Origin of the sequence: Pseudomonas sp. JAI111, assembly GCF_024809425.1 — a bacterium.
In the GTDB taxonomy this organism is placed as follows: domain Bacteria; phylum Pseudomonadota; class Gammaproteobacteria; order Pseudomonadales; family Pseudomonadaceae; genus Aquipseudomonas.
Genome location: NZ_JANUCB010000014.1, coordinates 1 through 56,701, shown reverse-complemented (window position 1 = coordinate 56,701; position 56,701 = coordinate 1). Strand labels below are relative to the sequence as shown.

Genomic DNA, 56,701 nt, shown 5'->3' with positions numbered 1-56,701 from the left:
ATGCACGCAATGAGAGTGGTCGTGGGGACGGCTGGCAATCGGTGTTTTAGGCATGAGCGGCGACGAGTTTTGTGAGAGACGTTATTATGTTACCCGTTCTCGCCTCTTCGAGTGGTCATCGTGTCCCGAATTTTTTCCTTCTTTGTCGCCTTTTCCGCCAGTTTCCTGTTGATCGGTTCGGCTCATGCTGACGTAAAAGTCCTGACCAGCATAAAGCCACTACAGCTGATTGCCGCTGCGGTGCAGGACGGCGTGGCGATTCCGGAAGTGCTGCTGCCACCGGGCGCTTCGCCGCATAACTACGCGCTGCGCCCTTCCGACGTACGGAAGGTGCAGTCGGTGGATCTGCTCTACTGGATCGGTCCGGACATGGAAGGTTTCCTGCCTCGGGTACTCAATGGCCGCTCGCTGCCAAGCGTCGCGGTGCAGGATCTGCCGGGGCTGAAATTGCGTCGCTTCGCCGAAGATAGCCACTCACATGCCGAAGAAGCCGACGAGCATGACCACGATCACCGCCCAGGCAGCCTGGACGCGCATTTGTGGCTGTCGCCGGTCAATGCCCGGGTCATCGCCGCGAAAATGGCGGCTGACTTGAGTGCCGCGGACCCGGCCAACGCAGCACGCTATCAAAGCAACCTCAAGGCATTCGATGAGCGTCTTGATGCGCTGGATATTCGCCTGAAGAAACGTCTGGCCGCTGTCGAAGGCAAACCCTACTTCGTGTTCCACGAAGCGTTCGACTACTTCGAAGACGCCTATGGCCTCAAGCACACCGGCGTGTTCAGCGTTGCCGCCGAAGTGCAGCCGGGAGCCCAACACGTCGCAGCGATGCGTGCGCGGTTACAGGAAGTCGGCAAGACCTGTGTATTCAGCGAGCCGCCATTGCGCCCACGCCTGGCGGAAACCCTGGTAGCCGGCCTGCCGGTGAAACTGGCGGAACTGGACGCGCTCGGCGGATACACCCCGGCGACCGCTCAGGGGTATGAGCAAGTGTTGGAGAAGTTGGGGAATGATTTGGCGGGGTGCCTGGAGTCGCTTTAAACCTATTCGGCTTCGCCTCAATCGCGGGCAAGCCCGCTCCCACAGGTTCGCGGTGATCCTTGTGGGAGCGGGCTTGCCCGCGATGCTTTTCAGAGGGCGAAGGGCAATGAAGTACTAACCTTCTGGCGCTGCGCCAAGCGCTGCTGAAATTCCATCGGATCGTGAATCAACACGTCCTGCCCGGCGAAAGATTCCGCGGCGATCAACCGTGACAACCAGAACCGCACACACGCCACGCGCAGCATGGTCGGCCACAGCTCAGCCTCGGCTGCCGTGAACGGTCGCAACGCAGCGTAAGCCCCGAGCAACGCCCGCGCTCGCGGTCCGTCGATCAGCCCGTCTTCATCCGAACACCAGTCATTCAATGCAATCGCAACGTCATACAGCATCGGGCCCGAACAGGCGTTGTAGAAGTCGATCAGGCCGGTCAGGTGCGTGCCTTCGAACATCGCGTTGTCGCGGAACAGGTCCGCGTGGATGTTCGCCCGTGGCAACGCGAGAATTTTCGTCTTCTGCTCGGTGATTTCATCCAGTGCACGTTGCAGCAGATCGCTTTGCTCGGCATTCAGGTGCGAGAGGAACTGCGTGCCCTCCTCCAGCATCCAGTCCAGGCCACGATCAGTCTTGCGCTTGATCATGTTGGCCTGGGTCGCCAAGTGCAGGTGGCCGAGCAACTCGCCAACTTGAGCGCAATGCTGCGCATTGGCTTCCTTGATGTGCTTGCCGGCCAGGCGTGGCTGCAACAACGCGGGTTTACCGGCCAGTTCGCGCAGGGCGACACCGTCGGTGGTTCGCAGTGCATACGGCACTGGCAGGTCAGCCTCGTGCAGCACGTCGAGCAGTTCGATGAAGAATGGCATCTCCTGAACCGGACCACGCTCAACCAGGGTCAGGACAAATTCGCCCTGCTCCAGGCTGATAAAGAAATTGGTGTTTTCGCTACCGGCGGCAATCCCCTGGAAATCAAGCAGGCGGCCGAGCCCGTATGGGGCGAGAAAGGTTTCCAGCTCGGGCCGAGCCAGCGGGGTAAACACAGACATGGTTAAAAACTGCTCAGTTCGGGCGCCGCGATTAAGCCGGCGCCGATTAAAGTTAGGAAACTACTTCCAGGTAAAAATTTCCCACGACGGAATCAACATATCCGGCTGGTCGGAACGTATGTAGTTCGCGTCTGAACCATCGGCGCGCACCAGGAAATAGGGTTTGCCCACCTTCGGTGTGACCTTGATCGCATACACGAATCCACTCCGGCTGTATTCCTGAATGACCTTGTCACCTTCCTTGTGCGTCTTGATGGTAACTTCCGGCTCCGAAGTCGGCGCGGTGCCCGCCGCCATGACGGCAAGCGGAACGGTTGCAAACAAGCCAGCCAGCAACAGGCGATTTAGTGTGCGCATGATAACCTTGTCCCTTTGTCGTCAACGGTCCCGCTATTCTAGCGCCGGACCCGCCGAAAAGGTTGATCCTGCTCATGAGCCAAGCCCCCCTCGTCCTGGTGGACGGTTCTTCTTACCTGTATCGCGCCTTTCATGCACTGCCGCCGCTGACCACGTCCAAAGGTTTGCCGACCGGTGCGGTCAAAGGCGTGTTGAACATGCTCAAGAGTCTGCGCAAGCAGTACCCGGACAGTCCGTTCGCTGTGGTCTTCGACGCCAAGGGCGGGACCTTCCGCGACGAAATGTTCGCCGAGTACAAGGCCAATCGTCCGAGCATGCCCGATGACATGCGCGTGCAAATCGAGCCACTGCACCAGAGCGTGATTGCCCTGGGCTTTCCATTGCTGTGCGTCGAAGGCGTCGAAGCCGATGACGTGATCGGAACCCTGGCCCGCAGCAGCGCGGCCGCCGACCGCCCAGTGGTCATCTCTACCGGCGACAAGGACATGGCCCAATTGGTCGACGGCCACATTACCTTGGTCAATACCATGACCGGTAGCGCGCTGGACGTGGAAGGCGTGAAGGAGAAATTCGGCGTCGCTCCCGAGCAGATCATCGATTATCTGGCATTGATGGGCGATTCTTCCGACAACATTCCCGGCGTTCCAGGCATCGGTCCAAAGACGGCGTCTGGCTTGTTGGTCGGCGTAAACGGCGGCCTGACCGAGCTATATGCGAATCTCGACATCGTTCCGACGCTGCCGATTCGCGGCGCCAAGACTCTGCCGGCCAAGCTGGAAGAGCACAAGGAGATGGCGTTCCTCTCCTATCAACTGGCGACCATCAAGATCGACGTACCGCTGGACATCGGTCTCGACGATCTGCAAATGGGCCAGCCGGATCACGACAAACTCGCCGAGCTCTACACCCTGCTGGAATTCAAAAGCTGGTTTGAAGAAAACCAGCGCGATGCCAAGCGTTCCGGTCAGGAAGTCTCTGTTCCGGTGGTTGAAGAAGCCGCTGTCGACACCGAGCTCAAGTACACAACGATCCTCACCCAATCCGATTTCGATCTGTGGCTGAAGAAACTCAACGACGCCAAGCTGATCGCCTTTGATACCGAAACCACCGGCATTGATGCGCAGCAGGCGCAATTGGTGGGCCTGTCTTTCGCTGTACAAGCCAACGAAGCGGCCTACATCCCGCTGACCCATTCCTACATGGGCGTGCCGGATCAGCTGGATCGCGACACCGTGCTGCGGGCGCTGAAACCGATTCTGGAAGACCCGAGCAAACTCAAGGTCGGCCAGCACGCCAAGTTCGACATGAATATCCTGGCCAACTGCGCCATCGGCGGCGACCAGAGCTGCGGCATCACCGTGCAAGGCATCGCTTTCGACACGATGCTCGAATCCTACGTGCTGGACTCCACGGCTACCCGCCATGACATGGACAGCCTGGCGCTCAAGTACCTGAATCACACCACCACCAGCTTCCAGGACATCGCAGGCAAAGGTGCCAAGCAGCTGACCTTCGACCAGATTTCCCTGGAACTGGCCGGGCCTTACGCCGCAGAAGACGCCGACGTGACGCTGCGCCTGCATCAGACCCTGCAGGAAAAGCTCAATGCCATTCCGAGCCTGAGTAAAGTCCTGAGCGAAATCGAAATGCCGCTGGTGCCGGTGCTGGCACGGATCGAACGCCAGGGCGCGCTGGTCGATGCCAACCTGCTGGGCATTCAGAGCGTTGAACTGGGCGACAAAATGGTCGCGCTGGAACGCGAGGCGTTTGCCATCGCCGGCGAGGAGTTCAACCTCGGCTCGCCCAAGCAACTGGGCGTGATCCTGTACGAAAAACTCGGCCTGCCGATCCTCAGCAAAACCGCCAAGGGCCAGGCATCCACCGCCGAAGCAGTGCTGGCTGAACTGGCCGAGCAGGATTACCCGCTGCCTAAAGTGCTGATGCAGTATCGCTCGATGAGCAAGCTGAAAAGCACGTACACCGATCGCCTGCCAGAGCAGATCAACCCGCGCACCGGGCGGATTCACACCTCGTACCACCAGGCTGTCGCGGCCACTGGCCGTTTGTCGTCCAGCGATCCGAACCTGCAGAACATCCCGATCCGCACCGCCGAAGGCCGTCGCATCCGTCAGGCATTCATTGCCCCCAAAGGCTACAAGCTGCTGGCAGCGGACTACTCGCAAATCGAACTGCGGATCATGGCTCACCTGGCCAAGGATGAAGGGTTGCTCCATGCGTTCCGCAATGACCTGGACGTGCACAAAGCCACGGCGGCCGAAGTTTTCGGTGTCGAATTGGCCGACGTCACCACCGATCAGCGTCGCAGCGCCAAGGCGATCAACTTCGGTTTGATCTACGGCATGAGCGCGTTTGGCCTCGCCAAGCAGATTGGCGTTGATCGCAAACAGTCACAGGCGTACATCGACCGCTATTTCACCCGCTACCCGGGTGTTCTGGAGTACATGGAACGCACCCGCGCCCAGGCAGCCGAGCAAGGTTTCGTTGAAACCATTTTCGGACGTCGTCTGTACTTGCCGGAAATCAACGCGAAAAACCCGGCCCTGCGCAAAGGCGCCGAGCGCACGGCAATCAACGCCCCGATGCAAGGCACCGCGGCGGACATCATCAAGAAAGCCATGGTGGCGGTGGATAACTGGCTGACGACCTCAGGCCTCGACGCCAAAGTCATCCTGCAAGTGCACGATGAACTGGTGCTTGAGGTGCGTGAGGATTTGGTCGACCAGGTTCGCGACGAAATTCGCGCGCACATGAGCGATGCCGCGAAACTCGATGTCCCGCTTCTGGTTGAAGTCGGCGTGGGTAACAACTGGGACGAGGCTCACTGAGCCGTCTAGATCGGGGTTTTCTGCTGCGGCACAGTGCCGCGGCAGAACAGCTGAGGGGGCTTATTTCGGAAAACGAGGGGACTTATTTCAAATGGTTTCTGAAGCGCCGGAACTAAACCTGTGAACTGCCACTCAGAGTTACTGAATGGCTGGTGAAGCCCTTCGATGCTCCTATGTTGTGTTAAGTGTTGGCAGATATCTGGACCCCGCCCTAGCGGTCCGGAACTTGAACCCCGGAACTTCCCCCTCCCCATAAGAAGTCCGGGGTTTTTTTTGCCCGCGATTTATTGCCCGGCAACCTCCGAGCCCTTGTCCGCGAGTTCCATCCAGCCTGCCAGTACAGTGTAGGCGTCTTCCAGGCCCATGCGTTTCGGCGCCGAAAACAATTGGATGCTGATCGCATCACCCCAGCCTTTGCGAATATCCGCCTGAACCTTGAGCAGGACGTTTTTCGCTGCGCCGTACGTCAACTTGTCGGCTTTGGTCAGCAAAATGTGCATCGGCATGCCACTGGCAACCGCCCAGTCGAGCATCAACAGGTCGAAGTCAGTCATTGGATGGCGGATGTCCATCATCAGGATCAGACCTTTCAAACTCTCGCGACCACCCAGATAAGCTTCCAGGTGACGCTGCCAGTGCAGCTTCAGCGGAATGGGTACTTTCGCGTAACCGTAGCCCGGCAGGTCGACCAGACGACGATCATCGTCTAGCTTGAAGAAGTTCAAGAGTTGCGTGCGACCCGGAGTTTTCGAGGTTCGCGCCAGGCTGGCATGCGTCAGGGTGTTCAACGCGCTGGATTTACCGGCATTGGAACGCCCGGCGAATGCCACTTCGAAGCCTTCGTCGTCAGGACATTGATCGACTTTGGCAGCGCTGAGCATGAAGGTGGACTGTTGGCACAGGCCGAGGATGGGGTTCTTGAGTTGCATGGGATTTCCGATGTGGGCGGCGCCGGGAATGGACGCGGCGAGCAGTGTCGTTTCCGTTTCAGTGACGCCAGTATATAATGCCGCAGATTTTGTGTGCGCTTTGTCCCAGCGTAGGATGAAGTTCACGAGAGCGAATGACCTTGATTGCGCATTAGAACGCAAAACGCTCTCAACCCTGAAAAGGTCGTTTTATGACGAAATGGCTGCTAGTTGCCGGTGTCTTGATGCCGCTTTACAGCGCTCAGGCTACACAGGATCCGGAAACTGTGTACAACCGTGTTTGTGGTGCCTGTCATTCCGGCCAACTACCCATGGCCCCCCAAAAGGGCGATCAGGAAGCTTGGACGCCGAGGTTGGCGAAAGGTATGGAGACGCTGGTGCAACACGTGACCCAGGGTTTCAAGGCGATGCCGCCGCGTGGTTTGTGCATGGACTGCAGTGCCGAGGATTACCAGGCCATCATCCACTGGATGAGCGAGTGATCCCGGTCCATAACTCTTTAACCCTTAGCCGTAGTTGGATTAGCTGATGAACAAATTGATCGTGAGTCTGCTGTTGACCGTGGGGATCTCCGGCATTGCCCATGCTGCAGGTGATGCAACTGCTGGTCAGGCGAAAGCCGCAGTATGTGGCGCCTGTCATGGCCCGGATGGCAATAGCATGGCGCCTAACTTTCCGAAACTGGCAGGCCAGGGCGAGCGTTATCTGAACAAGCAGCTGCACGACATCAAGTCCGGCAAACGCACGGTACTGGAAATGACCGGACTGCTGACCAACCTGAGTGATCAGGACCTGGCCGATATCGCCGCCTACTTCTCCAGCCAGAAAGGCAGCGTTGGCGCCGCCGACCCTAAAGTCGTGGCTCGCGGTGAAGCATTGTTCCGTGGTGGTGACCTGGCCAAGGGCCTGCCCGCCTGCACCGGTTGCCACTCGCCCAATGGCGCAGGCAACCCGGCAGCTGGCTTCCCACACCTGGGCGGTCAACACGCTCAATACGTTGCCAAGCAACTGACCGAATTCCGCAAGGAAGAAGGCGGCCGCACCAACGACGGCGACACCAAAACCATGCAGACCATTGCCAAGCGGCTGAGCGACGAAGACATCGCAGCAGTGTCCAGCTACATTCAGGGCCTGCACTAAGACCGGCGAATCGGGCGTCGCGCAGGATGTACATCTCCTGCCACGTTAACGCTCCATTAATCCGTCGCAGCAAGTATAAAAAGGGTGGCTTAGGCCGCCCTTTTTTGTGGCCGCTGCCGTTACACTACAGAACTCACGCCCGCCATGACCTGTCTGAAAACAGGTCGCGCGAAGCGACCAAAATTGTCCAGGAGTAAAGCATGCGTAATCTGATCATCAGCGCCGCACTCGTCGCTGCCAGCCTGTTCGGCATGACTGCACAAGCTGCCGAAGCACCCGCCGCCCCTTATGTCGAACTGAGCAATCCGGTTCCGGTCGCCGTGCCTGGCAAAATCGAAGTCGTGGAGCTGTTCTGGTACGGCTGCCCGCACTGCTACGCTTTTGAACCGGTGATCAATCCTTGGGTCGAGAAGCTGCCTTCGGATGTAAACTTTGTCCGCATTCCGGCGATGTTCGGCGGCCCTTGGGATGCACACGGCCAGATGTTCCTGACCCTTGAAGCCATGGGCGTCGAGAGCAAGGTTCACGCCGCGGTGTTCAACGCGATTCAGAAAGAACACAAGAAGCTGACCGATAAAGCCGACATGGCCGACTTCCTCGCCACTCAAGGCGTAGACAAGGACAAGTTCCTCGCGACCTTCGACTCCTTCGCCATCAAGGGCAAGATCGTCCAGGCGCGTGAACTGGCCAAGAAATATGAAATCTCCGGCGTTCCAACCATGATCGTCAACGGCAAGTATCGCTTTGACGTGGGCTCTGCCGGCGGTGCCGAGCAAGCCCTGCAACTGGCCGACAAACTGGTCGACAAAGAGCGAGCGGCTAACAAGGCTGCCGCCAACTAAGCGCGGGGCCTGCCATGCGCCGCTGGGGTACTGAACGGGTTGTTGGCCTGCATGATCCGCAGGTCAACGAACATCATCTGGAATCGACGGGCTTGCCCGCAGACAGCCGTCTGCGCCTGCTCAGTTTCAATATCCAGGTCGGCATCAGTACCGAGCGTTATCGGCACTACCTGACCCGGGGCTGGCAACATTTGTTGCCGCACACCGGGCGTGCCGACAACCTGCAAAAGATCGGCAATCTGTTGGGCGACTTCGATCTGGTCGCCCTGCAGGAAGCCGATGGCGGCAGCCTGCGATCGGGTTACGTCAATCAGGTGGAACACCTGGCGCAACTCGGCGCCTTCCCCTACTGGTATCAGCAACTCAACCGCAATCTCGGTCGCCTCGGCCAGCACAGCAATGGCGTGCTGAGCCGCCTGCGCCCGTGGGCGATTGAAGATCATCCACTGCCTGGCCCCAAAGGCCGCGGAGCCATCCTGGTGCGCTTCGGCGAGGGTCCGGAGGCGTTGGTGGTGGTGATGATGCACCTTGCGCTCGGCGCTCGGGTGCGCACGATGCAACTGGCTTACATTCGCGAGTTGATCGGCGGCTACAAGCACCAGGTGCTGATGGGCGACATGAACACCCACGCCAGTGACCTGCTGCAGAACTCCCCTTTGCGTGACCTCGGCCTGCTCGCGCCACAACTGGAAGCGACCTTCCCCAGTTGGCGTCCGCAGCGCTGCCTGGACCATATTCTGCTCAGCCCCACCCTGACCCTTGAAAAGGTCGAGGTGCTGGCACAACCGATTTCAGACCACCTGCCCGTCGCGGTAGAGATTCGTCTGCCGGGTTCGCTCACGGCCGATGCATTGCCCGCGTTGAGTCCTGCCCCTCGCGGATCCCTTGAATGAGCGACGAAACAGAGCGTTGGAAAGAGAAATACCTCAAAAGCATCGAACAACAGGAAAAGCTCGAACGCCGATGGAACGCCAGGCTCGACCTGCTGCGCCGTGGCCTGGTACGCAGCACGCTTGCCGCGGAGGGCACCGATCGCGCCGTTGATCAATGCATGAAGGAAATGCGCGAAGTCGTGCGTACCGATGATATGGACGCCGGCCTGGCCGCCTTGTTGCCACGGCTCGAAAAAGCCGTGCTCGACTCCGAACAGCGCCGGGAAACCCGGGTCAACCAGACTAGCGCTGCTCTGACTGCACTGGTTACGCAGCTGCAAACGCTGCCGCTGCCACGCGAAGTCAGCCGACCGCTCAAGAATTTTGCCAAGCAACTGGATGCCCGGGTCAGTCAGGCAAAGGAAATTCCGTTGCTGCTTAGCGAGCTTAGTGGCTTGCAAGGCAATGCCTTGCGCCAACTGGATAACCCGACAGAGCCTGATCGTCCCGGTTTTTTGCAGCGGCTGTTCGGTAGTCGGGAAGCGGATGAGGCTGCGCCTCAGGTTGCCGTCGCTACCGTGCAAGCGCCTGCCCAGCAGACCGTTGAACCGACTCCCCCATCATCCGTCGAGACTCAAACGGTAACAGTCAATCCCGCACCTGCGAACGAACAGCCGCCAGTCAAGCCGCCAGCGCACGACGCCCAGCCCGTCGCTGCAATCCCTGAGCCCCTGGTGATACAGGCCGCTCCCAAAGCGGTTACCGCTCCCGACGTCGTGGCGTTTGTCCCACCTGTCCTTGCCCCCGCGCCTGAATGTGCGCAGCCGGCAGAGTTACAAGAGCAGACAGATTTTGAACAACTGCAAGAGCCAGCGCTGCCAGCTATCGAACCTGCCGCGCAGGTTCAAGAGGTAATCAATCCTGACGAATTGAAACCGGCAATGACGACCACCGGTGATGAGCAGCAACCTGAGCCAGGGGACATTGTTTATGCCTTGCCGGACTCACCGGAGCCTTCCTACAGTTCTGTCGCCAAGCATATTGAAGACACGCTGCTGGGCCTTCTTGACGACCTGACGCTGCCTGAGCGCCACCGGCCGCAAGCCGAAGCGATGCGCGACCGCCTGCAAAACGGCTTGAACTGGTACGAGTTGATTCCGATCCTCGACGATCTCGCAACTTTGATGCTGGCGATCACCGACAGCGGACAGCACGAATTCGAAGCTTACTTGCAGCATCTCAACGAACGCCTGGAGTCATTCCAGAGCAACTTGCAGGCGGCCAGCGACGGTCATGCCGACAATCGATCTGCCGCGCGCGAAATGGACACGCAGATCCGTGAGCAGGTCGACGGCTTGCAAAGCAGCATGCAGGAAGCGGCAGATCTGGAGGACCTCAAACACGTCCTTGAGAACCATCTCGAAGGCCTGCTGGGCACGATGGACCAACACCAGAAGCAGCGCGACGAGCGTGAACATGAAATCGCCGCACGCCTGCAAAGCCTGGCCGAGCGGGTGGCGCACATGGAACAGGAAGCGCTGGGCTACCGCGAGCACCTTGAAGAACAGCGCCAGAAGGCGCTGATCGATCCGCTCACCAGCCTGCCCAATCGAGCCGCCTGGAGTGAGCGACTGGAGCACGAGGTTCACCATTGCCAGCAACACGGCAACACCTTGTTGCTGGCGATGCTGGATCTCGACCACTTCAAACGCATCAACGATAACTACGGGCACCTTGCGGGTGACAAAGTACTGAAAATCATCGCCAGCGTGCTGCGCAAGCGCCTGCGGGGAACCGATTTCATTGCACGGTTCGGAGGTGAGGAGTTTGTCATGTTGATGCCTGACACTTCATTGGTAACCGGCGCAAAGCTGCTGGAAACGTTGCGCGCCTCCATTGAAGCCTGTCCTTTTCACTTCAAGGGCGAGCGGGTGACCATCACGCTGTCCGTAGGTTTTACCGCATTGAAAACCGCGGAACACAGTGATCAAGCACTTAAAAGAGCCGATCAGGCGTTGTATCGCGCAAAGAATGGCGGCCGCAACCGGGTTGAATCAAGCTGACAGGCAATTGTTCCTTTTTATTTAAAACAGCGCTTTTGCCCTCTGCACGCGAGGCAGTACGTTACACTGTTGCATTACTGTCTTGGGTGTATTGCCTCCAGCCATGAAATGTCTTGCTCTCATTGTGTCGCTGCTCCTGCTGGCGGGTTGTGCCAGCGGTCCGCGGATCGACACCAGTCACCCTTCAGCCAACTACGACAGTCGCATTCAGTTCGTGGTGGTGCATTACACCAACGCCTCGCTCGAGCGCTCTCTGCAGTTGCTGACCCATGGCGAGGTCAGCAGCCACTATCTGATCGGCGATGATAAAGGCGCCACCATCTATAAGCTGATGGATGAAAATCTGCGCGCCTGGCACGCCGGTGAAAGCGAGTGGCAAGGCCGGACCTGGCTGAATTCCAGCTCCATCGGCATCGAGATCGTCAATCCGGGCTTCAAGGACACCCCGACCGGTCGCCTGTGGTATCCCTACAGCGAAGCTCAGATTCAATCGTTGATCTTCCTGCTCAAGGACATCAGCAAACGTCACAACATCAACCCTGACGCCATCATCGGTCATAGCGACATCGCGCCGCTGCGCAAGCTCGACCCCGGTCCGCTATTCCCCTGGAAACGCCTGGCCGCCGAAGGCCTGGGTATCTGGCCCAACGAGCAGGCGGTTGCACGCCAGCAAGCCCGGTATGCAGTCGAACTGCCAAGCATCAGCTGGTTTCAGTCACAGTTGGCTCACCTGGGTTACGCCACTCCGCAAACGGGTGAGCTGGATGTAGCGACACGCCATGTACTGGCCGCTTTCCAGATGCATTTCCGCCCAACCCGCTTCGACGGCACCCCGGACGCTCAAACCGCAGCATTGCTACAGGTCTTGAATCAGACAAAATAATGACGCCCGCCCGACGGTCGAGGCTATTTCCAAATCAGCAGCTATAACTCATTGGTAATTCTTCGGATATCCATGATGGCTGTAGCTCGAGAGACGCTTCGTAGTTGGTTCTATCGCCCTTGGTTCCTGGCGATACTGGCTGCTGCCTTCAGCGCAACACTATTGATGGCCGGCAGCCTGTTTGTGGCAATGCATCAGGTCGAACAGAGCGAGAGCGAGGAAATGAACGCTCAGGGCGAACGCTTTCTTGTCCGCCTCGAGCAGTTGTTCGGGCAGCTTCGAGAGAGCCTCGACGACCTGGAAGCCCCGCCGTTACGAACGTGTGATACGGCGATGGTCGCGACGTTGCAACAGGTCAGTTTCAACTACCGCTTCGTTTACGAAGCCGCTTACATGGATGGCCCGCGAATCTGCTCAAACCGCCCTCGCCAGGAAGTGTTGTCGCTGACACGACCACCGGACATCAGGGGCCCCACCTACAGCTTCTGGTTGAACACCACGACCGAGCCCGATGAAAACCGTGCTGCGCTGATGCTCGGACGTGGCAACTTCCGTGTCGCGACGTCTCGCGGACATTTAACCGACATGGTCGATCTGTCCCCCGGTAGCAGCCTGCTGGTCGTGCTCGATCACGGCAACCGCGCGATTCCGGTTCTGGGTGTCGAGCAAGTCTGGCCGCCCACACAACCCTGGCCCCCAAAAAGCCAGGATGCATTGCAAGTGACTCAAACTCACTTGATTTACCGCATGCCCACCAACAACCCCGAATACCAATTAGTGCTGATCACTCCGCGCACGGGCATGCATGTGCCTGCCGTGTGGTGGTGGCTGCTACCGGCCAGCCTGGCCTTGGGTGTCTTCGTTGGTTTCATGGTGTTTTTGCTGGTGCGACAGCGACAGTCACTGGACGCCGAATTGAACGGCGCCATTCGCCGAGGCGAATTGCAGGTGCTGTATCAACCGATCTTTGATCTCAACAGTCGCAATTGCGTCGGTGCCGAAGCCTTGCTGCGCTGGCGAAGGCCGGACGGCACCCTGACCAGCCCCGACCTGTTCATCCCGATGGCCGAAAACACCGGTCAGATCCGTCAGATGACCGACTTCGTATTGCAGCGGTTGCTTGAACAACTGGGACAGTTGCTACGCGCCAATCCGCAGCTGTACATCTCCGTCAACCTGGCGGCTTGCGACGTCATGGTCCCGCGTATCGGTCAGGTGATGGCGCGCCTTTTGACCTTGCATCGGGTTGCGGCAAAGCAGATCGCTTTCGAGGTGACTGAGCGTGGCTTGATCGATGTGGTGGTGGCCAGGGAAAACCTGCAAGCGCTGCGCGATGTCGGGCATCAGGTATTGATCGATGACTTTGGCACGGGATATTGCAGCCTCGCCTACCTGCAAACCCTGCCGGTGGACTGCCTGAAAATCGACAAGGCGTTTATCGATGCACTGGGCCATGACGCAGCCAGCAGCGGTGTGGCACCGCACATCATCCATATGGCGCAGGCCCTGCAACTCAAGGTGATCGCTGAGGGAATCGAACATGAAGCCCAAGCGAAGTTTTTGAGCAGTGAAGGTGTGAGGTATGGTCAAGGTTGGCTTTTCGCCCATGCGCTGAGCGCCGTCCAGTTCATTGAACTGATTACCCGCGGCCGCCGGCTGAGCGCTCGGCGTCTTGATGATGAAGCCTGAAGAAATGGCTGCGGCTTATACCGCCAGCGCCATGTAGAACTGCGTCCCCTGCCCTGGCCGCGAATAGACACCCATCCGGCCGCCATGCAGCTGCACGATTTCCTTGCACAGCGCCAAGCCAAGCCCCGCGCCACCCTTCTTGCGACCGACCTGAACAAAGGGCTCGAAGATCCGCCCCTGCTGGCCGTACGCAATGCCTTCACCGTTGTCTTCTACGCTGATAATCACCCGCTCACCATGACGTCGGGCCTGTAACCGTATCAACCCACCCTGGGCGGTGTGGCGCAAAGCGTTATCGATGAGGTTATCGAGTACCCGATCCAATTGCGCCTGGTCGGCCTGCAACCTGGGCAGCGGCCCCTGAACTTCCACCAGCAATTCAACGCCCTTGAGCGCCGCAGCCCCGGCAAAACGTCCCCGGGCCTGCTCAAGCAGATCTTCGATGGCACAAGGTGCCAGCGTGAGCTTCTGCAATCCGTTCTGGTAGCGTGAAAAATTCAGCAGGTCGTTGATCAGCTGCATCAAGCGCTGCATTTCTTCATTAACGGTATCCAGCAAATCAGCTTCGCGCGAATCCTCAGGAAACTTCGCCCGTTCTCGAAACAGGCCGAACGCCATGTGCATACCAGTCACCGGGGTGCGCAGCTCATGGGAGGCCCGCAGGACAAATTCACTGCGAACCCGTTCGAATGCACGCTGCTCGGTGACGTCATGCAACACCATGACAGCGCCAAGAATGTGGCCCTGTGTATGACTGACCGGCGTCAGGCTATAGGTCAGCAACCTGGATTCGCCATCTACCTCAATGCTCAGGTCTTCCGGTGCCCGCTCGAGGGTCCCGCCGCGCAGCACCAGTTGCAGTTGTTCATCCAGTTCGGGGCGTTCAAGTGCCGTCCCCAGCCCTTGGCCAAGACGATCGGCGTCCCAGCCCAACTGGCGCTGCGCCACTGGATTGAGGTGCTCGAGATGACCATCGCGATCAATCATCAGCAACCCGTCGTCGATGCTGTCGAGTACGGCCTGCAATCGTTGCTGACCGGCAAGCAGCTCGTCGATATTCATCGCCTGGTGCTCGCGCAACGCCTCGGCCATGATGCCGAAACGCTTGGTCAGCTGGTTCATTTCCACGGCGGAGGACACCGGCAAGGTCACTTCGAAATTGCCTTGTCCGATATTGTCCGCAGCTTGCACCAAGGCTTCGATCGGAGCGCCAAAACGCCTTGCAATTGCATGGGCAGTAACGAATCCGATGATCAGGACTGCCAATCCCACCAATCCCAGCAAACCTGCGATCAGCAGCGCCCGCTCACGGGCCTTGCGTTCGGTGTCATTGATGTTATCCAGCGCGCGCTTGTGCTCGGTGATCAGGCCATTGCGCAGTGCGTTGAATTTTTCCGTCAGCGCTTCTTTGCCACTCAATACCTGTGTCGGTTCACGTGCCTGGCTGTAGGCCTCGAGAAATTCGAGGTAATCAGCCTTCGCCTGCTTGAATCCGTACAAGTCGCCGTTGCCGGCTTGCTCATGGGCGATGCCTTCGTCCAACAACTGGAGGTAATGCTGGCGGGTCGCCTCAAACGCTTCAGGATTGGGCGTCTCATTGACCATGACCATGAGCTGATCGCCCAGGGTCTGGCGCAATTTCAGCCCCAGATCCAGCGTGACAAAGTTCTCGCGAACCAGTGCTTCCTGAGTCGCGGCCATCTGCATCACGCTCACCAGCCCGAGCAAGAGCCCGAGCAATGCCACCGTGATCAGCGCCGAAATACTCAGGAACAGCCGAGTACGCAGCTTCATCGCCAGTTTCATCGGACAGCGCTCACAGGTTGTACTGCTTGCGCTTGCGATACAGGGTCGAAGCGTCGATGCCAAGGGTTTTGGCCGCCTGGTCCAGCGTGTCGGCCGTGGCCAGCACGGCACCGATGTGGGCTTTCTCCAGCTCATCCAGACTCAACGCAGCACCGATGCGCGGTGCGTTGTTGATCGGCGTCTCGGCCATGCCCAAATGACTGATCTCGACCCGCTCCTGTGGACAAATGATGCTCGCCCGCTCCACCACGTTACGCAGCTCGCGAATGTTGCCGGGCCAGCGGTAACCCAGCAGCGCCTCACGGGCTTCATCGCTGAAGCCTCTCGCCGGTCGGGCGTACTCCTTGACGAAGCGCGCAAGAAAACGGTCAGCCAGGTTCAGGATGTCTTCCCTGCGCTCGCGCAGTGGCGGCAAGTGCAGGGTAATGACGTTCAGGCGATAGAGCAGGTCTTCACGAAAACGACCGTCGCGCACCATGTCTTCGAGGTTCAGGTTGGTCGCCGCAAGAATTCGCACATCGGCGCGGCGCGTCACGGGGTCGCCCACACGCTCGTATTCCTTGTCCTGAATGAAACGGAGCAATTTTGGTTGCAACGTCAGAGGAAAATCGCCGATCTCGTCGAGAAACAGCGTGCCGCCATCCGCTTGATTGACTCGCCCCAAGGTGCTTTCGCTCGCACCCGTGAACGCGCCACGGCTGTGGCCGAAGAGTTCGCTTTCCATCAATTCCGCCGTCAGCGACGGGCAGTTGATAGTGACGCAAGACTTCTTCTGGCGCTTGCTCCAACCGTGAATGGCTTGCGACAGTTCACCTTTACCGGTCCCGGACTCGCCAAGGATCAGGATGTTGGCGTCGGTGCCGGCCACTTGGCGAGCGGTCTCGAGCACGACTTTCATGGCCGGGCTATGTGAGTCCAGGCCGTCCTTGGATTTGCGCACTTCGCCTTCAAGGGCTTCAAGGCGCGCGGAGAGTTGGCGCACTTCCAGCTGCTTGGCCGTGGCCAGGCGCAATTGGTCGGGGCTGCAAGGTTTGACGAGATAGTCGGCCGCACCCGCCTGAATGGCATCGACTGCGGTGTCTACGGCGGAGTGAGCGGTGACGATCACCACGCGCATCCAGGGTGCCTGGATGCGCATCTGGGCCAAAACATCCAGGCCATTGTCTTCGCCAAGGCGCAGATCGAGAAAGCACAAATCGAACACCTGGCGCTGCAATAAGGCGTCGGCCTGTGCCGCGCTGTTCGCGGTAGCGACGCTATAGCCTTCATCTTCGAGGCAATAACGGAAGGTTCGCAGAATGGCGGATTCGTCGTCCACCAGCAGAATGCGGCCTTGATGCTCAGTGGCTGATTCCATGTTCCTGCGCTCCATTTAATGAATGATCTTGGTTAGTCCCGGAAAAATCGGGCAAGTTGCATGGTTTATTCTGATCCATTCCGACCCTGGCAGGGTAGTTCTCTACCGATCTGTTAGCTAATGGTCTGATTTATCTGGTTTTTTACTTAAATATCGCTTTTAAGGCGATTACCCACGTCCCTTTCTGACATCTGCGCCCTCCTCGCAATTCAAAAATTCTCAAAGTTCCCTCGATGCGATCGTGCAATACGCACGACCTTGCGCAGGACATCGTGCAGGATGCGTCCTGCGCGCATTTCACCAACAATCTAACTATTTGATTTTAAACGATTTAATTCTATGAAAAAGCTGGCATGCAGGCTGCAATGTATAGGGTAAGCAGGGCATAAATTATCGACGCCCACTAGCAGATCACCCACCAGAGTGGGAGGAGCTTCAGGATGAATCGTCAACGTGCCGGCCAGTTGCCTATATCGCCATTGCATATCCAGCAAGGCCTGTTTGCCCTTCTGGCCCTGCTGATCACGCTGATTGCGGGCCAACAGTTCCTTCTTTGGGAACAGAGCCAGCAGCCAGAGGCGCCGCACGTATCGATTCACCCTGCAACCCAGACTCATTTCAGAGCCGTCAGCAGCAACCAGGCTGACCTCGCCCCGATGCGAATGATGGACGTCGACCAGGCTCAGCCTGCGGATCAGATGCCACGTCAGGAACATTGGGTGTTCTAGGCAAACGAACTTGGCGCGATCGATGCGCCGGGAAAAGCACCACACGCACTACCTCTAATATAGAAGCGTAAGGAGAATCACCATGTTGAGCTGGGCAATCACATTCTTGATCATTGCCATCATTGCTGCGGTACTGGGCTTCGGTGGTATCGCGGGCACCGCCACGGGTATCGCCAAGATTCTCTTTGTCGTGTTCCTGGTGATGTTTATTGCTTCGTTCTTCTTTGGCCGTCGCGGTCGAGGTTGAAGATGAGCGTCACGTTTAAGACATTGGCAGCCGCCCTGCTTCTGGGCGGTAGTGCCATGGCAATCGCTGCCAATGATGGGCAGTCGCGGGTCAACGAGTTGCTAAGCGCAGACCCGCAGTACCGTGAAACCTGGACAAAAGTCGTTAAAAAGGAAGAACGACTGCCGGAATGGGTGATGAACCTGTCTGGCGATGCCGAGCAAATGAATGCTCTTGAAGAAGATGGCGACAAGTATCTGGTCGGCCCGCTGTGCGAAACAAAGTCGACGTGCCGGACCAAACGCTTGATCGTGGCATTCAGTTTCGACAAAAAGGACGCCTACGCCATGTTGATCGAAGTGCCCGCAGGACTGCCGGCCGACAAGTCGCCAACGCGACATGCCGATTACCGCTTCCTCGGCAAACCGGATCAAGGTATGCAGGATTTGTTGATGGAACAGCTCAAGAAAGATCCAAACTGGTACTGAGTTCGAAACACGGAAGAGGCGGCACCGCTTCTTCCCTATGCGCTACCCGAGGAAGGTAGTCGCATGACCAAGGGGTCGGGACGTTCTGACTGTTACAGGGTCGGAGTGACCTACGGGCACATGGAGTGTCTGCGCAAGGGCCGGGTCAGGAATAGCTGCGACGCAAGTTCGCCGATCCACTGTGATCTGACGAGCTTGCGTAGAGCTTTTTGCATGAAAAGCAACGTCCTAGAGCGTTCTGCTCATCCCCTGCCCTTAAGACATGGCGACTCCTCACAAAACCGTTGCGCGGTGTTTCTTTCGTGACCGTATATCGAGAAAGATCTGCTTTGCGTACGAAGTGTTTTCGCTTTGAAACGTAGGCTTTTTCCTAAGTTTTGCCCTACTCCTCCCCGCTCAAAAAATGACCAATCTCCCCTGTAATGGCCGGTTCACGGCACTTATGCCTGCCGAAATGTCGTATTCGAACCGGTTGGGACGCGAGTTTCAATTGAAAAAGCTCATGCCGATTCGGCATAGGGTAGGCGTTTACGGCATTAGACGTCGCCGCCTTGCATCGGAATAGTTGCGCCTTTTTTCGCCTGCCAGAGAGCCATACAACTCGCTCCGGGGCACCTTATACGGGGGCAGAGGCATACGACTTTTTCGCCACAAGCGTTCCAGTTCCTGCATCTGCCTGAGTCAAACGCAAGTAAGGGTAAAGATATGAAGAAGGCAAAGCTTAGCCTCGCCTGGCAGATCCTCATCGGTCTGGTATTGGGGATTGCAATCGGTGCGCTGCTCAACCATTTCAGTGCCGAAAAAGCCTGGTGGGTCAGCAACGTCCTGCAACCGGCAGGCGATATCTTTATCCGTCTGATCAAGATGATCGTTATCCCGATCGTCATTTCCTCGCTGATCGTCGGCATCGCAGGCGTTGGTGACGCGAAGAAGCTTGGACGTATCGGTCTGAAGACCATCGTTTACTTCGAAATCGTCACCACCATCGCCATCGTGGTCGGTCTGGTGCTGGCCAACGTGTTCCATCCGGGCACCGGCATCGACATGAGCACCCTGGGTACGGTGGATATTTCCAAGTACCAGGCGACCGCTGCCGAGGTTCAGCACGAACACGCGTTCGTCGAAACCATCCTCAATCTGATCCCGTCGAACATCTTCGCGGCCATGTCTCGCGGCGAGATGCTGCCGATCATCTTCTTCTCCGTATTGTTCGGCCTCGGTTTGTCGAGCCTGCAATCGGACCTGCGTGAACCGCTGGTGAAGATGTTCCAGGGCGTCTCGGAAAGCATGTTCAAAGTCACCCACATGATCATGAACTACGCCCCGATCGGCGTTTTCGCACTGATCGCGGTGACCGTGGCCAACTTCGGTTTCGCCTCCCTGCTGCCGCTGGCCAAACTGGTGATACTGGTTTACGTCGCCATCGCCTTCTTCGCCTTCGTGGTGCTGGGCCTGATCGCCAAGTTATTCGGCTTCTCGGTACTCAAGCTGATGCGCATCTTCAAGGATGAGCTGGTGCTGGCTTACTCCACCGCCAGCTCCGAAACCGTGCTGCCACGCGTGATCGAGAAAATGGAAGCGTACGGCGCACCGAAAGCCATTTGCAGCTTCGTGGTGCCAACCGGCTACTCGTTCAACCTTGACGGTTCTACCCTGTACCAGAGCATCGCGGCGATCTTCATTGCTCAGCTCTACGGCATCGATCTGTCGATCAGCCAGCAATTGCTGCTGGTGCTGACCCTGATGGTCACCTCCAAAGGCATCGCCGGTGTACCGGGCGTGTCCTTCGTGGTGTTGCTGGCCACCTTGGGCAGCGTCGGTATTCCGCTCGAAGGCCTGGCGTTCATCGCCGGTGTCGACCGCATCATGGACATGGCCCGTACCGCACTGAACGTGATCGGCAACGCCTTGGCCGTACTGGTTATCTCCCGTTGGGAAGGCATGTACGACGATGCCAAGGGCCAGCGCTACTGGAACTCCCTGCCGCACTGGCGCAGCAAAGAAAAGCTGCCGGTGGGTGAAGTCTCCAGCAACTGACACAAAACCTTGTAGGAGTGAGCCTGCTCGCGATAGCGGTGTATCAAACAACAGAGATGTTGGATGTGCCGCCCTCATCGCGAGCAGGCTCACTCCTACAAAGGTCCAGTCCAAGCCGTACAAACAAACCCCGGAGAAATCCGGGGTTTGTCGTTTCTGCACACCCCGCTATCATTCGCCGCATCTTCCGGGGGATTTGACTGATGCTTAATGGCCTGTGGCTTGGCTTCTTCATCGTGGCTGCCATTTCGGCGCTGGCGCAATGGCTGATTGGCGGGAACGCCGGGATCTTCGCGGCGATGGTGGAAAGCATCTTCGCCATGGCCAAGTTATCGGTCGAAGTCATGGTCCTGCTGTTCGGCACACTGACGCTCTGGCTGGGCTTTCTGCGAATTGCCGAAAAGGCCGGCATCGTCGAATGGCTGGCCAAAGCGCTCGGCCCGTTGTTCCTGCGTCTGATGCCGGAAGTCCCACCCGGTCACCCGGCCATCGGCCTGATCACGCTGAACTTTGCCGCCAACGGCCTGGGCCTGGACAACGCCGCCACGCCGATTGGCCTCAAAGCCATGAAAGCGCTGCAAGAGCTCAATCCCAGCGACACGATTGCCAGCAACGCTCAGATCCTGTTTTTGGTGCTCAACGCCTCTTCGCTGACCCTGCTGCCAGTGACGATCTTCATGTACCGCGCCCAGCAAGGCGCGCCCGATCCGACACTGGTGTTTCTGCCCATCCTGTTGGCCACCAGTTGCTCGACCATCGTGGGCTTTTTGTCGGTGGCGTTCATGCAACGCCTGCGCATCTGGGACCCGGTGGTGCTCGCCTATCTGATTCCCGGTGCCTTGGCCCTCGGTGCCTTTATGGCGCTGCTGGCGACCCTCTCGGCGAGCGCTCTGGCGGGTTTGTCATCCATCCTCGGCAACCTGACGCTGTTTGGCTTGATCATGCTGTTCCTGGTGATCGGCGCGCTGCGCAAGGTGAAGGTGTACGAAGCGTTCGTCGAAGGGGCCAAAGAAGGCTTCGACGTGGCCAAGAACCTATTGCCGTACCTGGTGGCGATGCTCTGCGCGGTCGGCGTGCTGCGAGCCTCCGGCGCACTGGACTTTGGTCTGGACGGTATCCGTCACCTGGTGGCATGGGCCGGCTGGGACACGCGCTTCGTCGACGCACTGCCAACGGCGATGGTCAAACCATTCTCCGGCAGCGCCGCTCGGGCAATGCTGATCGAAACCATGAAGACATCGGGTGTAGACAGCTTCCCTGCGTTAGTCGCGGCGACGGTGCAGGGCAGTACGGAAACGACGTTCTATGTACTGGCGGTGTACTTTGGCGCGGTGGGGATTCAGCGCGCGCGGCACGCGGTCGGGTGTGCGTTGCTGGCGGAGCTTGCTGGCGTACTGGGTGCTATCGGCGTTTGCTACTGGTTCTTCGGTTAACAACAAAACCATGTAGGAGTGAGCCTGCTCGCGATAGCGGTGTGATAGTCAACATTTTTGGTGACTGTCACACCGCTATCGCGAGCAGGCTCACTCCCACATGGGTCCAGTGTTGGCTTCAAGGGCGGGGAGGCGGCGCGACTTTCTGGCCTTGCTCAACCGCCCAACTCACCACCTGCGCCGTCAACTGATCACTGGCCTGGCCAAACCCGGCTACCACAGCCGGCACCTGCACATCGCTCAACGGCTGGCGCACTTCGAAGCGACGGCTGGCGAGGATCCGCTGGTCATACCCGCGCACCAGCAACGCATCCAGACGCACGACCACACTGGCCGCCGTGCCTTGATACTCCGTCTGAAAGGCCTGCAGATTGCCGCCCAACTCCAGATCAGCCTGGAAATTGCTGTCATCGGTGCTCAACAACGGCACCCGCCCGTCACGCTGGAAACCATCGAGCAGGCGATTGCGCAGCAACACCGGCGCCGGATCGCTCCAGCGTGACGCCTTGTAGCTGCTGAGCAGGTCACCCTGAGGGATGACCGCGATGTTCGGGCTGTTCAAGGCCTGGCTGGCCTGGGGCTTGGTCAGGCGCAGCGACCAGCGTTGCGGCGCGCCGTGGCTGGCCGCGACGCTGCCCTGGGACGCCGGCAAGCGATAGACATCGGACGGCTCTGACTTGGGCAGGATCGAACAGGAACTGACCCAGGTGAAGCTGGCGAGGAGGGCGAGGTGAACAAACTTCATGGCGTGAATTCCTTGTTCTTGTCATCACCCAGCAGATAACCGCTGGGGTTGGCTTGCAGGCGTTGGGAGATGGCCCGCAATGCCGTCAGGGTGTCGCGCAGTTCACGCACCGCTGGCGCCAGGCCATTGAGGCCCTGCATCCCGCTGTTGAGCGAATCCTGATTGGTCGTGATGAGGGTGTTGATGGTCGCGCTGCTTTGCTCCAGCGATTTCATCGCCTGCTCGGCGCTGCCGAACACCTGCTTGCCCTGATCATTGAGCAGGCCATTGGCGTTGCGCATCAGCGCTGACGTCTGTTCGAGCATGGCCCCGGCTTGCTTGCCGACCGACGCCAGTTGCTGCATCGCCTGACGAATATCACCGCGTTGATCGGCGATGGTGCCGGTGGTTTGCTCCAGATGCTCAAGCGTCTTGCTGACGCGATCGACGTTGTCCGGAGAAAACATCTGATTGGCGTTATGCATCAACGTGCTCACGCCGGCCATCAAGTCATTGCTGTCGTTCATCAAGCGCGCGATGGGCGAGGGCGACGCCACAATCGTTGGCAAATGACCGTCCTTGCCCCTCAGCGTCGGGCTTTGCGGCGTACCTCCGCTGAGCTGGATGATCGACGTCCCCGTGATCCCGGTCAGCGCCAACTTGGCCTGGGTGTCTTCCTTGATCGGCGTATCGCCCCCCAGGCGAATCCGCGCCAGCACCCGACGCGGGTCTTTCGGGTCCAGGCGCAACGTCACCACGTCGCCAACCTTGATCCCGCTGTACTGCACCGCGCTGCCCTTGGACAGGCCGCTGACCGCCTCGTTGAAGACGATCTCGTAATCCTTGAACTCGGTATCGACGCTGGACTTGGCCAGCCACAGACCAAAGAGCAGGGCGCCTGCCACCACCAGCACGGTGAACAGGCCGATCAATACATGATGGGCTCGGGTTTCCATGTCAGACCTCTTTCAACTGTTGAGCGGCCGTCAGCGCCGCGCGGCCGCGAGGGCCATGGAAGTATTCGTGAATCCACGCGTCGTCGGTTTCCGACACCTTGTCGATGGCGTCCGCCACCAGCACTTTCTTCTGCGCCAGCACCGCCACCCGGTCGGTGATGGTGTAGAGCGTGTCGAGGTCGTGGGTGACCAGAAACACACTCAATCCCAGGGCATCACGCAGGGTCAGGATCAATTGATCGAACGCCGCAGCGCCGATCGGGTCGAGGCCGGCGGTAGGTTCGTCGAGAAACAGGATGTCCGGGTCCAGCGCCAGCGCCCGGGCCAGTGCCGCGCGCTTGATCATGCCGCCGGACAGCGAAGCAGGGTACTTGTCGGCCGCCGACAGCGGCAGACCGGCCAATGCGAGCTTGACCGCAGCCAAGTGCTCGGCGTCTTCACGGCTCAGACCCGCGTGTTCGATCAAGGGCAGTGCGACGTTTTCGGTCACGGTCAGCGAAGAGAACAGGGCGCCTTTCTGGAACAATACGCCGAAACGCCGTTCGACCAGCGAGCGCTCGTGTTCGGACAGGGTTGGCAGGTTCTTGCCGAAGACTTTCACCACCCCCTCACTGGGTTGGCGCAAGCCAACGATGCTGCGCAGCAACACCGATTTTCCGCTGCCGGAACCGCCGACCACGGCGAGGATTTCGCCCTTGTACAAATCGAGATCAAGGTTTTCGTGCACGCTCTGGCTGCCAAAGCGATTGCACAGGCCACGGACTTCGATCACCGCCTCGGAAGGCGCGCGCGGTTGTCGACTCACCAGCCCATCTCCATGAAAAACAATGCGGCCACGGCGTCGAGCACGATCACCACGAAAATCGACTGCACCACGCTCGACGTGGTGTGCGCACCGACAGATTCGGCACTGCCGCTGACTTTGAAGCCTTCAAGACAACCAATCGAGGCAATCAGGAAGGCAAAGATCGGCGCTTTGACGATTCCCACCAGAAAGTGCTGAACGCCAATGTCCGATTGCAGCAGCGAAAGGAACATCGCTGGCGAGATATCCAGCGACACGGCGCACACCACACCGCCGCCGACAATGCCTGAGAGCATCGCCAGAAAAGTCAGCATCGGTAGCGCAAACAGCAAGGCCAATACGCGCGGCACCACCAGCAATTCCACCGGGTCGAGACCGAGCGTACGGATGGCGTCGATTTCTTCATTGGCTTTCATCGAGCCGATCTGCGCAGTGAACGCACTGGCGGTGCGCCCGGCCATCAGGATCGCGGTCAGCAATACACCAAATTCGCGCAGGAAGGAGAACGCCACGAGGTCCACGGTGAAAATGCTCGCGCCGAAACTGGCCAACACCGTCGCCCCGAGAAACGCGACCACGGCGCCCACCAGAAAGGTCAGCAGCGCAACGATGGGCGCGGCGTCGAGGCCGGTCTGTTCGATGTGCGCAACCATCGGCGTGATACGCCAGCGCGCGGGGCGAAACAGATTGCGCGCGATGGTTTCAAGAATCAGGCCGACGAAACCCAGCAGTTGCAGGGTGTCCTGCCAGATCGCATCGACGGCGCGACCAATGCGTGTCAGCAGTTGAATGCCGACGCTGATTTCCGGTTCCTTGAGTGGCACGCAGAAATCGGTGAGCGAGCAATAAACGGTCTGCAACAAGGCACGGTCGGCGGAAGAAAGCGTGCAATCGGGATGCTCGGCGGACCGGCCCAGACGCTCGGAGCCGAGTAATTCCACCAGCAACGATGCCCCGGCCGTGTCGAGGGCGCCGAGGCCGTTGAGGTCGATGTGCGTGCTGTCGTCGTACTGGCCACGGAGCTTTTCGCTCAGTTGCTTGAGATCGGCGTAATGGGCGAGCGTCCAGTCACCCGTAACCCGCAGTTGAGCAGGGGAGTGAGAGGCGTCTAGTCGGGCATTGCCGGCCATTGTGCTACTGGTCATAAGCTCCGTGCTTGTTCGGCTGATACGCAGGTCTACGTAATAGCACGAACCGGATTAGTTTTCTTTGATCGGTGTGCTGTCCGTAATCTCGAAGCGCAGCACCCCGATCAACTGGCCGTCTTCGGTCAGCACCCGAACCTGCCATTTACCCGCCGGGTTGCCGGGGAAGTTCTGCTTGTGGGTCCAGGCCCGATAGCCTTCCTTGCGCCCGCCGTGGATGTCCAGCGGGATGCGGTCAACCTCTTTGCCGTTGAACATCCACACGTGATAAATCCGTTCATCCAGACCGCGCGGAGCGTTGATCGCGGTGTAGGCGTACAGGCCATCTCCGCGGATCTGTTCGGCGCTGACCTCATCAAGGCTCTTGCCTGGCGTGCGGTCTTGCATCTGCGTGCTGATCGCCACGTCGGTCATCCACAGCGTCGCCGGCGGCACCCACGAACGCAGCACCCAGCCAACGCCGCCGATACCTACGGTAATGCTCAGAATCGCCAACGCGTTGCGCACGGTCCGTATCGGGAAAATCGACGCCAGGCTCGGGAACGACAGCACCACGGAGATACCCAGCGCCAGTTTGAAACTCTGGGAGGTGGTCAGGTGCATGATGACGGGCAGGGCGGTCAGCAGCGCAGCAAACAGCGTCAGGGTGTGCAGCGCCAGGAACGCCCAGCGTCGGGGCGCCAGCCATTTGTAGTAGAGCGGGTCGATGATGGAAATCAGCGCCGCAATCCCCAGCATCCCGGTAAAAAACAACTGACCGCTGTTCCAGGTGGTGGTGATGAAAAAGAATGGCAGGACGAAGAACAGACTTTCCTGGTGAATCATCTGCGTCGCATAACGCAGCAAAGGCTGGGGAATTTCGCGTTTGAAAATTCTGGTGAAGAGCTTGGTCAGGCTGTTTTCCAGCATCAGCCAGATCCAGCTGAGCACCATGATGATGGTGATCCACGTCGCCAGGCTCTGTTGCCGATCAACCAGAATGAAACTGCCGACCCCGGAGATAAAACCGCCGAGCGCAATGACGCCTGGATAGCGCTTCATCAATTCCAGGATGCGCTGTACGTATAGGGTCAAAGTAGGCATTCGGCGATTCACAATAGTCGTGGGAAAAATCCTCGACAGACTACCGCCCGTGGGGCGGTGTGGCGAGGTTCGCAATCCAGACCCGCCCCCCTGTAGCACCGCCAAAGGCAGCGGTTATACGGTTGGCGGACCCCTTCGGTGCATGCGCCAGCCCAGCACCATCAACACGATAAGGCCAAACACGCCGGCAATCGCCCACATCAACTGGTCATAGCTCAGCAGTGGCTTCTCGATTCGCAAGTAGCCCGGCTGCATCAGCAACTCACGCATCGCCTTGTTCGCTTCTTCGAGCGTCACGCCTTGCAGCTCCTTGGCCGGATCAGCGAAGCGTCCGTCCTCGTAGTCTCCAAGCGCACTCCAATAGTAATCGGCCAGTGCGCTGTTTCCTTGAACGGCCCAGGCCTGGCGGGCGATTGCGGCCTGTTTGAGCCGGTTGAACGTGTTCGCGTTGAGGCCGTCCCTGAGCATTCCGGCCTTCAAGTCTTCCAGCACTTGTTTGGCTTCAGGCACGTCGTCGCGTTCCAGGTCTGCGTTCAGGCTCATGAAGCCCACCCCGCCAAACAGTTCGCGCTCAGCCGAGGGGCCATAGGACAAGCTGTGGGCAAGGCGCAATTTGCGATAGAGCGCCCAGTCCAGATACTCCTTGAGCAAATCGAAGGTTTCGTCATGCAGGTCCTCCAGCACCGGTTCCGGAACCAGCCAGTGGAGCTTGGCGCCACCTCCGACGAATCCAGTGTTCAGCGTTCGCTCGTGGGCAGCGCTGGCCTGGATTTGCGGCAGGGCCAAATGATCGCTCGGGTCGACAGCCGCAAGTTCGCCATAGGTTCGCTCCAGATAGGCTGGCAGCAGGCGGTCGAGTTCGCCGACGACGATCAGCGTCATGTTGTTGGGTGCATACCAGGCCTTGCGCACTTTCTCCAACTGTTCACGGGTCAGGTGATCGACTTGAGCCCGCTCCGGGCATTTGAGGCCCAGCTCCACCGCCAGTTGATTACTTGCCGTGTGACCCAGGTCCTGACGATCCAGCCAGCGTTGCAGGTGCGAGTAATGGCCGCCGTCTTCGCGCTCGACCACTAGTTTGGCCGCGTTGATGGCGTTGTCATCGATTCGGGTCTGAGTCAGGAGCGCCAATAGCAGGTCGAGGACCTTGCGCTGGTTTTGCGCCGGGGCCTCGATGGTGAACGTGGTGTCGGCGTTGCTGGTGAACGCGTTCCACTCTCCACCCAATGCCTGCATGCGCTCTTCCAGACCGCCTTCGCCGGTGGCATCGATGCCGCTAAACAGCAAATGCTCGAGCAAATGCGGCAGCTCCTTGTCGGCGCAGCTGAAATCATCCAGGCCAACGCCGACCACCAGACGAATCGCCACATGCCCGCGCTCGGTGCCGGGCTTGAGCAGCAATTGCAGACCGTTGGGCAGCGTATAGCCTTCGACCTGAAAACGATCCAGGGCAAACGACGGCAATGAACCCAGCAAAAGAAAGGCGAACAACAGACAACGCATAGAAAGCTTCCAGGCAACCAATCGGAGATCCGTGTCGTCCTTCAGGCCGCTATCGCGGGTTGCCCACGAAGACGGCCTTGAGGCTGAACCACTCTAACTGACTGACCACACTGCCAGACGTTCAAGGCGAATGCGTAATGTCAGCCAAATCGTCGACGGCGAGCGCGCCAGTGTCAGACGTTTCCAGCACCACATAAGCGCTGCTGCAAAACAACGAACTCAAGCGCTTCATGTCGGCGATCAGTTCCAGGTGCAACGAACTGGTCTCGATACTCTGTACGATTTTACGTTGCAACCGGCTGACATGCGCATGGGCCAGGCGGCGTTCCTGTGCGCGAAAGCGACGTTTCTCACGCAGTAACTGGCGGGCACTTTCCTTGTCGGCACTGAGGAACACCGACAATCCCAAGCGCAGGTTAGAGATTAGCTGAGTGTGCAATCCTGCAAGCTCTTCCAGGCCGACCTCGGAAAAAGACCGCCGCTGCGAGGTTTTCTGCTGCTGGACCTTGCGCAACATGCGCTCAATCAGATCGCTGGCGAGTTTGAGGTTGATCGCCAATTCGATGATTTCTGCCCAGCGCCGACTGTCTTGATCGCTGAGGTCCTCACGAGGCATCTGCGCCAGATAGAGCTTGATCGCGCTGTAGAGCGCTTCGACATCATCGGTCAGCCGGCGCATTTCCTGGGTGACAGCACTCTGTTTGCCGCGCAGCACGTCGAGCATGGCTTCAAGCATGTTGTCGATCAGATCGCCAATGCGCAGGGTTTCCCGGGCGGCGTTGGCCAGCGCCAGGCTTGGCGTGAGCAGGGCCGTGGGATCAAGGTGCCGCGGTTTGGCCGTGCCATTGAGCTCCGGGCGCTCGGGCAGCAGCCACGCGCAAAGCCTGGCCATCGGACCGACGCTGGGTAACAGGATCAGGCATCGCGCGGTGTTGTAGAGCAGGTGGAAGCCAATGACCATTTCCTGAGGGCTGAAATCCAGGCTGTCGATCCAGTGCACCAGCGGATCGAGTACCGGAATGATCAGCAGCAGGCCGATCAGCTTGTACAACAGGCTGCCGAGCGCCACCTGACGACCGGCGGCGTTTTGCATGCTGGTGCTGAGAAACGCCAGGATGCCGCTGCCGATATTGGCGCCAATCACCAGACCAATGGCCACTGGCAGACTGATTACCGCAGCGCCGGCCAGGGTTGCCGTCAGCAGGACGGCGGCCAGGCTGGAGTAGGAAATCATCGCGAACATCGCGCCGACCAGGGCATCGAGCAGAATGTCGCCGGTCAGAGAGGCGAAGATCACCTTCACGCCCTGCGCATGAGTGATGGGCGCGGCAGATTCGACAATCAATTGCAGCGCCAGAATGATCAGGCCCAGGCCAATACTGACGCGGCCCATCTGCCCAAGCCGCGTCTGTTTGCGAGACAGAAAGAAAATCACCCCGAGGAAAATCAGCAGCGGCGACAGCCACGACAGGTCGAACGTCAGCACCCGCGCCATCAGTGCCGTACCAACGTCGGCACCGAGCATGGTCGCCAGGGCCGGCGTCAGCGCCATCAGGCCTTGGCCGACAAAGGAAGTGACGAGCATGGCGGTGGCGTTACTGCTCTGGACCATCGCGGTCACGACGATTCCGGAGATGAAAGCCAACCAGCGTTTGGACATGTTCTGGCCGATGACATGGCGCAGATTGGAACCGAAGACCCGCAAGATGCCGGTTCGGACGATGTGCGTGCCCCAGATCAGCAAGGCCACGGCGGATAACAAATTGAGCAGGGTGAGCATAAGGGCCCCCTGTGGTGTTAGCGCCCCAGAGGGGCAAATTGACGGAGCCGCGCGACGTTCTACGTTTTGTACTTAAGCTGTAGTTGGCTAACGGCCTGCGCGCCAGCATCGCACAGCTAAAGAAGCGATTGAAACAAAACTGTCATGAAAACAGGTTGATGCGGATGTGAAAAAGGGGCCGAAGGCCCCTGCAATTCATGTGAGAGCAAGCTCGCTCCCACAGGTTTTGTGCACTGACTGACACCAGCCAGTGCACAGGTTCGGGTTATTGCCCCGGAATGTCCTTGCGCAGTTTCACCGGTTCCTGCTGCTTTTTCTTCGCCATCGCGGTGCGCATCTTGATGTTGATCGCTTCAACCGCCAGCGAGAACGCCATGGCGAAGTAGACGTAGCCTTTTGGCACGTGCACGTCGAACGACTCGGCAATCAGCACCGTACCGACGATCAACAGGAACGACAGCGCCAGCATCTTCAGCGACGGGTGCTTGTCGATGAATGCGCTGATGGTGCCCGACGCCCACATCATCACCAGCACGGCAACAATGATCGCCGCGACCATGACCGGAACGTAGGAGACCATCCCGACCGCAGTGATCACCGAGTCCAGCGAGAACACGATGTCGATGATCGCGATCTGAATGATGGTGTAGAAGAAGTTGCCGCCCTTGCCGCCCGGCTCTTCATTGCTTTCGTCTTCGCCTTCGAGCGCGTGGTACATCTCTTGCGAGCTCTTCCACAACAGGAACAGGCCACCGAAGAACAGGATCAGGTCACGCCCGGAAATGCCTTGGCCGAACACTTCGAACAGGTCGGCAGTCAGGCGCATGACCCAGGTGATCGACAGCAGCAACAGGATCCGCGTGACCATGGCCAGCGCCAGGCCGAAAATCCGCGTGCGCTGTTGCATGTGCTTGGGCATGCGGCTGACCAGGATCGAAATCATGATGATGTTATCGATACCCAGGACGATTTCCAGGGCGGTCAGGGTAAAGAAGGCAACCCAGATTTCAGGGTTGGTCAGCCATTCCATGTGTATTCCTTTGAGCGAGTGTTAAACCATAAAGGGCCCGGGCTTCAAACTGCGAAGCCTGGACCCGTTACGGTGAGTCTTGGGCTTATAGAGTGCTGAACAGCGGAAAGATCCCCATCAGCAATGCTGCAACCAGTATGCACATGCACACCAGCACTGCCCATTTCAGGGTGAAGCGCTGATGGTCACCAAAATCGATACCGGCCAGGGCCACCAACAGGTAGGTCGACGGTACCAGCGGGCTCAACAGGTGGACGGGCTGACCAACAATCGAGGCACGTGCCATTTCAACCGCGGTTATACCGTAGTGACTGGCTGCTTCGGCAAGTACTGGTAACACGCCGTAATAAAATGCGTCGTTCGACATGAAAAACGTAAACGGCATGCTCACCAGCGCAGTGATCACGGCCAGGTACGGGCCGAGGAAATCCGGGATAACCGCCAGCAGACTTTTCGACATGGCGTCGACCATGCCGGTGCCCGACAGGATACCGGTGAAGATACCGGCCGCGAAGATCAAACCGACTACCGCAAGGACGCTACCGGCATGGGCCGCGACGCGGTCCTTCTGCTGTTGCAGGCATGGATAGTTGACGATCATCGCGATACTGAACGCCACCATGAACAGCACTGGCAGCGGCAACAGGCCGGCAATCAGGGTGCACATCAATGCGAACGTCAGGGCACCGTTGAACCAGATCAACTTCGGACGACGGGCATCCGGGAACTGCGAAACGCTGATTTCACTGTGATCGACTTCTTCGCCCACCAGGTGCAGTTCACCCAGACGCGCACGTTCACGTTTGCCGTAGAAGTAGGCGATCAGGAGGATGGCCACCACGCCGGCGGCCATTGCCGGAATCATCGGTACGAAGATGGCGGAAGGGTCCACATGCAGCGCACTGGCCGCACGGGCGGTCGGGCCGCCCCATGGGGTCATGTTCATCACGCCACCGGCGAGGATGATCAGACCGGCCATGATTCGCGGGCTCATGCCAATGCGGCTGTAGAGCGGCAACATGGCGGCCACGCAGATCATGTAAGTGGTCGCGCCGTCACCGTCCATGGACACGATCAGCGCCAGTACGGCGGTACCGACTGAAACTTTCAGCGGGTCGCCCTTGACCAGTTTGAGGATCTTGCGCACGGCCGGGTCGAACAGGCCGGAGTCGATCATCAGGGCGAAATACAGAATGGCGAACATCAGCATCACGCCGGTCGGCGCGAGTTTGGTGATGCCTTCGAGCATCATCGGGCCGATCTTCGGCGCAAAACCGCCGAACAGGGCGAAAACGATCGGGATGATGATCAGGGCGATCAGCGCGGACAGGCGCTTGGTCATGATCAGGAACATGAACGTGATGACCATGGCAAAGCCAAGGAAAGTCAGCATAGGAGTACTCCAGGCATAGCGCGGCTAGGGAATGGGCGAACCGGGTGGGGTCAGCGCAGAACGGGAAGCGCGAGGCGTATGGACGGAGTGACAGCGAAGCGGCGGGTAGCAGAAGACATCAGGATCACCATTGTTGTTGTTAAATGGACCGTGCGAGCAATCAATCACGCGCTTTGGCCAACCGGTCTGTTGCCGGCAGTGGGGGCGATCCTAATCGGGGAAGCTTTCAGCCAGCTTTCGCCGACGAAAGCATTGACCGGATGTGCAACCGGTCGTCGGACAGGGCTTATGTCCCGGAATACGGGACAGGAGGAGAAAAATGAATGACATTCATTCGGGCGGCTGTCACTGCGGACATCTGCGCTATCAATTCAACGGGCCGTTGCACGACATCGCCCACTGCCATTGTTCGATTTGCCGGCGGGTCAGCGGCGGGATCGTGACCACCTGGATCACTGTGCCCGCATCGGCGTTCCAATGGATGAAAGGGACACCGGCGCAGTACGCGTCCTCGTCCACCTGCCTGCGCTATTTCTGCCCGACGTGTGGGGCGCAACTGGCGTTGGTGTCACGCCTCAGCCCCGAGACTATCGACGTGACCATCGCCACCCTTGACCACCCGGAGCAAGCGCCGGCCGAGCGGCACATCTGGACGGACAACCAATTGCCCTGGCTGCACCTGGACGAACACTTGCCCGGCGAAGCGCAAGAAAGCATCTGATCAAAAAACAGACAGGTCCAGGGGACGAATCGCGCCCATCCAGATTGCGTGCTCGGTGTGGTCGAGCAAATCGTTACCCGTGTCAGGGTGCAGGAACACCACCAGCCCCTGGCGATTGAGCGCCAGCCAGGGCAGCACTTCACCGAGCAATTCCGGGGCAAAAGCCAGTTGGCAGCTCCAGTCCGGGTGCGGACCGACGGGGCGCTCATGCATTCGTCCCATCCTCAGCGGGAATAGCTGTGCCGCCCGCTCACAGATATCCCGCGCCCGCTCGATGCTGTCGGCGTCAAAATAGACATGGGCGTGATAACCCTTGATCTGCTGCATCTCAATCCCTCTTAAACCCGTTCGAACCCTCACCGTTTCCCACAGGTCACACCTCATATACGTAGAAAACAAGGACTCAGCCATGAAAAATGCCGAAACCCCCGTTGTGAAAGTGGTGCTTTATGGTGCCATGAGTAGCCTGGGCAGTGCGCTGATGGCTGAAATGCTGCGGCGCCAGCATGAAGTCATCGCGATTCTGGACAACCTGACGGCCCTCGCGCCACGCCCGGGTTTGCGCACCAAGACCGGTGACCTGTTTGAGGCTGAACGGGTGAAGCAAAGCGTTGCAGGCAGTTCAGCGGTTATCTGTTTGCTCGACGCGCCAGGGCTGCCCTTCAACAGCGACAGTGTTGAGAAGACCATCGTCCCGGGCCCGGTCGAGCAAGTGCTGGCTGTGGATGCGTTGGTTGAAGGTATGCAGGCCGCGGGCATTTCCCGGCTGTTTCTGGTGGGGGATTTCGAGGTACTGGACGATCTGGAGACTGACGATAGCCTGCAACGCCATGCCGCCGAAGAGATTCGCGAAGCGCTGCAAAGCAGTGCGTTGCACTGGACGCTGGTGAACGCGCCGCGTGGGGTGCCCGGACTGACCATCGAACATTTCAGCCACGTCAGCAGCAGCCTGGAACCGGGCCTGGCCGAACCGCTTGAGCGGTTGAACCGCGTCGCCGTCGGCATTGCCGATGAGCTTCAGCTGAACCTGCACGTTCGCGAGCACGTCAATTTTGTCGCGGTGGACGCTAAACAGCGATAGACGGCAACGCAAGGCCGGTAAGCGATTGCGCACTGCTGGCTTGTTCTGCCATCAACCAATCGACAAATAGCTGGATCAACGCTCCCCGCCGTTTGCGTTGAGGCAACACCACGTAATAGCCGAGCCTGGAAATCACCGTGTCTGCAATCGGCCGGCACAACAAACCTTGTGCCAGCAAGTTATCCACAAGGTGACGCCAGCCGATCGCCACGCCTTGGCCGCCAATCGCGGCTTGAATCAACAGCGTGTAATTATCGAAACGCAATTGCCCCGGCGCAGGCGCTGAAGTGATGCCCAGCTCGCGAAACACGCCGCTCCAATCGAACCAGTTACTGCTGTTTTCTCCGCGTAAATGCAGCAGCGGAAATTCCAGCAATGATTGAGCGGGCAAGGGCAGGGGACGGTCCTTCAACAACAGCGGGCTGCACACCGGAAACACTTCTTCGCTGAACAGCCAATGGCTTTCGCCCTGTTTGAAGCGCCCGTCGCCGAACAGCACCGCCACGTCGATATCGGTGCGCAGCATGTTGTGGTTGCGCTCGCTGGTAACCAGGCTCACATCCACTTGCGGATTGGCGGCATGAAAACGGTGTAATCGCGGCATCAACCAATACGCGGCAAACGCGAAGTCGGTGGCGACCTGCAAGACCTCGTGTTGCTGTTGTGCGGTTATCGCGCTCAATCCTGCGTCGATATTCTGCAAACCGAGCTGAACCTGCTCGAAAAGAATGGTCCCGGCTTCCGTCAGTTCAATGCCGCGATAGATACGGTCGAACAGCCGTGTGCCGAGTTGTTCTTCCAACCGCTTGATCTGCTGGCTGATGGCCGGTTGCGTTGTTCCAAGCTCCACTGCGGCGGCGGTGAAACTGCGTTGACGGGCAGCCGATTCAAAAGCGCGGAGCAAATCCAGCGACAAATCACCGAGGGATTCATACATAAGCTGTGCTTATCCTAGTCATTGCCGTGCATGGGCTTTACCACAACAAGCATGGACTCCATGCTCGATTGCAGCACTCTCGCATAAATATTCACTATGGAATGCCGCGATCACATGAAGCGCAAGAATATTCTTTTCATCATGGCCGATCAGATGGCCGCGCCAATGTTGCCGTTCTACGGCCCTTCGCCCATCAAACTGCCTAATTTGAGCCGCCTCGCCGCCGAAGGCGTGGTGTTCGACGCCGCCTATTGCAACAGTCCACTGTGCGCGCCGTCGCGTTTCACCCTGGTCAGCGGTCAGTTGCCGAGCAAGATCGGCGCCTACGACAACGCGGCCGATTTCCCCGCCGACGTACCGACATACGCTCACTACCTGCGTCGACTCGGCTACCGCACCGCGCTCTCGGGCAAGATGCACTTTTGCGGCCCGGACCAACTCCATGGCTACGAAGAACGCCTGACCAGCGATATTTACCCGGCCGACTACGGTTGGGCCGTGAATTGGGATGAACCGGACGTCCGTCCGACCTGGTATCACAACATGTCGTCGGTGCTGCAAGCCGGGCCGTGCGTGCGCACCAATCAGCTGGATTTCGATGAAGAGGTGGTGTTCAAGGCCCAGCAATACCTGTTCGATCACATCCGTGAGGATGGCGATCAGCCGTTTTGCCTGACCGTGTCGATGACCCATCCACACGACCCGTACACCATTCCCAAAGCTTTCTGGGACCTGTACGACGATGCCGACATCCCATTGCCTGAAACTCCCGTGCAGACCTCGCTCGACCCGCACTCCCAGCGTTTGCTCAAGGTCTACGACCTGTGGGACAAACCGCTGCCTGTGGATAAGATTCGCGACGCGCGCCGCGCTTACTTTGGCGCTTGCAGTTATATCGACAGCAACGTCGGCAAACTCCTGCAAACCCTCGAAGAAACCGGGTTGATCGATGACACCATCATTGTCTTCTCTGGCGATCACGGCGACATGCTCGGCGAGCGCGGCCTCTGGTACAAAATGCATTGGTTCGAAATGGCCGCGCGAGTGCCTTTGCTGATCAGTGCACCGGGGCAATTCGGGGCTGGCCGGGTCAGCGCGTCTGTTTCCACCGCCGACCTGCTGCCCACCTTCGTGGAACTGGCCGGCGGTTCGCTGGAGCCAGGCCTGCCGCTGGACGGCCGCTCGCTGGTGCCGCATCTGCAAGGGCAGGGTGGTCATGACGAAGTGTTCGGCGAATACATGGCCGAGGGCACCATCAGTCCTTTGATGATGATTCGTCGCGGCGCCTACAAATTCATCTACAGCGAAGACGACCCTTGCCTACTCTTCGATGTACACAATGACCCGCGCGAACAAGAAGAACTCAGCCAATCGCCGCAGCATCGGCAGCTGTTCGACGATTTTCTCGCCGAGGCGCGGGCCAAATGGGACATTCCGGCCATTCACCAACAGGTGCTCGCCAGCCAGCGACGCCGGCGTTTCGTCGCCGATGCGCTGACCATCGGCAAGCTGAAGAGCTGGGATCACCAGCCGCTGGTGGACGCCAGTCAGCAGTACATGCGCAACCACATCGATCTCGACGATCTGGAGCGCAAAGCACGTTATCCACAACCCTGCCAAAACCAATAATGTTAAGGGGAAGTCCATGCAAAAGTTATCCACAGTACTGACGGTCGGGCTTTTGGCTCTGGGCAGCGCATCGGTTTACGCCGATCAAAGCTGCGACACGGTGAAAATGGCCGACCCTGGCTGGAGCGACATCGCCGCAACCAACGCCATCACCGGGTTTCTGCTGGATGGCATGGGCTACAAGGCCAAGGTCGACACCCTCGCGGTGCCGATCACCTTTGGCGGGTTGAAGGATGGCCAGGTGGATGTATTCCTGGGTAACTGGATGCCAGCGCAGCAGGGGTTCTACGACAAGTTCGTGGCCACCGGGGATGTCACACAACTCGCCAAAAACCTCGACGGTACCGAGTTCACGCTGGCAGTCCCGGATTACGTGTGGGACGCGGGTGTGCATAACTTTGCCGACCTGAATAAATTCGCCGACAAGTTCGACAAGAAGATCTACGGCATCGGTTCGGGCGCTCCGGCGAACATTTCGCTGCAAGAGATCATCAAGAAGAATGACTTCGACATGGGCCAGTGGAAACTGGTCGAGTCCAGCGAGCAAGCGATGCTGGCCGAAGTGTCTCGCGCGGTGAAGAAACAGAAATTCGTGACCTTCCTCGGCTGGACCCCGCACCCGATGAACGTGCAGCTGAAAATGCATTACCTGAAGGGCGGCGAGAAGTATTTTGGCGACACTGGCAGCGTCCACACGCTGACGCGCAAAGGTTATGCACAGGCCTGTCCGAACGTTGGCAAGTTGCTGACCAACCTGAGTTTCACCCAGGAGATGGAAAACAGCATCATGGCCGAGGTGGTAAACAAGAAGGTCAGCAATGCAGATGCGGCCAAAGCGTGGATCAAGGCAAACCCGGCGGTGCTGGACAAGTGGCTTGACGGTGTGAAGACCGTGGACGGGAAGGATGCGTTGACGGCAGTGAAAGCCAAGCTCTGAGCCCCTCGCCGATCGTTCCCACGTCGAGGCGTCGAACCGTCGGCGTGGGAATGCCGCCACGGACGCTCTGCGTCTGCTTCTGGATGTGACGCAGAGCGTCACGGGATGCATTCCCACGCAGAGCGTAGGAACGATCAGTCGCAAAGCGTGGGAACGATCTTTGTCTGGTGCTGATACCCTTACGCAAAATCCCATCCGAGAGGATCCATGGCCTTCCCCAGCCGCCATTCACTCTTCCCCTTCCTTTCCTGGTTGCCCCGGCAAACCCGCGCCAGTGTCGGCCGCGACCTGATCGTCGGCCTCAGTGGTGCCATTCTCGCGTTGCCGCAATCCATTGCCTACGCACTGATCGCCGGTCTCCCACCCGAATACGGCCTCTACGCGGCGATCATCCCGGTGTTGATCGCCTGCCTGTGGGGTTCGTCGTGGCATTTGATCTGCGGTCCGACGGCGGCCATTTCCATTGTCCTGTACGCGAGCGTCAGCCCACTGGCGGTTCCTGCGACACAGGACTACGTGACGTTGATCCTGTTGCTGACCTTTCTGGCCGGCATTTTCCAATGGCTCCTGGGTTTGCTGCGGTTTGGCGCGCTGGTGAATTTCGTCTCGCACTCGGTGGTACTGGGTTTCACCCTCGGCGCGGCGGTGGTGATTGCCATCGGCCAACTGCCGAACCTGCTGGGGCTGGACCTGCCCAATCAAGCCACAGCGTTGAACAGCCTGATGATGCTGTTGAGTCATCTCGGTGAGATGGACAAGCCTTCGCTGGTACTGGGCGTGGCAACGGTCGTGGTGGGCGTGATCCTGAAAATGCTGCTGCCACGCTGGCCGACGCTGCTGATCACCTTGGTGTTGAGCGGATTGCTGGTGTGGGTTTGGCCATCGATGTTCGGCCATGTGAAGTTGGTCAGCGCGTTTGTCGGGCGGCTGCCGCCGTTCAGCCCGCTGCCGCTGGACCTGGAACTGGTCCTGCGCCTGCTGCCCAGCGCCGTGGCCGTCGGAATGCTCGGGCTGGTGACGAGCCTGTCGATTGCCCGTTCCTTGTCGGCGCGCTCACAGCAATTGCTCGACGCCAACCAGGAAGTCCGCGCCCAGGGATTATCGAACATTGTCGGTGCGTTCTTTTCCGGATCGCTGTCGGCCGGCTCCTTCACCCGTTCGGGCCTGAGCTACGAGGCGGGTGCCTGCTCACCGTTGGCTGGTGTCTTCTCGGCCATGTGGGTGGCACTGTTCGCGATCTTTGGCGCGGTGCTGATCGCGCACATTCCGATCCCGGCGATGGCGGGCAGTATTTTGCTGATCGCCTGGGGCTTGGTGGATCATCGCGGCATTCGCGCGTTGTTGCGGGTCAGTCGCGCCGAGTTCCTGGTGATGGCGCTGACCTGTGTCGCCACGCTGCTGCTGGAGTTGCAGACGGCGATTTATGCCGGGGTGCTGGCGTCCTTGTTCTTCTATCTCAAACGCACTTCGCAGCCGCGCGTGCAGCATTGGCGCGAAGGCGATGAAGATATTCTGCGGGTCGGCGGGTCGATCTTTTTCGGCGCCAGCCATTACTTGCAAGTACGTCTGCAACGCATGCACGGCGCGCGGGTTGTGATCGAGGCGCAGCAGATCAACTTTATCGACTATTCGGGAGTGGAAATGCTGCACCAGGAAGCAAGACGGCTTCTGCGCCAGGATCGCAGCCTGACCCTGCGTGGTGCTCGCCCGCCAGTGATAGAAGAATTGAGAAAGCTCGAAGGCGCGGAGAAATGCCCGATCCGGTTTGAGGATTGATCCGTCATGGCGCAAATCCCCTGTGGGAGCGAGCTTGCTCGCGATGGCGGTCGTTCTGATACATCAATGTTGGATGTACCGTCGTCATCGCGAGCAAGCTCGCTCCCACAGTAGTTACAGGGCGAGTTGCCGGCGCAGTTCGGCCAGCACTGGAGCCGTGTCCGGGCGCACGCCGCGCCACAGGAAGAAAGCTTCTGCCGCTTGTTCAGCCAGCATACCCAAGCCGTCCATCGACACTGCCGCGCCGTGTTCACTGGCCCAACGACAGAACGAAGTCGGCTCTTTGCCGTACATCATGTCGTAGCACACTGTTTTGCCCGGTTCGATCAGGCTGCTGGCAATCGGCGGCACATCGCCCGACAGACTCGCCGACGTCGCATTGATGATCAGGTCCACCGGCTCGCGCAACCAGTCGAAACCGCTGGCTGATACCGGCCCCAAGTCGCAGAACAGCTCTGCCAGTAGCTCGGCTTTTTCCACTGTACGGTTGGCGATGATTACCGACGCCGGCTGCTCGGCCAGCAACGGTTCCAGCGCGCCACGCACAGCGCCACCAGCGCCGAGCAGCAGGATGCGTTTGCCCTTGAGGCTGAAACCGGCGTTGACGGTCAAGTCGCGCACCAGCCCGGCACCGTCGGTGTTGTCACCGAGCAGCGTGCCATCGTCGAGTTTGCTCAAGGTGTTTACCGCGCCAGCCCGTTGGGCCCGTTGCGTCAGGCTGTCGGCCAGGCGAAAGGCGTCTTCCTTGAACGGCACCGTGACATTCGCCCCACGGCCTTCGAGGAAAAATGCCCGGGCGAAACCGGAAAAATCGTCGAGTGGCGCCAGCGAGGTGCTGTAGTCCAGTTCCTGAGCGGTTTGCTCGGCAAACAAACGGTGAATCAGCGGCGACTTGCTGTGGCCAATCGGGTTACCGAATACGACGTAACGGTCCATCAGAACTCCTCGTTCAGGCTTCGGCCAACCAATCGCGATCTTGCAGGAAGTATTCGGTCAGGCGTGCTTCTTCGCTACCGGGCTCGGCTTTCCAGTCGTAGCTCCAGCGCACTTGCGGCGGCAGCGACATGAGGATCGACTCGGTACGCCCGCCCGATTGCAGGCCGAACAGCGTGCCGCGGTCGTAGACCAGGTTGAACTCAACGTAGCGCCCGCGACGGAATTCCTGGAATTCACGCTGCTGGGCAGTGAACGGATCCTGTTTGCGGCGTTGCATGATCGGCAGGTAGGCATCGATGTAGGCGTCACCGATGGCGCGCATGAAGGCGAAACTGGTGTCGAAGTCCCACTCGTTCAAATCATCGAAGAACAGACCGCCGATGCCACGCGGCTCGTGACGGTGCTTGATGTGGAAGTAGCTGTCACACCAGGCTTTGTAGCGCGCGTAGACGTCCGGACCGAACGGCGCACATGCCTGCTCGGCGACACGGTGCCAGTGCACGCAGTCTTCGATGTTGCCGTAGTAAGGGGTCAGGTCGAAGCCACCGCCGAACCACCAGACCGGTTCTTCACCTTCTTTTTCCGCAATGAAAAAGCGCACGTTGGCATGGGAAGTCGGCACGTGCGGGTTGTGCGGGTGAATCACCAGCGAGACGCCCAGGGCTTCGAAGCCACGTCCGGCCAGTTCTGGCCGATGAGCGCTGGCGGACGGTGGAAGACCGCTGCCATAGACGTGAGAGAAGTTGACGCCGCCCTTTTCAATCACCGCGCCGTTTTCGATCACTCGCGTGCGACCACCGCCACCGGCGGGCCGGGTCCAGGCGTCTTCGACGAAGTGCGTGCCGCCGTCTTCGGCTTCCAGGGCAGCGCAAATGCGGTCTTGCAGGTCGAGCAGGTAGGCTTTTACGGCCTCGGTGCGGGTCGTCATGTCATCACCTTGAATCGGGCAAAGCTACGCGGCGCTCCATCGGAGCAGGGGGCGGCGCAAACGGGCGCGTAGCATAACATCGCAGATGGGCCTGCCGCAGTTGACGAAGGTCAAGCTTAGGAGTCCGATAGGGAGCTTCGCACATGACCTAAGGAGAGTTCTGATGGCAAAGCGTATTCAGTTTCGCACCCATGGCGGCCCCGAAGTCCTCGAGTATGTCGACTATCAACCCGCCGAGCCCGGCCCGCAGCAGGTTCGCGTCACCAACAAGGCCATCGGCCTGAACTTCATCGATACCTACTACCGCAGTGGTCTCTATCCGCTCCCCGCCCTGCCATCGGGCCTGGGCGCGGAAGGCGCGGGCGTAGTCGAGGCAGTGGGCAGCGAAGTCACCCGCTTCAAGGTCGGTGATCGTGTGGCGTACGGCAGCGGCCCATTGGGCGCTTATAGCGACGTTCATGTGTTGCCGGAGGCCAATCTGGTGCACCTGCCGGATGCCATCAGTTTCGAACAGGCTGCCGGGGTGATGCTCAAAGGCCTGACCGTGCAGTACCTGTTGCGTCAGACCTATGAACTGAAGGGCGGTGAAACCATTCTGTTCCACGCCGCGGCCGGCGGTGTCGGTTCGCTGGCTTGCCAATGGGCCAAGGCTCTTGGCGTGAAGCTGATCGGAACGGTCAGTTCGCCGCAAAAGGCGGCGCTGGCAAAAGCCAACGGTGCTTGGGCAACCATCGATTACAGCCATGAAAACGTCGCACAACGCGTACTGGAATTGACTGACGGGAAAAAAGTCCCGGTGGTGTACGACGGCGTAGGCAAGGACACGTGGCTGACGTCGCTGGACAGCGTTGCTCCGCGCGGTCTGGTGGTGAGCTTCGGCAATGCGTCCGGAGCGGTCGACGGGGTGAACCTGGGGATTTTGGCGGCGAAGGGATCGTTGTACGTGACCCGGCCGACGCTGGCGACTTACGCCAACAACGCCGAAAACCTGCAGCGCATGGCGGATGAGCTGTTCGAGATGATCATCAGCGGAAAGTTGAAAGTCGACATCAGCCAGAAGTATCCGCTGGCTGAAGCCGCGAAGGCGCAGGCTGAGTTGTCGGCGCGGCGGACAACAGGCTCGACAGTTTTGTTGCCCTGAAGGACGCCATCGCGAGCAGGCTCGCTCCCACAGTTGACCGGGTTTCCTCAGAGGAATGCGGTTAAATGTGGGAGCGGGCTTGCTCGCGATTGGCAGCGCCGCGATCTTAATCCGGGCGAATCACGTCGCCCGTCGCCAGATCTCGAATCACGCTCGGATTCTTGCGCCCGCCCAGATTCCCGCCCAACACGTAATCCACCTGCCCACGGAAATACTGCTCGACGCGAATTCGCGTGCGCGCCGCCGGCCGGCCCTGCGGGTTGGCCGACGTCGAAACCAACGGCCCGACCACCGCGCACAAATCCCTCACCAGCGGGTGATCGCTGACACGCAGCGCCACCGTTTCATGCACGCCGGTAATCCATTGCGGCAACATATTCTGATGCGGCACCAGCCAGGTGTTCGGCCCCGGCCAGGTGCTGGCCATGCGATCCATCCACAATTCAGGAAAGTCTTCAAAGAGGAAGTCGAACTGGCGGATATTGTCAGCCACCAGAATCAACCCTTTTTCCACTGACCGTCCCTTGATCGCCAGCAGACGATAGACCGCCTCTTCGTCCCACGGGTCGCAACCCAGGCCCCACACGGCTTCGGTTGGATAGGCGATCACCGCCCCTGCGCGAACGGCTTGTGCGGCTTGTTGCACACGCCAACTGTTGACCATGAAAAACTCTCCGGAATAAGGCTCTGCGCAGTTTACCGATCTTCCTTATAAAACCTAGCTCACCCGTGCAAACCAACGCCCGCTTTCGCAGACTGCCCGGCCGTCCATTTCCAGCTCCGTCAACGCCGCCAGCACTTTGGACAAGGCCCAGCCGCTGCTCACGGACAACGCTTCACTGGTGTGGGGCGCGGCGTGCAGTAGTTTGAGCAACGGATGCGTCACCGCTGGAGTCTCTGTGGATAACGGCAACCGTTGCCAGCCGCGTAGCGCTTCAAGGATATGTTCAATGGTTTCCACCAACACTGCGCCGTCGCGGATCAATTGATGACAGCCCTTGGCGCCGGGATGATGGATCGATCCCGGAATCGCGTAGACCTCGCGGCCCTGTTCCGCCGCCAGCCTCGCGGTGATCAACGAACCGCTCGCAATACTGGCCTCGACCACCAGCACACCCAGGGATAAACCGCTGATGATCCGGTTACGTCGAGGGAAGTTGCCAGCGCTAGGACCGGCGTCCAGCGGGAACTCGGAAAGCACCGCGCTACCCGATGCAATCATGGCGTCCGCCAGCCGTCGATTGCGCTGTGGATAAAACTTTTCAAGTCCCGTGCCAAGTACACCGACCGTTCGCCCGCCCACGTCCAAAGCCGCCTGATGCGCGGCAGCATCGATGCCCAGCGCCAGACCGCTGGTAATGACGAAACCGGCACCGGCCAGACTGCGCGAAAACGCCGTGGCGGTGTCCATGCCCGGTCTCGAGGCGCGACGACTGCCGACCATCGCCAGCTGCGGAATCTCCAGGATCCCCGGATCACCCGCCACAAATAACAGCGGCGGCGCATCGCTGATCTGCGCCAGCAACGCCGGGTAGTCAGGCTGGTCCCACATCAATAAATGCTGGCCCGGACGCTCTATCCAGGCCAATGCGTGGCTCGCGCCATCGCGCACTTCCTGTGCCCGTCGCGCTTCGGCGCAGGCCAGCGGCAAGCCCAACGAGCGCCAGGCGCTGGCCGGTGCGCTGATGGCTTTGGAGGCCGATCCAAACGCTTCAAGCAGTTTGCGAAAACGTGCAGGGCCGATTTCCGGCAAGCGGTGCAGGCGTAAACGAGCTTCCAGTTCCGCAGGGGAAACCGGTGTGACGGCAGACAGCGACATGGATCATCCTTGATCGTTATGAGCCCCGTTCAAACGGGAATAAGCTGTGGATAACTCTGTTGGTAACTTGTGGAGCAGGCTTACGGATTTCGCACCTTGTCCATGACGGCCAAGGAGCGCGACGCGGTGAGTACCAAACCGTAACTAAGCTTGTCGTAGGTGCGGAAAACCATCAGCAACCCCGCGCGCTCATCGGGAATTTTCAACGGTTGACCGGTGATCCGGTCACGCACGGTTTCGCCGGTTTTCATCACCACCAGCACGTTGCCTTCGACCAGACCATCGCGCTGGCCTTTGTTCAACGTGACAACATCCAGCGCCCCAATCTGGGTAACCCCGCGCGGCACATCGATAATCAAGCCGTTGACCGCCGTCTTGGGCGCGCTGGGCATGAAGGTCGAGTTGATCGATCGCTCTTCACCGCTGAACAAACGGTCACCGAGTCGAACTTCCTGAGTCGTGCGTTGCAGCGCCAGGGTGGCGACGTCACCTTCGGTGGCGACAATCTCGCCGCCGCCGATGTCGTCGGCGTTGATTCCCAGAAACTCTTTGCTGTCGGGATCGGTATAGACTTTGCCCTGACGGAAGATGCCGTAGACCGGCTGGTTCGGATCGAAATGGCCGCGGGCAAAAATACGATCACCGGTGCCGCTAAGCACGCGTTCGGCATCTCCGGCGACGATGTAGGGCGCCTTGTCGAAGTCCTCGACCTTGTCGACGATGCGATTGCTCAACAAGAAGCTGTTGATCGATTTCAGCGGAATGCTTGGGATCGCGTCAGCCACCGGCGCGCTGCGCACCCGAGGCGAGAGCTTGATGGTGCCCCGGGAAGCGCCGCGATTGAGGGTCAGGCGCGGCTGGCCATTGACGTAGACCAGCGACAAAGAATCGCCGGGATAGATGAGATTGGGGTTTTCGATCTGCGGATTGGCCTGCCACAGCTCCGGCCATTTCCATGGCTCACGCAGAAATTTGCCTGAAATGTCCCAGAGTGTGTCCCCCGCGACCACCGTGTATTGCGCTGGAAAACCTTCCTTGAGTTGCACCTGCCCGTGCGCCAAACCGGCCGAAGCCAGAAGGAGCAAGGCGAGTAGTGATTTCCTCATGCGGTGAATCCCTTTATTATGTGCGTTCGCGTGAAACGCCAGAGCCCTCGTGGCTCGCTCATCTATTCTGAAAAGAACAGGGAGCTACGCTTCACAACGGTAGCCGGCATCTTCGGACCCGCCAGGCCATCGCCCGACTTTACCTCACACGTGCAGCAATTAAGCTTATGGCCATTTTAGACATCCTCGAATTCCCCGACTCGCGCCTGCGCACGATCGCCAAACCGGTGACCGTAGTGGACGACGAAGTGCGTCAGTTGGTCGATGATATGTTTGAAACAATGTATGAAGCGCCAGGCATCGGCCTCGCCGCGACCCAGGTCAACGTGCACAAACGTATCGTCGTGATGGACCTCTCCGAAGACCGCAGCGAACCGCGGGTGTTCATCAACCCCGAATTCGAAGCGCTGACCGACGAGATGGAGCAATACCAGGAAGGCTGCCTCTCGGTGCCGGGTTTCTACGAAAACGTCGACCGTCCGCAGAAGGTCAAGGTCAAGGCCCTGGATCGCGACGGCCGGCCTTACGAACTGATCGCCGAAGGCCTGCTCGCGGTGTGCATCCAGCACGAATGCGACCACCTGAATGGCAAATTGTTCGTCGACTACCTGTCCAACCTCAAACGCGACCGAATCAAGAAGAAACTGGAAAAGCTCCATCGCCAGAACGCTTGATGCCCTCCTTTCAAAGGCTTGCCGCGGCAAGCCTTTTTCTTTTCAGAGATTGCTCCCATGACTGAGCCACTGCGCATCGTCTTTGCCGGCACCCCGGAATTCGCCGCCGAACACCTCAAGGCCCTGCTCGACAGCCCTTACGAGATCGTCGCGGTCTACACCCAGCCGGACCGTCCGGCGGGTCGCGGGCAAAAACTGATGCCGAGCCCGGTCAAGCAACTCGCGCTGGAAAACAACATCCCGGTGTTGCAACCGCCCACCCTGCGCAACGAAGACGCCCAGGCCGAACTGGCGGCGCTCAAGCCGGACTTGCTGGTGGTGGTCGCCTACGGCCTGATCCTGCCGCAAGCGGTGCTGGATATTCCGCGCCTGGGTTGCATCAATAGCCATGCCTCCTTGCTGCCGCGCTGGCGCGGTGCGGCGCCGATCCAGCGAGCCGTCGAAGCGGGCGACAGCGAAAGCGGCGTGACCGTGATGCGCATGGAGCTGGGCCTGGACACCGGGCCGATGCTGCTCAAAGTCACCACGCCGATCACCGCTCAAGACACCGGCGGCAGCCTTCATGACCGTCTGGCCGAAATGGGCCCACCGGCTGTGATTCAGGCGATTGCCGGGCTCGCCGCCGGCACGCTGAAAGGCGAAGTGCAGGACGACAGCCTCGCCACCTACGCGCACAAATTGAACAAGGACGAAGCACGCATCGACTGGAACCGCCCGGCGGTTGAGCTGGAACGTCTGGTCCGTGCCTTCAACCCATGGCCGATCACCCACAGCACACTGAATGGCGAAGCCCTGAAAGTGCTGGCCGCGAGCGTTGCCGAAGGGCAGGGCGCACCGGGGGAAATCCTCAGCGCCAGCAAGGACGGCTTGATCGTCGCCTGCGGTGAGCGGGCCTTGTGCCTGAACCGTTTGCAGTTGCCTGGCGGCAAGGCGCTGAATTTCAGCGACTTGTTCAACAGCCGTCGTGAGAAATTCGCCGTCGGCACCAGGCTCGGCCAAGTGGCGGACGCTCAATGAATCCGCGTCTGGCCGCCGCCAAGGCACTGGCAGCTGTTCTCAACGGTAAAGCATCCCTCAACAGTTCTCTGCCGACGCAAATGGACAAGGTTGAAGACCGTGATCGCGGTTTCACCCAGGACCTGGCGTTCGGTACTGCGCGCTGGCAACCTCGTTTGTCGGCGCTGGCGGCCAAGTTGCTGCAGAAGCCGTTCAAGGCGGCGGACGCTGATGTCGAGGCGTTGTTGCTGGTCGGTCTCTACCAATTGCTCTACACCCGCGTTCCCGCCCACGCCGCCATCGGCGAAACCGTGGGCTGCGCGGACAAGCTGAAAAAACCCTGGGCCAAGGCCTTGCTCAATGCCGTGCTGCGCCGCGCCCAGCGTGAGAGCGAAGCGCTGCTTGCCGAACTGGAACATGATCCGGTGGTGCGCACGGCCCATCCGCGCTGGCTGCAGAAATCCCTGAAGGCGTTCTGGCCTGAGCAGTGGGAAGCCATTTGCGCGGCGAACAATGCGCATCCGCCGATGATTCTGCGGGTTAACCGTCGCCATCATTCTCGCGATGCGTATCTGGGGCTGCTAACCCAAGCCGGCATCGCCGCCACACCGTGCATTTACAGCCAGGACGGCATCATCCTCGAAGCAGCGACCGACGTGCGCAGCTTGCCGGGCTTCGCCGAAGGCTGGATCAGCGTGCAGGACGAAGCGGCGCAACTGGCCGCCGACCTGCTCGATCTCGCGCCAGGCCAACGGGTGCTGGACGCCTGCTGCGCGCCGGGCGGCAAAACCTGCCACATTCTCGAGGCCGAGCCAAAACTGGCGGGCGTCGTGGCGGTGGACCTGGAAGCCAAGCGTCTGGTGCGAGTGCGCGAGAACCTTGCGCGCCTTGGCCTGAGTGCCGACCTGATCGCCGCCGATGGCCGCGACACCGCCACCTGGTGGGATGGCAAACCGTTTCAACGCATCTTGCTCGACGCGCCGTGCTCGGCCACCGGCGTGATTCGTCGTCACCCGGACATCAAGCTGACACGCCAACCCGACGACATCGCCGCATTGGCGGTGCTGCAAGGTGAGCTGCTCGACGCGCTGTGGATAACTCTGGAAGTCGGCGGAATTTTGCTTTACGCCACCTGCTCCACGCTGCCGACCGAGAACACCGAGGTCATCGAAGCGTTCCTCGCTCGCACGCCGGGTGCCCGTGAACTGGACCTCGCCACAACGGCCGGCATCAAGCAGCCGCACGGTCGCCAGTTGCTGGCCCAGGAAGGTGGCCACGACGGTTTCTACTACGCCAAGCTGATCAAGATCGCCGCCGCGCGCGGTTAACGGGATTCCAAGGGAGTGACTGGATGAAAATCATCATCCTCGGCGCAGGGCAGGTCGGCGGTTCGCTGGCGGAACACTTGGCCAGCGAGGCCAACGACATCACCGTGGTGGACACCGATGGCGATCGCCTGCGTGACCTTGGTGATCGGCTGGACATCCGCACCGTGCAGGGCCGCGGCTCGTTGCCGACGGTGCTGCGCCAGGCCGGCGCGGATGACGCCGACATGCTGGTGGCGGTGACCAACAGCGACGAAACCAACATGGTCGCCTGCCAGGTCGCCCACACCCTGTTCCACACCCCGACCAAAATTGCCCGGGTCCGCGAAGCGGCGTACCTCACCCGCTCCGAGTTGTTCGATAACGACGCGATTCCAGTGGATGTGCTGATCAGCCCGGAGCAAGTGGTCACCAACTACATCAAGCGCCTGATCCAGCATCCGGGCGCCTTGCAGGTGATCGACTTCGCCGAAGGCAAAGCACAATTGGTGGCCGTAAAGGCGTACTACGGCGGACCGCTGGTGGGTCAGCAACTGCGTCAGTTGCGCGAGCACATGCCAAACGTTGAAACCCGTGTAGCGGCGATTTTTCGTCGTGATCGGCCGATTTTGCCCCAGGGCGATACCGTCATCGAAGCTGACGATGAAGTGTTTTTCATCGCCGCCAAAGCGAATATTCGCGCAGTGATGAGCGAAATGCGTCGTCTGGATGAAACCTACAAACGTATCGTCATCGCTGGAGGCGGGCAGATCGGTGAGCGTCTGGCCGAGGCGATCGAAAGTCGTTACCAGGTCAAGATCATCGAGATGAACCCAGCACGCTGCCGCCATCTCTCGGACACCCTCGACAGCACCGTGGTGTTGCAGGGCAGCGCCTCCGACCGCGACTTGCTGATGGAAGAGAACATTGCCGACGCCGACATCTTCCTGGCCCTGACCAACGATGACGAAGCCAACATCATGTCTTCGCTGCTGGCCAAGCGCCTTGGCGCGAAGAAGGTGATGACGATCATCAACAACCCGGCGTACGTTGATTTGATTCAGGGCGGCGACATCGACATTGCCATCAGCCCGCAACTGGCGACCATCGGCACCTTGCTCGCCCACGTGCGCCGCGGCGATATCGTCAGCGTGCACTCACTGCGCCGCGGCGCGGCGGAGGCCATCGAGGCGATTGCCCATGGTGACGCGAAGTCGAGCAAGGTGATTGGCAAGGCCATCGAGAACATCGGCTTGCCGCCGGGTACGACGATTGGCGCGATCATTCGTGATGAGGAAGTGATCATTGCCCACGACGACACGGTGATCGCAGCGGGCGACCATGTGATTCTGTTCCTTGTGGATAAGAAGCATATTCGGGATGTGGAAAAGCTGTTTCATGTGGGGTTGAGCTTCTTCTGATCCAGAAGCTGCGGCGGCCGGTCTGGCCTCATCGCGAGCAGGCTCACTCCCACAGTATTTCTTCAGTGAATACAGATCTTGTGTCCGGCAAAAATCCACTGTGGGAGTGAGCCTGCTCGCGATGGCTATCTTGAAGCTGACCAACCTCTAGAAGGAGTCCACCCAATGCTCGAATCCCTGGAAAAAATGCTTGCCAAGGGTGTGGATAACTCATTGCTGCGCTTCGGCCTGGGCAAGGGTTACCTGGATCTTGGGGAAAACGCCAAGGCGGCCGAGCATTTCACGCGTTGCGTCGAATTTGATCCGAAGTATTCGGCGGCCTGGAAACTATTGGGCAAGGCTCATCTCGCACTCGCGGACTTTGCGGCCGCGCGTCAGGCATGGGAACAGGGTCTGGAAGCTGCCCGCGCCCATGGCGACAAGCAAGCAGAGAAAGAGATGACGGTATTTCTGAAAAAGCTTGAACGCCAGTCGCACTGATCAGAGATAGCGCAAGCCTATGCCATCGGCATCGACCAGCACCACTTCCATACGCACCCGCGGAGCACCTGTGGGTAAGTCCTGCACTTGACCGTAAACCACCGCGCCTCGGGACAACGACGACAAGCGCGGATGCTTGACGTAGACGCCTGTATCCGAAAGATTGCGGGTCTGGCCGAGGCATTCTCCAAAGCTTTCGTGAGTGATCTTGATGCGAAACGATTTGCGAAGTTCGGACATCTTTTGCGCCCTTGAATGAACGGTTGTGGATAACCTTGGCCCCAAGGTTATCCACAGATCATGCCAATCGAGTCAATACCAGCGCTCTTCGCCTGGCGGACGTTTCTTGAAGCGTTTCATGCTCCACATGTATTGGCTCGGATAGGCCCGTACATAACGCTCCACGACCTGGCTCATGGCGGCGCAGGAGGTTTCGGTATCCGTGCTGTACATGGCCTCTGGCGCGGCTTCGAGGATCACTTTGTATCCGGAACCGTCCGGCAACCGCAGCGCATGCAGGAACACACCGACGGCTTTACCGCCGGCGAGCATGTTCGGCACGAATTTACTGGTCAGCGCCTGCGTGGCGAAGAAAGGTACAAAGATCCCGGCGGATTCAGCCGGTTCCGGGTCAGCTGGAATGCCGACCGCACCACCTTTGCGCACTTCCTTGATAACACTGAGGATGCCTTCCTTGGTCGAGGCAGCCACCCGATTGCCCAATTGGACACGTTGCTTGCGCAGCAAATCATCCACCGCCTTAAGCTTGGGCGGACGATAGAAGATGATCGGTTTGCACTGGCTGCAATAGAAGTGGTTCAACACTTCCCAGTTGCCCAGGTGGCTGGTGATGCCGACGACGCCTTTGCCGGAAGCAAGCGCGTCTTTCAACACGTCGAGGCCTTCGACTTCGCGCACCAGGTCGATGGAGCGCTGGGCCGGCCAGATCCACGCACAGGCGCTTTCAGTCAACGACTTGCCAATGTCTTTCAGGCTCTGGCCCACCAGGCGCTCACGTTCGGCCGGGTCCATCTCGGGAAAGCACTTGGAAAGGTTGATCCGCACCACGTCGCGGGAACGGTTAGGGGTTTTCCACATGACCCAGCCAATGGCCGAGCCCACGGCTTGCACTGCCCGCCATGGAAGCAGGGCAAACAGCCGCAGAGCGCCTACCAGCAAGGCGCCTTTAAACTTATCCACAGGTCACTCCTGATCTTGTGCTGTGCGCGAGGCGGCTATTCTAACCGCCGTTGGCGAGCTGAGCGTAGCGGTCGCAGTCTTGCGTGTGGTCCATGACCATGCCCGAGGCCTGCATCAGCGCGTAACAAATCGTCGGGCCGACGAAGGTGAAGCCGGCCTTTTTCAAGCCTTTGCTCATCTCCACGGCGACTGGCGTGATCGCCGGCACTTCGGTGCGATCCTTGAAATGATTGATCACAGGAGTACCTCCAACGAAAGACCAGAGAAACTCCACCGGGTCTTCCAGCGTCAGCCAGGCCTGGGCGTTGCGCCGGGCGGCGTTGAGTTTCAGGCGATTGCGGATGATGCCCGGATCGAGCATCAATTCATCGATTTCCGCGTCGCTCATCTGCGCTATGCGTTGTACGTCGAAGCCGAACAGCACCTCGCGATAACGCTCACGTTTACGCAGCACGGTGATCCACGAGAGGCCGGCCTGGAACCCTTCGAGCAAAAGCAACTCGAACAATCCCTGCGCATCGCGTAGCGGCGCGCCCCACTCCTGGTCGTGATAAGCCATGTACAGCGGATCTTCGGAACACCAAAAGCAGCGTGGCATAAGGCTCCAGGGGGCGTGCGCAGCAATGAATCGGGTATACTCCCGCTCTTTAAATCGCAGCCCAAGAAACAGGTGAATTTCGTGAGCCAGCCTACGCCAGCCGTGCGTACCTTCCAAGACTTGATCCTCGCCCTCCAGCAATACTGGGCCGAGCAAGGTTGCGTGGTACTTCAGCCCTACGATATGGAAGTAGGCGCCGGTACTTTCCACACTGCCACGTTTCTGCGCGCCATCGGCCCGGAAACCTGGAACGCCGCTTATGTGCAGCCCAGTCGTCGCCCGACTGACGGCCGCTACGGCGAAAACCCGAACCGTCTGCAGCATTACTACCAGTTTCAGGTTGTCCTGAAGCCGAACCCGGACAATTTCCAGGAACTGTACCTGGGCTCCCTCAAGCATGTCGGCCTGGACCCGCTGGTCCACGACATTCGCTTCGTCGAAGACAACTGGGAATCGCCGACACTGGGCGCCTGGGGTCTGGGCTGGGAAGTCTGGCTCAACGGCATGGAAGTGACGCAGTTCACTTACTTCCAGCAAGCGGGCGGCATCGAGTGCTACCCGGTGACCGGCGAGATCACTTACGGCCTGGAACGTCTGGCGATGTACCTGCAAGGCGTGGACTCGGTCTACGACCTGGTCTGGGCGGACGGTCCGTTCGGTAAAGTGACCTACGGCGACGTGTTTCACCAGAACGAAGTGGAGCAGTCGACCTACAACTTCGAACACGCCAACGTCGAGAAGCTGTTCGAACTGTTCGATTTCTACGAAAGCGAAGCCAAGCGCCTGATCGAACTCGACCAGCCGCTGCCATTGCCAAGCTATGAAATGGTGTTGAAGGCATCCCATACCTTCAACCTGCTGGATGCACGCCGGGCAATCTCGGTGACCGCGCGTCAGCAATACATCCTGCGTGTGCGCACCCTGGCGCGTTCCGTTGCGCAAGCCTACCTGCTGGCTCGCGCCAAGCTGGGCTTCCCGATGGCGACCCCGGACCTGCGTGATGAAGTACTGGCCAAGCTGGAGGCTGCACAATGAGTGCTCAAGATTTTCTGGTTGAACTGGGCACCGAAGAACTGCCACCCAAAGCCCTGAACACCCTGGCCGACGCGTTCCTGGCCGGTATCGACAAGGGCTTGCAGGCCGCCGGCCTGAACTACGAAACCAAAACCGTCTACGCCGCGCCGCGTCGTCTGGCTGTGCTGATCACTTCGCTGGCCACCCATCAGCCGGATCGCAGCATCAACCTCGACGGCCCGCCACGTCAGGCCGCGTTCGATGCCGAAGGCAATCCGACTCAAGCGGCACTGGGTTTTGCCAAAAAGTGCGGCGTCGACCTGAGCGAAATCGATCAGAGCGGCCCGAAACTGCGCTACAGCCAAAGCATCGCCGGCAAACCGACCGCGAGCCTGCTGCCGACCATCGTCGAAGATTCCCTGAACGACCTGCCGATTCCCAAGCGCATGCGCTGGGGTGCTCGCAAGGAAGAATTCGTTCGCCCAACCCAATGGCTGGTCATGCTGCTCGGTGACCAGGTCATCGACTGCACCATCCTCGCCCAGAAGGCTGGACGTGATTCCCGTGGTCACCGTTTCCATCACCCGGAAAGTGTGCGCATCACTTCGCCGGCCAACTACCTGGCCGACCTGCGTGGCGCTTACGTGCTGGCCGACGCCAACGAACGTCGCGCGCTGATCAGCAAGCGCACCGAAGAGCTGGCGACGATGCAGGAAGGTACTGCGATCGTGCCACCAGCCTTGCTCGACGAAGTGACTGCGCTGGTTGAGTGGCCGGTGCCGCTGGTGTGCTCGTTCGAGGAACGTTTCCTCGACGTGCCGCAAGAAGCCCTGATCACCACCATGCAGGACAACCAGAAATATTTCTGCCTGCTGGATGCCGACGGCAAGTTGCTGCCACGTTTCATTACTGTGGCCAACATCGAAAGCAAAGACCCGCAGCAGATCATCGCCGGTAACGAGAAAGTGGTTCGCCCACGCCTGACCGACGCCGAGTTCTTCTTCAAGCAAGACAAGAAGCAGAAACTCGAAGACTTCAACCTGCGTCTGCAGAACGTGGTGTTCCAGGAAAAACTCGGCAGCGTCTACGACAAGGCCGAGCGCGTTTCCAAACTGGCCGCGTTCATTGCGCAACGCATTGGCGGCAACGCAGCCTGGGCTTCCCGTGCCGGCCTGCTGTCCAAGTGCGACCTGGCGACCGAGATGGTTGGTGAGTTCCCGGAGATGCAAGGCGTCGCCGGTTACTACTACGCCCTCAACGATGGCGAGCCGGAAGATGTCGCTCTGGCGCTAAACGAGCAATACATGCCGCGCGGTGCCGGCGCTGAACTGCCGACCACCCTGACCGGTGCGGCCGTGGCCATCGCCGACAAGCTCGACACCCTGGTCGGGATTTTCGGCATCGGCATGTTGCCGACCGGCAGCAAAGACCCGTATGCACTGCGCCGTGCCGCACTCGGCGTGTTGCGCATCCTGATCGACAAGAAGCTCGACCTCGACCTCAACGATGCCGTGGCGTTTGCCGTGAATGCGTTCGGTACCAAGGTAAAAGCTGCCGGTCTGAATGACGCGGTGCTGGAATTCATCTTCGATCGTCTGCGTGCCCGTTATGAAGACGAAGGCGTGGACGTCGGCACTTACCTGTCGGTACGTGCCCTGAAGCCGGGTTCGGCGCTGGACTTCGACCAACGCGTACAAGCGGTGGAAGCGTTCCGCAAGTTGCCGGAAGCCGCTGCCCTGGCCGCAGTGAACAAGCGCGTGTCGAACTTGCTGAGCAAGGTCGAAGGCTCTGTTCCGTCGGTGGTGGAAGCCAAGTACTTCGACAACGCCAACGAGTTCTCCCTGTACTCGGCGATCCAGCAGGCTGACCAGGCTGTACAGCCGATGGCCGCTGCGCGTCAGTACCGTGAATCGCTGGCACGTCTGGCTGCCCTGCGCGAGCCGGTGGACGCATTCTTCGAGGCCGTGATGGTCAACGCTGAAGATGCCAAGGTCCGCGCCAACCGCTATGCACTGCTGGCGCGTCTGCGTGGGCTGTTCCTCGGCGTCGCCGACATTTCGATGCTGGGCTGAGGAGCTGCTGTTGAAACTGCTGATTCTCGATCGGGACGGGGTGATCAATTACGACTCCGACGCTTACATCAAGTCGGTGGAGGAGTGGATTCCGCTCCCGGGCTCGATCGAGGCGATTGCGCAGTTGAGCAAGGCCGGCTGGACGGTGGCGGTGGCAACCAACCAGTCGGGCATTGCTCGCGGTTATTACGACATCGCCACCCTGGACGCCATGCACGAGCGCCTTCGCTCGCTGGTGGCGGAGCAGGGCGGTGAGGTCGGGCTGATCGTCTATTGCCCGCACGGGCCGGACGACGGCTGCGATTGCCGCAAGCCAAAACCGGGGATGCTGAAAACCATCGCCGCGCATTACAACGTTTCGCTGACTAATCTATGGTTTGTTGGCGACACGCTCGGTGACCTGGAAGCCGCCAAAGCCGTCGATTCTCAGCCAGTTTTGGTAAAGACCGGGAAAGGCGAAAAGACTTTGGGCAAGACCCTACCGGTGGGCACCTTGATTTTTGACGATCTTGCGGCGATTGCCGCAGAACTTATCCACAATTAGAGTGCTTTCGAATTTCCTGACCAAGGATTGATCGGGAGTGCACTTTATATAGACGGGCAGAGCCCGCACGGTAAATGTCGCCATGTCGATACTGCAGGCCATCAGAACCTTCCTCTTTTACCTGCTGCTGGGCACCAGCTCCTTGCTTTGGTGCAGCCTGAGCTTTTTCATCGCGCCTTTTCTGCCGTTCAAGGCGCGGTATCGCTTTATCAATGTTTATTGGTGCCGTTGCGCCTTGTGGCTGAGCAAAGTCTTTCTGGGCATCAGCTACGAAGTGAAGGGCGCGGAGAACGTGCCAGACCAGCCCTGTGTGATTCAGTCGAACCACCAGAGCACCTGGGAGACGTTCTTCCTCTCGGCCTACTTCGAGCCTTTGAGCCAGGTACTGAAGCGTGAACTGCTCTACGTTCCGTTCTTCGGTTGGGCCATGGCCATGCTGCGTCCGATCGCCATCGATCGCGACAATCCGAAAGCTGCGCTCAAGCATGTGGCGAAGAAGGGCGACGAATTGCTCAAGGATGGCGTTTGGGTACTGATTTTCCCGGAAGGGACGCGCGTTCCCTTTGGCACCATCGGCAAGTTCTCCCGCGGAGGCACCGCCTTGGCGGTCAACGCAGCACTTCCAGTACTGCCGATTGCACACAATGCCGGCAAATTCTGGCCGAAAACCGGTTGGGCAAAGAAGCAGGGCGTGATCACCGTGATCATTGGCGCACCGATGTATGCCGAGGGTAGCGGGCCCCGCGCCATTGCCGATTTGAACGACCGTGTGCAGCATTGGAACGAACAGATGCAACGGGAAATGGGTTCGCTACCAGCAGCCCCTGCAGCGCCCTCAGCCAACGATCAGGTCGCTGTCTGAGATTCTGTGGATAACCTGTGTACCGTTTTTCCAAAATTCGGCTTATTTAGATCTTAAGTATATGATTTATATGTATATTTCATAAACTGATAAAATTCCGAAAAAGGTGCATAAGTTTTTTCGGGCGCAAAAAAACCGGCTGATATAGCCGGTTTTTTTATGCCCGAAATTGCTGTGTTTCAGTGGCTGAACAATAGCTGTGTCAGGTTGTTAACGGGGTGGCTGAGATGCAATAAAAAAGGTTCTTCACGAAATCCCGGGAAACACAGAAACAAGAACGCCGATTTGATTGATGATGTTCGTGCGAGCAAACACATCTAAAAAACCGG

The 56,701-nt window shown here is 59.3% G+C and carries 54 protein-coding genes (1 of these 54 cut by a window edge); 29 read left to right on the top strand and 25 right to left on the bottom strand.

What is annotated here, in order from left to right; genetic code table 11:
• On the bottom strand, nt 1-54 hold the beginning of the coding sequence (gene zur, locus HNR03_RS29775; RefSeq protein ID WP_090177408.1) for a zinc uptake transcriptional repressor Zur. It extends 429 nt beyond the left edge of the window; the window shows 54 of its 483 coding nt (coding positions 1-54); the start codon lies at nt 52-54; its stop codon lies beyond the left edge, outside the window.
• A gap of 66 nt (nt 55-120) precedes the next feature.
• On the opposite strand from zur, the gene HNR03_RS29770 reads away from it, so the two are divergent.
• On the top strand, nt 121-1,041 hold the full coding sequence (locus HNR03_RS29770; protein WP_259157684.1) for a zinc ABC transporter substrate-binding protein: 921 nt from the start codon (nt 121-123) through the stop codon (nt 1,039-1,041).
• 89 nt (nt 1,042-1,130) lie between these two features.
• Here HNR03_RS29770 and HNR03_RS29765 read toward each other — a convergent pair whose 3' ends face one another.
• Both HNR03_RS29765 and HNR03_RS29760 read right to left on the bottom strand, forming a co-directional pair.
• The gene (locus HNR03_RS29765; RefSeq protein WP_259157681.1) at nt 1,131-2,081 is read right to left on the bottom strand and encodes a homoserine kinase; all 951 of its coding nucleotides are present in this window, start codon (nt 2,079-2,081) and stop codon (nt 1,131-1,133) included.
• A 60-nt stretch (nt 2,082-2,141) separates the two neighbouring features.
• The gene (locus tag HNR03_RS29760; protein ID WP_259157680.1) at nt 2,142-2,438 is read right to left on the bottom strand and encodes a DUF2782 domain-containing protein; all 297 of its coding nucleotides are present in this window, start codon (nt 2,436-2,438) and stop codon (nt 2,142-2,144) included.
• 74 nt (nt 2,439-2,512) lie between these two features.
• On the opposite strand from HNR03_RS29760, the gene polA reads away from it, so the two are divergent.
• Entirely contained in the window at nt 2,513-5,284 is a 2,772-nt protein-coding gene (gene polA / locus HNR03_RS29755; RefSeq protein ID WP_259157676.1) for a DNA polymerase I, read from the top strand.
• 284 nt (nt 5,285-5,568) lie between these two features.
• Here polA and yihA read toward each other — a convergent pair whose 3' ends face one another.
• Nucleotides 5,569-6,213 (bottom strand): ribosome biogenesis GTP-binding protein YihA/YsxC, encoded by a 645-nt coding sequence (gene yihA / locus HNR03_RS29750; protein WP_222589192.1) that lies wholly within the window; start codon nt 6,211-6,213, stop codon nt 5,569-5,571.
• 191 nt (nt 6,214-6,404) lie between these two features.
• Between yihA and HNR03_RS29745 the strand changes: the two genes are divergently transcribed.
• From HNR03_RS29745 to HNR03_RS29715, 7 genes are all read left to right on the top strand, one after another.
• Entirely contained in the window at nt 6,405-6,695 is a 291-nt protein-coding gene (locus HNR03_RS29745; protein WP_222589191.1) for a cytochrome c5 family protein, read from the top strand.
• Nucleotides 6,696-6,741: 46 nt separating this feature from the next.
• Entirely contained in the window at nt 6,742-7,353 is a 612-nt protein-coding gene (locus HNR03_RS29740) for a cytochrome c4 (protein WP_222589190.1), read from the top strand.
• 200 nt (nt 7,354-7,553) lie between these two features.
• Nucleotides 7,554-8,195: a thiol:disulfide interchange protein DsbA/DsbL gene (locus tag HNR03_RS29735; protein WP_222589189.1), complete on the top strand. Its 642-nt coding sequence runs from the start codon at nt 7,554-7,556 to the stop codon at nt 8,193-8,195.
• 14 nt (nt 8,196-8,209) lie between these two features.
• On the top strand, nt 8,210-9,088 hold the full coding sequence (locus HNR03_RS29730; RefSeq protein WP_222589188.1) for an endonuclease/exonuclease/phosphatase family protein: 879 nt from the start codon (nt 8,210-8,212) through the stop codon (nt 9,086-9,088).
• Nucleotides 9,085-11,130 carry a diguanylate cyclase gene (locus HNR03_RS29725; protein WP_259157673.1) on the top strand — a complete coding sequence of 682 codons (2,046 nt, stop codon included), beginning with the start codon at nt 9,085-9,087 and terminating at the stop codon, nt 11,128-11,130. Before HNR03_RS29730 ends, HNR03_RS29725 begins: the two co-directional genes overlap by 4 nt.
• A 103-nt stretch (nt 11,131-11,233) precedes the next feature.
• On the top strand, nt 11,234-12,013 hold the full coding sequence (locus HNR03_RS29720; RefSeq protein WP_259157672.1) for an N-acetylmuramoyl-L-alanine amidase: 780 nt from the start codon (nt 11,234-11,236) through the stop codon (nt 12,011-12,013).
• 75 nt (nt 12,014-12,088) lie between these two features.
• Nucleotides 12,089-13,702: an EAL domain-containing protein gene (locus HNR03_RS29715; RefSeq protein WP_259157668.1), complete on the top strand. Its 1,614-nt coding sequence runs from the start codon at nt 12,089-12,091 to the stop codon at nt 13,700-13,702.
• Between the two features lie 15 nt (nt 13,703-13,717).
• Here the strand turns inward: HNR03_RS29715 and HNR03_RS29710 are convergent, their stop codons facing one another.
• Both HNR03_RS29710 and algB read right to left on the bottom strand, forming a co-directional pair.
• Nucleotides 13,718-15,508 (bottom strand): KinB sensor domain-containing domain, encoded by a 1,791-nt coding sequence (locus tag HNR03_RS29710; protein ID WP_259157666.1) that lies wholly within the window; start codon nt 15,506-15,508, stop codon nt 13,718-13,720.
• Nucleotides 15,509-15,518: 10 nt separating this feature from the next.
• A complete protein-coding gene (gene algB, locus HNR03_RS29705) occupies nt 15,519-16,865 on the bottom strand; it encodes a sigma-54-dependent response regulator transcription factor AlgB (protein WP_222589184.1) in 1,347 nt (448 codons plus the stop codon).
• Between the two features lie 440 nt (nt 16,866-17,305).
• On the opposite strand from algB, the gene HNR03_RS29700 reads away from it, so the two are divergent.
• The 5 genes from HNR03_RS29700 to HNR03_RS29680 all read left to right on the top strand — a co-directional run bounded on the left by HNR03_RS29700 (nt 17,306) and on the right by HNR03_RS29680 (nt 21,777).
• A complete protein-coding gene (locus HNR03_RS29700; RefSeq protein ID WP_222589183.1) occupies nt 17,306-17,593 on the top strand; it encodes a hypothetical protein in 288 nt (95 codons plus the stop codon).
• Nucleotides 17,594-17,675: 82 nt separating this feature from the next.
• The gene (locus tag HNR03_RS29695; RefSeq protein WP_003177151.1) at nt 17,676-17,840 is read left to right on the top strand and encodes a DUF1328 domain-containing protein; all 165 of its coding nucleotides are present in this window, start codon (nt 17,676-17,678) and stop codon (nt 17,838-17,840) included.
• A gap of 2 nt (nt 17,841-17,842) precedes the next feature.
• On the top strand, nt 17,843-18,307 hold the full coding sequence (locus HNR03_RS29690) for an inhibitor of vertebrate lysozyme family protein (RefSeq protein ID WP_222589182.1): 465 nt from the start codon (nt 17,843-17,845) through the stop codon (nt 18,305-18,307).
• A 705-nt stretch (nt 18,308-19,012) separates the two neighbouring features.
• Nucleotides 19,013-20,344 carry a glutamate/aspartate:proton symporter GltP gene (gltP, locus tag HNR03_RS29685; protein ID WP_259157613.1) on the top strand — a complete coding sequence of 444 codons (1,332 nt, stop codon included), beginning with the start codon at nt 19,013-19,015 and terminating at the stop codon, nt 20,342-20,344.
• 203 nt (nt 20,345-20,547) lie between these two features.
• Nucleotides 20,548-21,777 (top strand): nucleoside recognition domain-containing protein, encoded by a 1,230-nt coding sequence (locus HNR03_RS29680; protein WP_090177461.1) that lies wholly within the window; start codon nt 20,548-20,550, stop codon nt 21,775-21,777.
• 118 nt (nt 21,778-21,895) lie between these two features.
• Here HNR03_RS29680 and HNR03_RS29675 read toward each other — a convergent pair whose 3' ends face one another.
• The 9 genes from HNR03_RS29675 to HNR03_RS29635 form a co-directional block, all read right to left on the bottom strand.
• Entirely contained in the window at nt 21,896-22,522 is a 627-nt protein-coding gene (locus tag HNR03_RS29675) for an ABC-type transport auxiliary lipoprotein family protein (protein WP_259157612.1), read from the bottom strand.
• Complete coding sequence (locus HNR03_RS29670; protein ID WP_259157611.1) at nt 22,519-23,457, bottom strand: MlaD family protein; 939 nt, start codon at nt 23,455-23,457, stop codon at nt 22,519-22,521. The genes HNR03_RS29675 and HNR03_RS29670 overlap by 4 nt, the downstream gene beginning before the upstream one ends.
• 1 nt (nt 23,458) lies before the next feature.
• Nucleotides 23,459-24,262: an ABC transporter ATP-binding protein gene (locus HNR03_RS29665; protein ID WP_222589178.1), complete on the bottom strand. Its 804-nt coding sequence runs from the start codon at nt 24,260-24,262 to the stop codon at nt 23,459-23,461.
• Nucleotides 24,259-25,407 (bottom strand): ABC transporter permease, encoded by a 1,149-nt coding sequence (locus tag HNR03_RS29660; RefSeq protein ID WP_259157610.1) that lies wholly within the window; start codon nt 25,405-25,407, stop codon nt 24,259-24,261. Before HNR03_RS29660 ends, HNR03_RS29665 begins: the two co-directional genes overlap by 4 nt.
• A 54-nt stretch (nt 25,408-25,461) precedes the next feature.
• Nucleotides 25,462-26,490 carry a DUF2914 domain-containing protein gene (locus HNR03_RS29655; protein WP_259157609.1) on the bottom strand — a complete coding sequence of 343 codons (1,029 nt, stop codon included), beginning with the start codon at nt 26,488-26,490 and terminating at the stop codon, nt 25,462-25,464.
• A 114-nt stretch (nt 26,491-26,604) separates the two neighbouring features.
• Nucleotides 26,605-27,993 carry a pitrilysin family protein gene (locus tag HNR03_RS29650; protein WP_222589175.1) on the bottom strand — a complete coding sequence of 463 codons (1,389 nt, stop codon included), beginning with the start codon at nt 27,991-27,993 and terminating at the stop codon, nt 26,605-26,607.
• A 121-nt stretch (nt 27,994-28,114) separates the two neighbouring features.
• A complete protein-coding gene (locus HNR03_RS29645; protein ID WP_259157608.1) occupies nt 28,115-29,773 on the bottom strand; it encodes a Na/Pi cotransporter family protein in 1,659 nt (552 codons plus the stop codon).
• 265 nt (nt 29,774-30,038) lie between these two features.
• On the bottom strand, nt 30,039-30,803 hold the full coding sequence (locus HNR03_RS29640; protein WP_222589173.1) for a TerC family protein: 765 nt from the start codon (nt 30,801-30,803) through the stop codon (nt 30,039-30,041).
• Nucleotides 30,804-30,888: 85 nt separating this feature from the next.
• On the bottom strand, nt 30,889-32,196 hold the full coding sequence (locus HNR03_RS29635) for a CitMHS family transporter (RefSeq protein WP_259157607.1): 1,308 nt from the start codon (nt 32,194-32,196) through the stop codon (nt 30,889-30,891).
• 319 nt (nt 32,197-32,515) lie between these two features.
• On the opposite strand from HNR03_RS29635, the gene HNR03_RS29630 reads away from it, so the two are divergent.
• Nucleotides 32,516-32,917 (top strand): GFA family protein, encoded by a 402-nt coding sequence (locus HNR03_RS29630; RefSeq protein ID WP_259157606.1) that lies wholly within the window; start codon nt 32,516-32,518, stop codon nt 32,915-32,917.
• On the opposite strand, the gene HNR03_RS29625 is transcribed toward HNR03_RS29630, so the two are convergent.
• Nucleotides 32,918-33,244: a DOPA 4,5-dioxygenase family protein gene (locus HNR03_RS29625; protein WP_259157605.1), complete on the bottom strand. Its 327-nt coding sequence runs from the start codon at nt 33,242-33,244 to the stop codon at nt 32,918-32,920.
• Nucleotides 33,245-33,326: 82 nt separating this feature from the next.
• Between HNR03_RS29625 and HNR03_RS29620 the strand changes: the two genes are divergently transcribed.
• The gene (locus HNR03_RS29620) at nt 33,327-33,998 is read left to right on the top strand and encodes an NAD(P)-dependent oxidoreductase (protein ID WP_259157604.1); all 672 of its coding nucleotides are present in this window, start codon (nt 33,327-33,329) and stop codon (nt 33,996-33,998) included.
• Here the strand turns inward: HNR03_RS29620 and HNR03_RS29615 are convergent.
• Nucleotides 33,985-34,935: a choline sulfate utilization transcriptional regulator gene (locus HNR03_RS29615; RefSeq protein WP_259157603.1), complete on the bottom strand. Its 951-nt coding sequence runs from the start codon at nt 34,933-34,935 to the stop codon at nt 33,985-33,987. The genes HNR03_RS29620 and HNR03_RS29615 overlap by 14 nt on opposite strands.
• 114 nt (nt 34,936-35,049) lie before the next feature.
• On the opposite strand from HNR03_RS29615, the gene betC reads away from it, so the two are divergent.
• The 3 genes from betC (at nt 35,050) to HNR03_RS29600 (ending at nt 39,277) form a co-directional block, all read left to right on the top strand.
• The gene (gene betC / locus HNR03_RS29610; protein WP_259157602.1) at nt 35,050-36,564 is read left to right on the top strand and encodes a choline-sulfatase; all 1,515 of its coding nucleotides are present in this window, start codon (nt 35,050-35,052) and stop codon (nt 36,562-36,564) included.
• A gap of 16 nt (nt 36,565-36,580) precedes the next feature.
• Complete coding sequence (gene choX, locus HNR03_RS29605; RefSeq protein WP_222589166.1) at nt 36,581-37,501, top strand: choline ABC transporter substrate-binding protein; 921 nt, start codon at nt 36,581-36,583, stop codon at nt 37,499-37,501.
• Between the two features lie 207 nt (nt 37,502-37,708).
• On the top strand, nt 37,709-39,277 hold the full coding sequence (locus HNR03_RS29600) for a SulP family inorganic anion transporter (protein ID WP_259157601.1): 1,569 nt from the start codon (nt 37,709-37,711) through the stop codon (nt 39,275-39,277).
• A gap of 114 nt (nt 39,278-39,391) precedes the next feature.
• Here HNR03_RS29600 and aroE read toward each other — a convergent pair whose 3' ends face one another.
• Nucleotides 39,392-40,213 (bottom strand): shikimate dehydrogenase, encoded by an 822-nt coding sequence (gene aroE, locus HNR03_RS29595; RefSeq protein WP_259157600.1) that lies wholly within the window; start codon nt 40,211-40,213, stop codon nt 39,392-39,394.
• A gap of 13 nt (nt 40,214-40,226) precedes the next feature.
• Nucleotides 40,227-41,141, bottom strand: coding sequence for an oxygen-dependent coproporphyrinogen oxidase (hemF, locus tag HNR03_RS29590; RefSeq protein ID WP_259157599.1), 915 nt, complete (start codon nt 41,139-41,141; stop codon nt 40,227-40,229).
• Between the two features lie 163 nt (nt 41,142-41,304).
• Here hemF and HNR03_RS29585 point away from each other — a divergent pair, with 163 nt between their 5' ends.
• Entirely contained in the window at nt 41,305-42,282 is a 978-nt protein-coding gene (locus HNR03_RS29585) for an NADPH:quinone reductase (protein WP_259157598.1), read from the top strand.
• Between the two features lie 106 nt (nt 42,283-42,388).
• Here HNR03_RS29585 and HNR03_RS29580 read toward each other — a convergent pair whose 3' ends face one another.
• The 3 genes from HNR03_RS29580 to HNR03_RS29570 form a co-directional block, all read right to left on the bottom strand.
• Nucleotides 42,389-42,946 (bottom strand): L-threonylcarbamoyladenylate synthase, encoded by a 558-nt coding sequence (locus tag HNR03_RS29580; RefSeq protein ID WP_222589161.1) that lies wholly within the window; start codon nt 42,944-42,946, stop codon nt 42,389-42,391.
• A gap of 54 nt (nt 42,947-43,000) precedes the next feature.
• Nucleotides 43,001-44,101: a DNA-processing protein DprA gene (gene dprA / locus HNR03_RS29575; protein ID WP_222589160.1), complete on the bottom strand. Its 1,101-nt coding sequence runs from the start codon at nt 44,099-44,101 to the stop codon at nt 43,001-43,003.
• A gap of 80 nt (nt 44,102-44,181) precedes the next feature.
• A complete protein-coding gene (locus HNR03_RS29570) occupies nt 44,182-45,207 on the bottom strand; it encodes a LysM peptidoglycan-binding domain-containing protein (protein WP_259157597.1) in 1,026 nt (341 codons plus the stop codon).
• 167 nt (nt 45,208-45,374) lie between these two features.
• Here HNR03_RS29570 and def point away from each other — a divergent pair, with 167 nt between their 5' ends.
• From def to HNR03_RS29545, 5 genes are all read left to right on the top strand, one after another.
• The gene (gene def / locus HNR03_RS29565) at nt 45,375-45,881 is read left to right on the top strand and encodes a peptide deformylase (protein ID WP_259157596.1); all 507 of its coding nucleotides are present in this window, start codon (nt 45,375-45,377) and stop codon (nt 45,879-45,881) included.
• Between the two features lie 57 nt (nt 45,882-45,938).
• Nucleotides 45,939-46,898, top strand: coding sequence for a methionyl-tRNA formyltransferase (gene fmt / locus HNR03_RS29560; protein WP_259157595.1), 960 nt, complete (start codon nt 45,939-45,941; stop codon nt 46,896-46,898).
• Nucleotides 46,895-48,205 carry a 16S rRNA (cytosine(967)-C(5))-methyltransferase RsmB gene (gene rsmB, locus HNR03_RS29555; RefSeq protein WP_259157594.1) on the top strand — a complete coding sequence of 437 codons (1,311 nt, stop codon included), beginning with the start codon at nt 46,895-46,897 and terminating at the stop codon, nt 48,203-48,205. Before fmt ends, rsmB begins: the two co-directional genes overlap by 4 nt.
• A gap of 23 nt (nt 48,206-48,228) precedes the next feature.
• The gene (trkA, locus tag HNR03_RS29550) at nt 48,229-49,602 is read left to right on the top strand and encodes a Trk system potassium transporter TrkA (RefSeq protein WP_208670713.1); all 1,374 of its coding nucleotides are present in this window, start codon (nt 48,229-48,231) and stop codon (nt 49,600-49,602) included.
• A 165-nt stretch (nt 49,603-49,767) separates the two neighbouring features.
• On the top strand, nt 49,768-50,082 hold the full coding sequence (locus HNR03_RS29545; RefSeq protein WP_222589156.1) for a tetratricopeptide repeat protein: 315 nt from the start codon (nt 49,768-49,770) through the stop codon (nt 50,080-50,082).
• On the opposite strand, the gene HNR03_RS29540 is transcribed toward HNR03_RS29545, so the two are convergent.
• The 3 genes from HNR03_RS29540 to tag all read right to left on the bottom strand — a co-directional run bounded on the left by HNR03_RS29540 (nt 50,083) and on the right by tag (nt 51,880).
• Entirely contained in the window at nt 50,083-50,322 is a 240-nt protein-coding gene (locus HNR03_RS29540) for a pilus assembly protein PilZ (protein ID WP_090177550.1), read from the bottom strand.
• A 72-nt stretch (nt 50,323-50,394) separates the two neighbouring features.
• Nucleotides 50,395-51,282 carry a lysophospholipid acyltransferase gene (locus HNR03_RS29535; protein ID WP_090177553.1) on the bottom strand — a complete coding sequence of 296 codons (888 nt, stop codon included), beginning with the start codon at nt 51,280-51,282 and terminating at the stop codon, nt 50,395-50,397.
• 40 nt (nt 51,283-51,322) lie between these two features.
• Entirely contained in the window at nt 51,323-51,880 is a 558-nt protein-coding gene (gene tag / locus HNR03_RS29530; RefSeq protein WP_222589154.1) for a DNA-3-methyladenine glycosylase I, read from the bottom strand.
• Between the two features lie 81 nt (nt 51,881-51,961).
• On the opposite strand from tag, the gene glyQ reads away from it, so the two are divergent.
• The 4 genes from glyQ (at nt 51,962) to HNR03_RS29510 (ending at nt 56,372) form a co-directional block, all read left to right on the top strand.
• The gene (gene glyQ, locus HNR03_RS29525; protein WP_003213601.1) at nt 51,962-52,915 is read left to right on the top strand and encodes a glycine--tRNA ligase subunit alpha; all 954 of its coding nucleotides are present in this window, start codon (nt 51,962-51,964) and stop codon (nt 52,913-52,915) included.
• Nucleotides 52,912-54,966 carry a glycine--tRNA ligase subunit beta gene (gene glyS / locus HNR03_RS29520; RefSeq protein ID WP_222589153.1) on the top strand — a complete coding sequence of 685 codons (2,055 nt, stop codon included), beginning with the start codon at nt 52,912-52,914 and terminating at the stop codon, nt 54,964-54,966. Before glyQ ends, glyS begins: the two co-directional genes overlap by 4 nt.
• Before the next feature lie 4 nt (nt 54,967-54,970).
• Nucleotides 54,971-55,510, top strand: a complete 540-nt coding sequence (gene gmhB / locus HNR03_RS29515; RefSeq protein WP_197281768.1) for a D-glycero-beta-D-manno-heptose 1,7-bisphosphate 7-phosphatase — start codon at nt 54,971-54,973, stop codon at nt 55,508-55,510.
• Between the two features lie 82 nt (nt 55,511-55,592).
• Nucleotides 55,593-56,372 (top strand): 1-acyl-sn-glycerol-3-phosphate acyltransferase, encoded by a 780-nt coding sequence (locus tag HNR03_RS29510; protein ID WP_259157593.1) that lies wholly within the window; start codon nt 55,593-55,595, stop codon nt 56,370-56,372.
• The last annotated feature ends 329 nt before the right edge of the window (nt 56,373-56,701 follow it).

Excerpts from the sequence above, each read along its gene's own strand:
- HNR03_RS29655 (WP_259157609.1), bottom strand. The coding sequence starts at position 26,490 with ATGCCTACTTTGACCCTATACGTACAGCGCATCCTGGAATTGATGAAG.
- HNR03_RS29760 (WP_259157680.1), bottom strand. The coding sequence starts at position 2,438 with ATGCGCACACTAAATCGCCTGTTGCTGGCTGGCTTGTTTGCAACCGTT.
- HNR03_RS29725 (WP_259157673.1), top strand. The coding sequence starts at position 9,085 with ATGAGCGACGAAACAGAGCGTTGGAAAGAGAAATACCTCAAAAGCATC.
- HNR03_RS29580 (WP_222589161.1), bottom strand. The coding sequence starts at position 42,946 with ATGGTCAACAGTTGGCGTGTGCAACAAGCCGCACAAGCCGTTCGCGCA.
- HNR03_RS29600 (WP_259157601.1), top strand. The coding sequence starts at position 37,709 with ATGGCCTTCCCCAGCCGCCATTCACTCTTCCCCTTCCTTTCCTGGTTG.
- HNR03_RS29625 (WP_259157605.1), bottom strand. The coding sequence starts at position 33,244 with ATGCAGCAGATCAAGGGTTATCACGCCCATGTCTATTTTGACGCCGAC.
- yihA (WP_222589192.1), bottom strand. The coding sequence starts at position 6,213 with ATGCAACTCAAGAACCCCATCCTCGGCCTGTGCCAACAGTCCACCTTC.
- def (WP_259157596.1), top strand. The coding sequence starts at position 45,375 with ATGGCCATTTTAGACATCCTCGAATTCCCCGACTCGCGCCTGCGCACG.
- HNR03_RS29740 (WP_222589190.1), top strand. The coding sequence starts at position 6,742 with ATGAACAAATTGATCGTGAGTCTGCTGTTGACCGTGGGGATCTCCGGC.
- HNR03_RS29545 (WP_222589156.1), top strand. The coding sequence starts at position 49,768 with ATGCTCGAATCCCTGGAAAAAATGCTTGCCAAGGGTGTGGATAACTCA.
- polA (WP_259157676.1), top strand. The coding sequence starts at position 2,513 with ATGAGCCAAGCCCCCCTCGTCCTGGTGGACGGTTCTTCTTACCTGTAT.
- HNR03_RS29735 (WP_222589189.1), top strand. The coding sequence starts at position 7,554 with ATGCGTAATCTGATCATCAGCGCCGCACTCGTCGCTGCCAGCCTGTTC.
- HNR03_RS29730 (WP_222589188.1), top strand. The coding sequence starts at position 8,210 with ATGCGCCGCTGGGGTACTGAACGGGTTGTTGGCCTGCATGATCCGCAG.
- gltP (WP_259157613.1), top strand. The coding sequence starts at position 19,013 with ATGAAGAAGGCAAAGCTTAGCCTCGCCTGGCAGATCCTCATCGGTCTG.
- tag (WP_222589154.1), bottom strand. The coding sequence starts at position 51,880 with ATGCCACGCTGCTTTTGGTGTTCCGAAGATCCGCTGTACATGGCTTAT.
- hemF (WP_259157599.1), bottom strand. The coding sequence starts at position 41,141 with ATGACGACCCGCACCGAGGCCGTAAAAGCCTACCTGCTCGACCTGCAA.
- HNR03_RS29700 (WP_222589183.1), top strand. The coding sequence starts at position 17,306 with ATGAATCGTCAACGTGCCGGCCAGTTGCCTATATCGCCATTGCATATC.
- HNR03_RS29675 (WP_259157612.1), bottom strand. The coding sequence starts at position 22,522 with ATGAAGTTTGTTCACCTCGCCCTCCTCGCCAGCTTCACCTGGGTCAGT.
- HNR03_RS29510 (WP_259157593.1), top strand. The coding sequence starts at position 55,593 with ATGTCGATACTGCAGGCCATCAGAACCTTCCTCTTTTACCTGCTGCTG.
- rsmB (WP_259157594.1), top strand. The coding sequence starts at position 46,895 with ATGAATCCGCGTCTGGCCGCCGCCAAGGCACTGGCAGCTGTTCTCAAC.
- choX (WP_222589166.1), top strand. The coding sequence starts at position 36,581 with ATGCAAAAGTTATCCACAGTACTGACGGTCGGGCTTTTGGCTCTGGGC.
- betC (WP_259157602.1), top strand. The coding sequence starts at position 35,050 with ATGAAGCGCAAGAATATTCTTTTCATCATGGCCGATCAGATGGCCGCG.
- HNR03_RS29670 (WP_259157611.1), bottom strand. The coding sequence starts at position 23,457 with ATGGAAACCCGAGCCCATCATGTATTGATCGGCCTGTTCACCGTGCTG.
- HNR03_RS29615 (WP_259157603.1), bottom strand. The coding sequence starts at position 34,935 with ATGTATGAATCCCTCGGTGATTTGTCGCTGGATTTGCTCCGCGCTTTT.
- HNR03_RS29570 (WP_259157597.1), bottom strand. The coding sequence starts at position 45,207 with ATGAGGAAATCACTACTCGCCTTGCTCCTTCTGGCTTCGGCCGGTTTG.
- HNR03_RS29680 (WP_090177461.1), top strand. The coding sequence starts at position 20,548 with ATGCTTAATGGCCTGTGGCTTGGCTTCTTCATCGTGGCTGCCATTTCG.
- algB (WP_222589184.1), bottom strand. The coding sequence starts at position 16,865 with ATGGAATCAGCCACTGAGCATCAAGGCCGCATTCTGCTGGTGGACGAC.
- glyS (WP_222589153.1), top strand. The coding sequence starts at position 52,912 with ATGAGTGCTCAAGATTTTCTGGTTGAACTGGGCACCGAAGAACTGCCA.
- HNR03_RS29660 (WP_259157610.1), bottom strand. The coding sequence starts at position 25,407 with ATGACCAGTAGCACAATGGCCGGCAATGCCCGACTAGACGCCTCTCAC.
- HNR03_RS29720 (WP_259157672.1), top strand. The coding sequence starts at position 11,234 with ATGAAATGTCTTGCTCTCATTGTGTCGCTGCTCCTGCTGGCGGGTTGT.
- HNR03_RS29695 (WP_003177151.1), top strand. The coding sequence starts at position 17,676 with ATGTTGAGCTGGGCAATCACATTCTTGATCATTGCCATCATTGCTGCG.
- HNR03_RS29745 (WP_222589191.1), top strand. The coding sequence starts at position 6,405 with ATGACGAAATGGCTGCTAGTTGCCGGTGTCTTGATGCCGCTTTACAGC.
- aroE (WP_259157600.1), bottom strand. The coding sequence starts at position 40,213 with ATGGACCGTTACGTCGTATTCGGTAACCCGATTGGCCACAGCAAGTCG.
- fmt (WP_259157595.1), top strand. The coding sequence starts at position 45,939 with ATGACTGAGCCACTGCGCATCGTCTTTGCCGGCACCCCGGAATTCGCC.
- dprA (WP_222589160.1), bottom strand. The coding sequence starts at position 44,101 with ATGTCGCTGTCTGCCGTCACACCGGTTTCCCCTGCGGAACTGGAAGCT.
- HNR03_RS29540 (WP_090177550.1), bottom strand. The coding sequence starts at position 50,322 with ATGTCCGAACTTCGCAAATCGTTTCGCATCAAGATCACTCACGAAAGC.
- HNR03_RS29630 (WP_259157606.1), top strand. The coding sequence starts at position 32,516 with ATGAATGACATTCATTCGGGCGGCTGTCACTGCGGACATCTGCGCTAT.
- HNR03_RS29640 (WP_222589173.1), bottom strand. The coding sequence starts at position 30,803 with ATGGAATGGCTGACCAACCCTGAAATCTGGGTTGCCTTCTTTACCCTG.
- HNR03_RS29620 (WP_259157604.1), top strand. The coding sequence starts at position 33,327 with ATGAAAAATGCCGAAACCCCCGTTGTGAAAGTGGTGCTTTATGGTGCC.
- HNR03_RS29635 (WP_259157607.1), bottom strand. The coding sequence starts at position 32,196 with ATGCTGACTTTCCTTGGCTTTGCCATGGTCATCACGTTCATGTTCCTG.
- HNR03_RS29585 (WP_259157598.1), top strand. The coding sequence starts at position 41,305 with ATGGCAAAGCGTATTCAGTTTCGCACCCATGGCGGCCCCGAAGTCCTC.
- HNR03_RS29715 (WP_259157668.1), top strand. The coding sequence starts at position 12,089 with ATGGCTGTAGCTCGAGAGACGCTTCGTAGTTGGTTCTATCGCCCTTGG.
- HNR03_RS29765 (WP_259157681.1), bottom strand. The coding sequence starts at position 2,081 with ATGTCTGTGTTTACCCCGCTGGCTCGGCCCGAGCTGGAAACCTTTCTC.
- HNR03_RS29645 (WP_259157608.1), bottom strand. The coding sequence starts at position 29,773 with ATGCTCACCCTGCTCAATTTGTTATCCGCCGTGGCCTTGCTGATCTGG.
- HNR03_RS29650 (WP_222589175.1), bottom strand. The coding sequence starts at position 27,993 with ATGCGTTGTCTGTTGTTCGCCTTTCTTTTGCTGGGTTCATTGCCGTCG.
- trkA (WP_208670713.1), top strand. The coding sequence starts at position 48,229 with ATGAAAATCATCATCCTCGGCGCAGGGCAGGTCGGCGGTTCGCTGGCG.
- HNR03_RS29690 (WP_222589182.1), top strand. The coding sequence starts at position 17,843 with ATGAGCGTCACGTTTAAGACATTGGCAGCCGCCCTGCTTCTGGGCGGT.
- HNR03_RS29710 (WP_259157666.1), bottom strand. The coding sequence starts at position 15,508 with ATGAAACTGGCGATGAAGCTGCGTACTCGGCTGTTCCTGAGTATTTCG.